Source organism: Clostridium sp. 2218st1_F5_2218SCRN_220325 (genome assembly GCF_039062665.1).
GTDB lineage: Bacteria > Bacillota > Clostridia > Peptostreptococcales > Peptostreptococcaceae > Intestinibacter.
Window position 1 is genome coordinate 1 of record NZ_JBCLNH010000010.1, and the last position, 57,671, is coordinate 57,671.

Genomic DNA, 57,671 nt, shown 5'->3' on the forward strand with positions numbered 1-57,671 from the left:
CTTTTAATATATTGAATAAATATGTTACGTAAATTAATATGTATCTTATTTTTTATTTTTATTCTATATTTTAATTAATAAATATTGCTCCAGTTTTAGTTTTTAATCTTCACTTATCTTTAGAGGTATTAACGCAAAAAAAATTTCCTTAAACATTCTAAGGAAATTTCAAAATATATATTTTTCAAGGAGCAAATTATAACAACATATTCTTATTAATAATATAATTTAAAGAATAATTGTTATTATATTATTGCTGCCTTCATTTATAATTTTTTGTAGTGTTTTTTGGATTTTAAATCTAATTTCATCTGGCATCATATACAACTTACTTTGTAGCTGTTCTTTTACTAAATCATTTAATGACTTACCAAACATATTTGATTCCCATAATTCACTAGGATTTTGTTCAAATTCATTTAGAAGATATTTAACCATTTCTTCACCTTGATCTTGATTTCCTACAATTGGAGATACTTCTGTAGATATATCTGCTTTTATAATGTGAAGTGATGGTGCATTTGCTTTTAACTTAACTCCATATTGTTTTCCTTGTTTTATAATTTCAGGCTCTTCCAAGCTAAGTTCACTAAGTGATGGTGCTACAACTCCATATCCAAAAGTTTTAGCATCATTTAATGCAACTTCTATCTTGTCGTATTCTCGTTTTACTTTAGATAAAGTCGTAACTAAATTCAATAATTGACTATCCCCTTCAATCTTAAATCCACTCTTTTCTTCTAATACTGTATAGAACAATTCTTGTTTTGTAGCTAATTGAATATTTATTACTCCTTCACCAAGTTCTACACTATCTACATTTACGCCTTCTAAAAATTCTAATTCTTTAAATCCATTTATAATATCATCAATATCTCTAATTTTTTGTAAACTAGCTATACATTCTTTTAATGTAGCTATTATACTTTGTTTTATCCAATGATTTTTTTCTAATCCTTCTACCCATTTAGAAATATTTATTCTTATTTCATTTACTGGGAAGTCATATAATACTGTTTCTAAGATATTTTCTATATCAGATTCATTCATTTCTTCCACATTTACTGGCAATATAGGTACTTCATATTTTTCTTCCAATTCTTTTCTTAGAAGTTCTGTTTTTTCTTCTTTTGGAGTCATGCTGTTTAAAACTACTACAAATGGTTTTTGGATTGATTTTAACTCATCTATTACTCTTTCTTCAGCTTCGATATAGTTGCCTCTTTCTATACCAGTTACACTTCCATCAGTTATAACTACTACTCCTATTGTAGAGTGATCTCTTATAACCTTTTTTGTGCCTATTTCTGCAGCTTCCTCAAAAGTCATAGCGTCTTTTGACCATGGCGTAGATACTAATCTTTGTTTGCCGTTTTCTTCGTGTCCTAATGCCCCATCAACTATGTATCCCACACAGTCGACCATTCTGACTTTTAGAGAAACAGCGTCTTTTAATTCAATAACTACACCATCTGCAGGTACAAACTTAGGTTCAACAGTCATGATAGTTTTGCCTGAGCCACTTTGAGGTATTTCATCTCTAGTTCTATCTCTTTTGAATTCATTGTCTATATTAGGTAGAACTAGCGTTTCCATAAACTTTCTTATAAATGTTGATTTTCCTGTTCTAACAGGGCCAACAACCCCTATATATATATCACCTTGAGTTCTTTTTGCTATATCCTCATAAATGTTCATTCTTATTCCCTCCTGCATACATTTCTTATTAAAGTATATTGAACAGTTTCTAAATTTATAACAAAAATCTTATTGCGTGGTTGTGAATGAATATAATTTCCTATGTGCTATAAAATGTAAAAAAATAAAACCTACATAGAGTTTAAGTTTTATTTAACTTAAAATCCATGTAGGTTTTATATATAAATTAATTATGTACAAATCCGTTATTAACGACTTCTTCCATTTCATTTTTCTTATGTCTAGTCATAAGTGCTTTTACAGTTTCTTCAGTATTTGATCCTTCGTATAATACTGAATAAATAGCATTAGTTATTGGTAGTTCAATATTTAATTTTTTACCAACTTTATAAGCAACTTCTGTTGCTACAATACCTTCAACAACCATATCAACTTCAGCTAATGTTTCCTCTAGTGTTTTTCCTTGTCCCATAAGTATTCCAGCTTTTCTATTTCTACTGTGCATACTAGTACAAGTTACGATTAAGTCTCCAATACCTGAAAGTCCTGTGAAAGTTGTTACATGTGCACCCATAGCAACTCCAAGTCTACCTATTTCTGTAATACCTCTAGTCATTAATGCTGCTTTTGCATTATCTCCATATCCAAGTCCATCACACATACCAGCACCAAATGCTATTATGTTTTTTAGAGCTCCACCTAATTCAACCCCTATTATATCTGGATTAGTGTAAACTCTAAGTACAGGACTCATAAATGCATCTTGTACAATTTCAGCTATTTCTAAATTTGGAGATGCTGCTACTAATGTAGTCGGCATAAATTTAGAAACTTCTTCAGCATGAGATGGTCCAGATAAAGTAACATATTCATTATTTGGTAGTTCTGATTTAACTACTTCAGATAATCTAAGTCCTGTTTCTCTTTCAAGACCTTTTGCAACATCAACTATAATTTGATTTTCTTTTATAAAAGGCTTTATCTTTTTGCATACACTTCTTACAGCTTGTGATGGCACTGCCAATACTACTATTTTACTGTCTTTTATTACACTTTCTAAATCAGTAGATATTCTCATTTCTTTTGGGAAAATAACACCTGGTAAGAATCTAGAATTTACTCTTGTAGTATTAATTTCGTTTGCTTGAGATTCATCTCTCGTCCACATATCTACTTTATATCCATTTTTATAAAGAGCTAGGGCAAGTGCGCTCCCCCAACTTCCTACACCTACTACACATACCTTCTCCATAATGACACCACCTAGTTTATTATTTTTTTTCACCAAGTTTTCTTTCTGTTCCATTTATAAGACGTTTTATATTTGCTCTATGAGTATATATAACTGATGCTGATAAAAATAATGTTACCCATATACCTTTTGTATTGTGGTTTATAAGCATCAACACAGGAGACAAACATATACTTAAAACAGAACCTAAAGAAACATATTTGCTAACTAATACTATTATTATAAATGCTGCTAAACATGTAAGAGCTACAATAGGATTTATAGCTAACATCGCACCTAAAGAAGTTGCTACTCCTTTACCGCCTTTAAAACCTAAAAATGCTGGCCAATTATGTCCTATTACAACGGCTACTACAGCTATATAAGCGCAAGTTGCCTCATCTGCTTTCATGTAATGGGCTAATACCCTAGCAAATCCAACTGCAATCGCACCTTTTAAAACATCGCCACCAAAAGTCATGGCTCCTGCTTTTTTACCCATAGTTCTAAGTACGTTAGTTGATCCTGCATTACCCGAACCTTGAGTTCTTATGTCTACGCCTGCAAATTTTTTGCCAATAATATATGATGTTGATATATTACCTAAAAGATAAGCAACTACTATAATAATTAAATAAACTAACATCTCTGGCCCCCCATATTTTTATTATTTTCTTCTGTTCTTTTCTCTGTACTCAAATTGCACTGAAGTTCCTTCAAATCCAAAGTTCTCTCTTATTTTATTTTCAAGATATCTTTGATAAGAGAAATGAGTAAGCTGTTTATCATTTATAAATAATGTAAATTTAGGTGGCTTAGTTCCTGTTTGAGAACCATAATAAATTTTAAGTCTTTTACCTTTGTCTGATGGTGGTTGATTAAGCATAACTGCTTCACCTATAACATCATTTAATGCTGATGTACTAACACGTTTAGCATGTTCACTAGCTACATAGTTTACTGTTTCTAGTATTTTATTCATTCTTTGGTTAGTAAGAGCAGATACGAATAATACTGGTGCATACATCATGAACGGGAATTTCTCTCTTATTTCTTTTGTGTAGTTTCCTAATGTTTTGTTGTCTTTTTCAATTAGGTCCCATTTATTTACGATGAATATGCATCCTTTACCTTCGTCGTGAGCTATACCAGCAACTTTAGTATCTTGTTCTGTAACACCTTCAGTTGCGTCTATAACTATTAAAACAACGTCAGCTCTTTCTACAGCAGTCATAGATCTTATGACACTGAATTTTTCAACTCTTTCATATACTTTACTTTTTCTTCTTATACCTGCTGTATCTATTAATAAATATTGTTGTCCGTCTTTTTCAAAGTATGTATCTATAGCATCTCTTGTAGTACCTGCAATTGGACTTACTATAACTCTGTTTTCTCCTAAAATATTATTTAAGATAGAACTTTTTCCTGCATTTGGTTTACCTGTTATTGCTACCCTAATTATATCTTCGTCATACTCAGTGTTTAATCCTTTAGGGAATTGCTCTACAACTTCATCTAATAAGTCTCCAAGACCCATACTATTTGCACTTGATATTGCATATGGATTTCCTAGACCTAATTCATAGAAGTCATATATATTGTCCATTTGGTTTATACTGTCTATTTTGTTTACAGCTAATAAAACTGGTTTATTTGTTTTTCTAAGTATTTGAGCTACTTCTTTGTCAGCTGCTGTAATACCAGCTTTTCCATCTACAACAAAAATTATGATGTGTGCCATGTCTACTGCTAACATCGCTTGGTTTCTCATTTGAGATAATATTACATCTCCGTTATCTTTTTCGATACCACCTGTATCTATTAATGTGAAGTATTTGTTTAACCATTCTACTTCTGCAAATATTCTATCTCTTGTTACACCTGGTGTATCTTCTACTATTGATATTCTCTTTCCTGCTAATTTATTGAACAGTGTTGATTTTCCTACATTTGGTCTACCAACCACTGCTACAATTGGTCTATTATCGCTCATTTTAATCTCCCTTCTAGTTTATGATTTTTTCTACAAAATCTTTTCCTTCATTTTGACAAGTTATTACTTGAACATTTAATTTTTCTGTTAATTCTTCTAATGTTATATCATCTAAAAATACTTCTTCATCGCTTTTTAACATTGATCTAGTTATATATAAAGCACTACCTAAATCTTTATCTTTTAATTGATTGATTATATCAGTAGCAGTTATAAGACCTGATACAGTTATTGTATGACCGAAATAATCATTTCTTATCTTATATACGTTTATTTTTACATTTTTGAATTTTTCCATAACTTTATTTGCCATATCAAGGATAAATTCATATGCTGAACTTCCTGTTGCTATAGAAACAGTCTTTTCTATGCTATCATCTGCATCTAAAGTTTTTAAGTAGTTTATTGTTTCAGTTCCTTGTTTACGAATCATCCCTACTCCATCTTCAAATTGTAAAAATCCTTCGTATTCATCATAATCTAATAGTGGTCTTTTTGCTATTATATAAAACTCATCTGATAAGAAAGCAAATCTTGTATTTAATTCTTTTAAATACTTCTCTTGTAGAGCATGTACTTGGTCGATTGTTTCATTTGCACTTTCATATTCGAAAATTTCTAGTTTTGCTAAATTATCTCTGTATTTAGTAATACCTACAGGTACTATAGCTACACTATTTACATAAGGATAAAGGTTTGATAAATCACTTAAAGTTCTATCTAATTCTTCTTTGTCATTATATCCAGGACATAATACTATTTGACAGTTCATCTCGATATGTGCATCAGCTAATCGCCTCATAGTATCGATTAATTTTCCAGCGTGCTTATTTGTTATCATTTTTCTTCTAAGCTCTGGATTTGTTGTATGAACTGATATATTTATAGGACTTATTCTGTATTTTATTATGTTGTCTATATCCTCTTCGCTCATATTTGTTAAAGTGACAAAATTTCCTTGTAAGAAAGAAAGTCTTGAATCGTCATCTTTGAAATAAAGAGTTTCTCTCATACCTTTTGGAAGTTGGTCTATAAAGCAGAAAACGCATTTATTTCTACAGCTTTTTGCTTTATCGATTATAGGATTTACAAATTCGATACCTAATTCTTCATCAAAATCCTTTTCGATTTCATATATATAGACTTCGCCATCTCTTTTTTGTATTTCTAATTCTATATACTCATCACTTATTAAAAATTTATATTCTATAATATCGTGAATTTCTTCGTCATTAACAGCTATTAATAAGTCTCCTACTTCTATTCCTATTTCTTCAGCAATAGAACCTTTATAAACTTTACTTATGATGTTGTTGCTATTTTTTACGTTGACTTCCATAAATCTTTCACCCTTCTCTAAAAATACATCATCTTATAATATCGTATAATTTTAAGTTAGTCAAATATATAAATTTATATACATTAATTTTAGTGTTTAACTATTATTAGGGTTTCTTTTGCGATTTCATGAACAACACCATCAACACACTTAGCCATCAACATAGCTTTATTTTGCATGTCATCGTCATTATCTGCATAAAATATCGGACAACCTCCTCCAGATGTCATATTTTTATTCGTTGTTATTATAGCTAATGTAAAATCATTTATAGACATATCTGACATATTACTTACCTTCCTTTCTTCCTATTACATAATTTTTTAAGGCTATATTTTTACCTCTAGCACTTGATACTATAGGTGTTGATTTAACTGCTTGTATAACTGCCTCAATGTTTTTTTCTATAGGTAAATACGCTATTACTAGACTTTCGTTTTTAGGATTTCGTCTTGGTATAGGAGTAAAAACTGGCTCGTTTTTTTGTCTATAAAGCCCCAATCTGCTGTATAAATTATATGCTATTGTCTGTCTTTGGCCTGGGTCTTGTATTATTGAAGCATTTATATAATTATTGTCTTTTGGAAGTATTTCTATTCCAACTCCATATTTTAAAAATTTTTCTCGTTCTGACTTTAACCCTACGTTTGTTATTCCACTTAGTGAGCCAACTTTGAGTATACTGTTATCTTCAAATGATATATCTACAATCTTTACATCTGCGATATCTCCAATAGAATCCCTTTTTATAAGCTTTTTTAAAATAAATGCTAGTACTATACCTAATATAGTACTTATAAGTAAGCTTATATTTTGACCTAATTTGAATTCTGATGTAATTAAATAGTAGCAACCAACTGTGAAAAATGAAGATATTATACACATATAGTTTCTAATTTCATACGTCTTTGCAATTTCTTCTATAAATGCATTTCCTCTTTGCACAAGTTGTTTTGCTTCTAATTCTGTCAGTGTATCTCTTCTATTTTCTCTTACTTGTCTAAATTGTTCTGCTGCTAAAGATAAAAATGTAATTGATGTATATGATCTTTCGATTAATGCAGGAACTAATAATGCACCTAGTGCAGATGCAATAAAAGCTAAAACTAATTGTGAAATTAAAACATTTGGTTGTGTTGGATATTGTTTTTGTTCTAAATTAAGCATAATTAATCTAGTTAATATTCCTATTACTATTCCGATTAAAAAAATTTTGTCCATTTTATACCTCTCAAACTTATTATTTTATTAAACATTGGTAATTACTTTGTTTTCCTTTTGCCGCTTCTAGGATTGGCGTACTTCCGGCAACTTGTTTTATAAGTTCCATATCGTTTAGAATCGGCATAAAAACAATCAACACACTTTTTGTTTTTAAATCTACTTTTGAGGTTGAAACTATATCGTGTTCATCTACATCTTTATCTACACCTGTATGAATAAATATATTGTATATAATTGCATCTCTTTGACCCAAATCATTTATAACGCCAAAATCTTTTTCGTCTTTTGGCACAACTTCAATTGCTATTCCGTCTTTCAAAAACTTTTCTCTCGTCGCTTTTAGACCTATATTTGTAATAACTACATCATTGACTTTCATTATAGGTCCATCAAAATAAATTTTTGCTTCTTTTATATCGGCTATATCATTGATACTGTTTCTTCTCAATATTCTTCTAAATATTAAACCGACTATCGCGGCTACAACTATAGCTGCTACTGTGCATATTATTATATTTTCGCCAAATCGCTTTGCAATGATGACATAAGCTATTGATGAGCCAAGACCTGCAAATAAACTCACATAGCTTCTTACTTCATAAGTAGATGCTATTTCGTCTATATAGGTTGCACCCTTTTTAACTAATTCATCTTCATCGATATTGTTTAGAGTTATCTTTTCTTGCTTAGATAATCCTTGGAATTGTTGGATACCTACTGCTAAAAAAGTCAATGCTGAGAACTCTTTGTCCATAAGGGCTGGTAGAGCAATTCCTCCTAATGCTGATGTAAGCCCTGCCATTATAATTTGTTCTATATAATCTTGGGGTCTTGTTGGATATTGTTTATCTTTTATTCTAAGAACTAAAAATCTGCATAGCGTTCCGAGTAAGACTGATACTAAAAATGAATGTCTAAACAGAGCTTCGTCTAATACGCTTTCCTTCATAAAATACACTCCTTTACAAAATAAATTTTATTGTATAAACGTTATAAATTTATTTTGTACAAAAGAAAAAATCTTATGTAAACTTTCTATATTGATAGATTTATTTACATAAGATTTCGTTTTTCAGATATTTAATTTCTATTCTGTATTTTGCGGAATTGTGACTATAAAATCACTTCCAACTCCTAAAATACTATTAACTTCTATATTTCCTCCTAAGGATTTTACCATATGCTTAGTAATCGCAAGACCTAATCCTGTCCCCCCTATATCTCTACTTCTAGCCTTATCAACCCTATAAAATCGTTCAAATATTCTATTTAGAGATTCTTTAGGTATTCCTATTCCATTATCTTTAAATTCTAAAATTATATTTTGTTTATCTTTATCATAATATTGAATAACTTGTATTCGTCCATTTTCAGGTGTATATTTTATTCCATTGTCTACTAGATTTAAAAAGATTTGTTTTATATTGTCCCTTATTCCTAATATATGTACTTCTTCATCTTCAAAATCATATGATACTTCTATGTTTTTTGATGAAGCAATATATTGTGTAATTTCACATACTTCTTTAAATATATCAAATAATTTAACTTGTTCGTATGATAAATCTTGACCATTTTCAATTGAAGAAAGCATTAATATATCTTCAATAAGACCTTTTAATCTGTTTGATTCTTTTTCGATTATATCTAAAAAATGATTTCTTGTAGCTTTGTCTATTTCATCATTTATTTTTAAAGTTTCTACAAAACCAGTTATTGATGTTAGCGGTGTTTTTAGTTCATGACTTACATTAGCTACAAAATCTCGTCTCATATTTTCTAATTTTACAAGGTCTGTTATATCTTCAATATTTATAATAGAGCCTATTATCGCATGTTTTGAATCCTGCAGATATACTGGGTCTATTTTTATCCTATATACTAGGTTATCTCTTAAATCTAATTCTATTACTTCATTTTGAGTACTTCCTACATATTTATGAAATATCTCAAGTATTTTTTTATCTTTTACGATAAATTTAAAATTTGATCCCTCTACATTAGTTTTCAAATCACATTTTAGCATTTCTTTAGCTATATCATTTATAAGCAAAATATTTCCCTTTATGTCTATTGCTAAAATACCATGAGATATGCTTTTTACAATGGAAGTCAGTTGTAGGTGCTTATATTCAACTTCTTCAATTGTACTATCCATTATTTGAATCATATAATTAAAATTTTTAGATAGTTCTCCTAGCTCACCTTTTACATATGTATTAAATCTCGTATGGAATTCTTTATTACTTACTTTTTTAGAAACTCTAGTAAATTCTTTTAGATATCTTCTCAGTGTTACCGTATATCTTATAAGTAATATAGCTAAAGCTGATGTAATAAGCATTATAAAAAAATATACACCATTTACTTGCTGTAAGTTTGAATTCATAAGTATTACCTCAACTTTTAACTAATTTTATATCCTATTCCTCTAATAGTTTCTATATATTTCTCTTCGTCTGTTTCAATTTTTTTTCGTAAGTATCTAATATGTACATCAACAGTTCTTGTTTCTCCAAAATATTCATATCCCCAGACTTTATCTAATAAAAAGTTACGTGAAAGTACTTTTCCTTTATTTTGAAGGAGTAATTTAAGTAAATCAAATTCCTTAATAGTCAAATCGATTTTCTTATCTTTTTTAGTTACTTCATGCTTTATTAAGTCCATTTTTATATCTTTAACACTTAATATATCTTCTACTTTATTTGCAGTTTTATTATATCTTCTAAGAACCGAATTTATTCTAGCTAAAAGTTCTTTTATTCCGAAAGGCTTTGTTATATAGTCGTCAGCTCCCTCTTCTAGCCCTTTAACTTTGTCTCTTTCCATATTCTTGGCTGTAAGCATAATAACAGGTATATCTTTTAGTTCTTCATCATTTCTTATTTTTTTTAATACATCCATACCACTTATATTAGGTAACATCCAGTCTAAAAGTATTAGATTTGGCTTAAATTCTTTTGCCTTATGATATCCGTCAAAACCATCTAATGAGTAGTCAACCACATATCCGTTTACCTCTAAATTAAATTTTAAAAGCTCTACTATGTGCATTTCATCATCTATAACTAATATTTTCTCCTCCATAACAATACCCCCTTACTTTATCTCAATGAAGGTTCCTATTCTCTTTGGCGTTTTATCATGCTTTCTATACGAGAAAAATCTATCACAATTACAACTTGTGCAGATATTCATATTTATTATATTCGACTTTAGTACTCCAAATTCTTTTAATATTTGGGTATTTATTTCCCATAAATCAAGATAATACTTCTCATCTCTTATTTCATATATTTTTTCATCTGCATTTGGAAGAAGTGCACTGAATTTTTCTACTAAGTCATAAGATACTTCATAGCAACATTTTCCAATAGATGGTCCTATAATTGCAACTACATCTTCTGGATTTGTATTATAATTTTCTTTCATAGATTGAAGTGTTTCTGAACAAATTTTGCCGTATGTTCCTCTCCAACCTGCATGAACAAGCCCAACAGCCTTATTTACCTTATCAGCTAAAACTACTGGTACACAGTCAGCTGTTAATATTAGAAGTGGAACGTTTTTCTCGTTTGTAATTATGGCGTCTCCATCTATTATTTGTCCTATATTATCTTTATCGACTTTATTTACTATGTTTGAATGTATTTGTTTATTTTTACTTAAATTTTTTAAAGTAAATACATCTTTAAATGCATTATTTACATCATCTAAATTTTTTGCATCTATATTAGTAGTTGTAATAGCTATATCTACAAATTCTAATCCTTCTTTATTTATAGTTAAGTAATCTTTTTTATCTATTATAGTTTGTGTCATATTAATCTCCCTTTTCCATTAAAATATTTTTTAATTCACTTACAAAAGTATTTATATCTTTAAATTGTCTGTATACAGATGCAAATCTAACGTATGATACTTCATCTATATCTTTTAATTTATCCATTACCATTTCACCGATTTTATCAGTATTTATTTCGCTTATATAATTTTTATTTATTTCATTTTCTACATAAGAAATTATGCTTTCTATTTGTTCTATTGAAACAGGTCTTTTTTCACAAGATTTTATTATACCTCTTTTTATCTTTTCCCTATTAAATAGTTCTCTACTGTTATCTTTTTTAACGACCATTACAGGTGTTGTCTCTATAATCTCATAAGTAGTAAATCTTTTTTTACAAGATTCACATTCTCTTCTTCTCCTAATAGACTTGCTATCTGTATGTCTCGAATCAACTACTTTAGATTCCTTGTAGTTACAATATGGGCATTGCATTGTTTTCCTCCTTAGTTAGTTAAGATTTAGAATTTAGATATCTATTTGATTTTTATCAAAATTTGATCCTATACTTACAATAATAGTATCGCAACCTATTCTCAAAATATCCCTCCAAAATACAGTGTCGATTTCAGCTCCTCTTGAAAAAAAGTTACCTGAAGACCCTGTTATTGAAAAAGATGATACTTTGCCATTTTCGACATCTAGATCTATATCTGTGATAAAACCTAGTTTTTTACCATTTTTCACATTGATTATTTCTTTTTCCATAATATCTGATATTCTCATCATAGTGAATCTTACCTCCTATATATTTAATATTGAAATCCTCACAAAAATTTTTAAATAAGGATTGTCTTATATAAGTTTATTATTTATAAGTAAAAAAAATTCACCATGATATCATCTATAATCTTTATAATTATTTTCCTATTAGTTTTATTTTACACATTATTAAAAAATAATCAAATATTTTAGTGATATATACAATAAAACTGTCGCAAAGTAAACAATTAAATTACTATTACGACAGCTTTAATTTTTAGTATTTTGTTTTTAGATGTATTTTCTCATATTTTTTAGGGCATTTTTTTCTATTCTAGAAACTTGAGCCTGAGAAATACCAATTTCATCGGCTACTTCGATTTGAGTTCTTCCTTTATAAAATCTTAAATCAAGGACTAATTTTTCCCTTGAACTCAATTTTTTTATAGCTTCTTTTAGAGCTATTTCTTCTAGCCAGTTTTCATCTGTATCCTTTTTGTCTTGGACTTGATCCATTACAAATATTGCATCACCATTATCTTGATATACAGGGTCAAATAATGATATTGGGTCTTGTATTGCATCAAGAGCCATAACTACAGATTCCACCTCCATGTCTAGTTCTTTTGCTATTTCTGATATTGTAGGTTCCTTTGAATTCGTTCTGATTAATTTTTCTCTTACTTGTAATGCTTTATAAGCTATATCTTTTAATGAACGTGAGACCCTAATTGGGTTGTTATCTCTAAGGTACCTTCTTATTTCGCCTATAATCATAGGTACAGCATAAGTAGAAAACCTTACATTTTGACTTAAATCAAAATTATCAATAGCTTTTATAAGTCCAACACATCCTATTTGAAATAAGTCGTCTACATTCTCTCCTCTATTATTAAATTTTTGGATAACACTTAGAACTAATCTCAAGTTGCCCTTTACAAACTTCTGTCTTGCGTCCTCATCTCCTTGTTTAATTTTTACTAATAGGTCTCTCATTTGATCAGCCTTTAGTACAGGAAGTTCGGATGTATTTACACCACAAATTTCAACCTTATTTATAATCATAAATTTCAGTCCTCTCTTAAAAGATTCTATATATGAAATTATTTACACATCATATATTTTTATACTTTTAATAAGGACTTATTTATCTATTAAACAAATTTTTTCATTTCTTTTTTTAATCTGGAAATTATTTTTTTTTCCAATCTCGAAATGTAGGATTGAGATATTCCAAGTATGTTAGCGACTTCTTTTTGAGTTTTTTCTTTTCCTTTTGTGCTCAAACCAAATCTTAATTCCATAATTTGCTTTTCTCTATCGGATAATTTATCTAGTGCCATAAATAATAAATTCTTATCTATTTCTTCTTCAATTATTTTATAAATTTCATCATTATCAGTTCCCAATACATCTGATAATAAAAGTTCATTTCCATCTAAATCCACATTTAGCGGTTCATCAAAAGATACTTCTGATTTTTTCTTATTATTTTTTCTAAGACACATCAATATTTCATTTTCTATACATCTAGATGCGTATGTAGCTAGTTTTATATTTTTATCTAAATTAAATGTATTTACTGCTTTTATAAGCCCTATTGTACCTATAGAAATTAAATCTTCCATATCTATCCCCGTATTTTCAAATTTACGCGATATATAAACGACTAATCTAAGGTTTCTCTCTATTAAAATCGTCTTTATATTGTCATCGTACTCTAATTTTTGTAATAGTTCCTTTTCCTCCTCAAGTGTTAGTGGTGGTGGAAGTACATTTACACCTCCCATATAATAACAACTATCAGGTTTTATTAGTTTTAGCTTATTGCCTAATTTAATTAACTTCATAAACAATAATCTTTTTAGTTTCTTTACTTGTAATATCAATTAAAAGTCCTCCTTTTTAATATAATATTCTCGGATTCAAAATTGCACTATATCCTTCATCTTCAAAATTGGATATGCCGAGAATAATATTACTTATTTTTTTATTATCTACGTCTAGATAATCTGCTTTTATCCCCAAAATCATTCCGGCATTGTTGTCACCTACATGTTTATAAGGTATTATTCTAACTCTCGACGAAAGATTTGGTTCTAAACACTCTGTTAAACTCTGGATATCTGACATATCCATTTTTTCGAAATTATAATTTTCTGGTAAAAAATTTTCTAAAAGACTTGCCTTGATTATTACAACATCACTTTTACTAATAGGATCCTGTAGAAGGTTTCCACTATCTAATAATGCTATACATTCTATATTCTTATCTAATATTTTTATTCTTATCTTTTTAGTTATATCATCTATATGCTTTAGCAATCTAAAATCATTAACTATTTTTTTCAATAATTTACAACTAATATAAGAACATATTATAAAAAAAGATATAGTCATATGACTAATACCTGTAAAATAAATAACAAAATAAGTGCTTCCGGATATAAATATATTTACTAGATAAAAATTGAAAAGTATCTTAAAAAAATCTTTTTTATTAGTTACATTGAAAGATATTAAAACGATTACTATAAAAAATATAAATTTAGAAGGTAGGGTAAAAAAGATTTCTAAGTCTTTATAGATATACATAACACTGTAGATAGTACCTATTATAGCTCCACATATTTGCTTAAATTTTTTTGTGTATATTTTTGTAATATATGTAGTACAATTTATTATAATATAGTTAATCAGTAAGTTTTCTAGAATATAATAATCTAAATACATTATATCTTCTCCTCTTTCTTACTTAATCACACAATGTACTAAAATCTATGAATGTTTTTAAACTTTTTCTTAAATATATTATAGAATACTTCATTTAAATAATTTGTCATTTCTAACAGTCGAATTCAAAATACTTTTTCTAAAAATATGCAAAAAAATAAAAAAACCTTCAATATTATTGAAAGTTTTTTTATCTATTATTAACTATCTTCTTTTATTTCTTAAGAAAGTTGGTATTTCCATTTCATCATCCCAGTCGTTATTTCTAACTGGTTCTGGTCTTTTTTCTATTTTTGGTTCGATTACTGGTTCAGGCTCTTGAACTGGTTCATTGTGATGAATCACAGGTCTTGGTTCTGGTTTAGCAACTGGTGGTATTTCAGTTTTTTTGATTGGAGTTGGTTCAACATATCCACCTTGAGGAGCTTCATTAAAGCCAGTAGCTATTACAGTTATCATTATTTCATCTTCTAAGTCTTCTCTTATAGACGCCCCGAAGATTATGTTTGCATCTGGATCACATGATTCTGTTATTAAGTTAGATGCAGCATTTGCTTCGAATAATGATAAGCTTGGTCCTCCTGTTACGTTAAGTAATACGCCTTTAGCACCTCTTATAGAAGTTTCTAATAATGGCGATTGTATTGCTTCTTTAGCAGCTTCTATAGCTCTATTTTCACCGCTAGCATTACCTATACCCATATGAGCTAGACCTTTATCTTTCATTATAGATGTAACGTCTGCAAAGTCTAAGTTTATAAGTCCAGGAACTTTTATTAAGTCAGATATAGATTGTATACCTTGTTTTAATACATTATCAGCTATAGAGAATGCTTCTACTATAGATGTATTTTTTTGAACTACTTCTAGTAATCTGTCATTTGGTATAGTTATTAATGTATCTACATTAGCTTTTAATTCTTCAATCCCAGCTTCTGCATTTTTCATTCTTACTTTACCCTCAAATCCAAAAGGTTTAGTAACAACACCTACAGTTAAGATACCTTTTTGTTTTGCAAGTTGTGCAACTACTGGAGCTGCCCCTGTACCTGTTCCACCACCCATTCCGGCAGTAACAAATACCATGTCAGTATCTTGTAATAGTTGTTCTATTTGTTCCTTACTTTCTTCAGCTGCTTTTCTCCCTACTTCTGGGTCTGCACCTGCACCTAACCCTCTTGTAAGTTTTTCTCCTATTTGAATTTGATTTTCTGCTTTCGATGTAATTAATGCTTGTCTATCTGTATTAATTGATATAAATTCAATTCCTTTTATTTTTTCTTCGATCATTCTATTAACAGCGTTGTTTCCACCGCCACCAACGCCAAATACTTTTATTTTAGCATTATTATCAGTTTCTAAATCAAAGCTTAGCATAATATCGAAACCTCCCTCTTTTGTAATTATTTCTATATATATATTAATTATATCATTTAATATTTAAATATTTAATGTATATTTATTAAAATAAATATATTTTATTGTTGTCTCTAAATTGTCTACTACTTCAAATGTCTTATGTACTATTAAACCTATTTTAAATATAACATCTATATTATATCATTTATTTTATTTAATTTGTTAAACTTTTTATAATATATATAACTTATATACTAAAAAACGTTAAATTGTACTTATTTTTACTTTTTGTACTTCTTATTCTCATATTATTTATATGTATATAAGGTGTATTTTGAAAATGTCATATCAATTTTGCCGTAATTTATATTTTGACTTTTTAAATCAGTTAAAATTTGAGTCAATTTTGCCATATCATGTTTCATATCACCTTTTTTATCAATTATGACTTTTATTCCTTCTTTTGTATTCATGCTAATTGTACTGTTATCTAAAAAAGCAATACTATTGATTTTATTATCTAGTCCTTCTTTTTTAATATTTTTCAGCAATGAAGCTAATTTTTTCTTATCATTTTTATTTTCAAAATTTAATTTATTATCTTTTATAGTAAAATCAATTTGAACTATTGGACAGTTATCCTTTATTTTTTCATACTTTACTTTATCTATATAATTCATGTCTTCGTCAATGTAATAGTAATTGTCGCCTTTATCTTTCAAAACACAATTAATACCTTTTTCTTTTACATCTATTATTATTGAATGTGGTATAGAAAGTTTAACTTTTACACTTTCTATGTATCTACTTTCACTTACATTTGCATTGATTTTTTTTAAATCATATGAAAATAAATTTTTACCTGTACTAACTTTAGCTAAATCTTTGACTTCAGTTTTTGAAAGAACTTGATTATTTACTACATCTATATTTTTTAAACAGAAAAAATCACTTCTTATAAATACTATAAAACAAAAACAAAATAGGAATATAAATAGAAATAACATTATCAATCGATTTATTCTTATTTTCCTTCTTTTCTTTTTCATAAAACCACTCCTGAAAATATAAGTTTATAAATCAAAAATACTACACCGATGATAATATTTCCTACATATAAATTAATTTTTTTGAAACAAATTAATACTAATTCTTTTTATGGTTTATATAAAAAAGCCAAAATATATCGAGCTTTGTATTTTATTATCAAAAAAAGATATAGAGGAAATCAATTTATTTTGATTAATTCTATATCTTTTATATTTAAATTATTAACTTATTTTTTCTTTATTCCTATAACTTTAGATTCTTGTGCAGTTTGTTGTTCTACATTTTCTTCTTTAACTTCAGCTTGCTCTTTTTGCTTTTTGTTTTTCTTTTTAGAGCCAACAGCTTCATTATAAGATTTCATTATTTCATTGTAGATTAAGTCAATTGCTTCTGGTTTACCTATTTTCTTTGCATTATTTGCCATATCTATTAGTAATTCTTTGTCTCCAAGTAATTTAAATACGGCTTCATTTAAAGATTGTGGTGTTAAATCTTTTTCTAAAATTGCAATTCCTGCACCTTGAGATTCTATACTTTTAGCATTGTATTCTTGGTGATTTTCTGCTGTATAAGCTTTTGGAATTATTATTGAAGGTTTTCCAAGAGCAGTTATCTCTGCTAAAGATATTGCACCTGCACTACCGATTACTATGTCACTTGCTGCAAGACCATCAGCCATATTATCTAAGTAAGGCATAACTCTTTGGTATGGTTTAAGTTCGATATCTTTTATAGTTTCTATAAATTCATCATAATAAACTTTTCCTGTCGCAAATATAAATGCAACATCTTCTTTTACCATGTTTTCTATAACAAGTCTCATAGCGTCGTTTATTTCTTCAGAACCACCACTACCTCCGTAGCATAGTACCATTTTTTTATCTTCGCTAATACCTAGATTTTTTCTCGCTATAAATTTTCTAGAATTTAATATTTCTTTTCTTACTGGGTTTCCTGTAAGAACTAGTTTATCTTGACTAGCTTCTGGGAATCTTTTGTGAGAATCCTCAAAACTTGTAAGAACTTTAGTTGCTACTTTAGATAATATTTTATTTGTAACACCTGGGAAAGAGTTTTGCTCATGGACTATAGTTACTCTTTTGTTCATTGCTGCGTTAAATAAAACTGGTCCACTTACATATCCTCCAGTACCGATTACGATATCTGGTTTATATTTTTTTACGATTCTTCTAGATTGTTCTAAACCTTTACATAGTTTAAATACTCTTTTTATGTTGTCTAAATCTATTTTTCTTTTAAAACCTTGAACTGTGACTGTTTTTAATTCAAAACCTGCTTTTGGAACTATTTCAGATTCTATACCGTTTTTAGTTCCAACAAATAAAATTTCACAATCAGGATTATGTTCTTTTATTTTATTTGCTATAGCTATAGCTGGGTATACATGGCCTCCAGTACCGCCACCGGCTAATAATACCTTCACTTCATCATCTCCTGTTAATTAATTTTTACTTTTTTTGAGATGTTTAACACAATTCCAATTTCACCCATCAGCACCGTGAGCGAGGTTCCTCCATAACTTATAAATGGAAGTGCCACCCCAGTCGCTGGCATAGAAGATGTTGCAACAGCTATATTGAATGCTGCTTGTATTCCTATTTGGGCACCGATTCCTATCACTACCATACATGCAAATAAATCCTTTGATTTTAAGGCTATCTTCACACATCTATATACTAATATTACAAATAACATTATAACTAAAATACAACCTACAAGACCTAACTCTTCGCCAATTATGGCAAAAATAAAGTCATTTTGAGGTTCTGGTATGTAAAAATATTTTTGTCTACTTTTGCCAAGTCCCAGCCCAAAAAGGCCGCCAGAGCCTATTGCATAAAGACTTTGTATAACTTGATATCCACTTCCAAGTGGATCTTGAAATGGGTCTAAGAATGCTGTAAATCTTTTTAATCTGTATGGTTCTGCAATGACTAAAACTCCAAATAATCCAATACCTGCAATTAACATAGTCATTACGAATTTCATATTCATTCCTGCTACAAACAACATAATAAATACAACTATTATTAGAGTCCCAGCTGTAGACATATTAGGTTGTAACATTATTAATATAAAAAATATTGATGGAATTATTAAAATTGGTATAACACCTTTTGTCAAAGATTTTATATTTTCATATCTTTTTTCTATGACTTTTGCTGTAATTACTATAGTTACAAATTTTGCTATATCCGATGGCTGAAATGTAGCTCCACCTACACCTAGCCATCTTTTAGCACCGTTAGCTTCTATACCTAATGGTGTCAAAACTAACGCTAAACATATAACAGTAAATATACAAAGTGGCAATGAATTTTTCTTCCAAATATTATAGTCTATATTTGACATGAACATCATTCCCACAAACCCTAGCACTGCATAAATTATATCTCTTTTTAAGAAAAAATAGCCATCATGGTGTTTAAATGATGCTTGAACATAGCTTGCACTAAACACCATAACTATTCCAAATAGTACTAAGGCTATTGTTGTATAAAAAATTACTAAATCAAACTCCGTCTTCATCCCCTTTGTAATTTGCTTTTTAATTTTCAAACTTTCATTAGGCATATGAATGACTACCACCCTCCTCATCGCTATTAGCTTCGAAGGAAGAGGTTAAATTATAAATTGTTTACATTATCTTTGAAGTCGCGTCCTCTCACTTCAAAGCTTGTGTACATATCCCAACTTGCACAAGCTGGTGAAAGTAAAACTACATCACCTTCATTTGCAAGCTGAGCAGAAGTTTCTACTGCTTCTTTCATGCTTTTTACTATTTTTATAGTTTCAAATCCTTTAGTTTTTGCACAAGCCTCTATTTTTGGTGCAGTTTCACCTAATAATACTAAAGCTTTTACATTTTGTTTTGCAATATCTAAAAGTTCGTCATAAGTACTATCTTTGTCATATCCACCAGCTATTAATACAATAGGCTTTTTATAAGAAGTTACTGCTTTAATAGTTGAGTCTGGATTAGTACCTTTTGAGTCATTTACGTACATAACTCCATTTACAGTTTTTACATATTCTAGTCTATGTTCTACTGCTTTAAAAGTTTTTAATACTTCTCTTATTACTTTAATATCTATACCTGAAACATATGCACTTAACGCTGCAGCCATGCAGTTTTCTAAGTTATGTCCTCCTGGTAAGCTAAGTTCATCTTCGTGAAGAAGTACTATTTCTTTATCTATATTTATTACTATATTACCTTCATTGTTTACATATACTCCTCTTACACCTTGGTGTTTTCTAGAGAAGTATAAAACTTGAGAGTTACATTTAGTTGATAAAGCTCTAACTGCTTCATCATCGTAATTTAATATTGTAAAATCATTTTCGTCTTGATTTTTAAATATATTAGCTTTTGCCATTATATAATTTTCCATTGTATGGTGTCTATTTAGATGGTCTGGTGAAAGATTAAGTATCATACTTACTTTCGGTTTAAATTCTACTATACTTTCTAATTGGAAACTACTAAGCTCTGTAATTAAGAAAGATTTTTCATCAGCTATACCGACAGTTTCTATAACTGGTTTTCCTATATTTCCAACTACATATGTGTCACATTTAGCTGTTTTAAATATCTCTCCTACTAAAGATGTAGTAGTTGTTTTTCCATTTGTACCTGTTATACCTATGAAAGTAGGATTATTTGATAATTCATATGCTAATTCTACTTCACCAATTACTTTTATATTTTTAGAATATAGTTTTTGTATAAATGGTAAATCAAGAGGTACCCCAGGAGATACTACTGCTAAATCAATATGATCTACTTCTTCTGGATGATATCCAAGTATATAAGTTGCATTTTTTATATCTTTTAATTCTTCTAATATATCTGCTAATTTTTCTTCAGTTTTTATATCGTTAACTGTAATTTTAGCTTCTAATTTATCTAATAATTTAATAGTTGATATACCAGTCTTTGCTAAACCTATAAGTAAAACATTCTTTCCTTTTAAATCCATTTTAATTTACCCCCATCACTTAAAATACTGCTAAAACACCTATCCAACATAAAACTACTGTTGCAATCCAGAATATGAATACAACTCTTGTTTCTGGCCATCCACATTGTTCAAAGTGGTGGTGTAATGGCGCCATTTTAAATATTCTTTTACCATTAGTTAATTTGAAGTAAGTTACTTGTATCATAACAGATAAAGCTTCTGCTAAGTAGATAAATCCTACTATTACTATTAATAGTGGTGAATTAGTAAGAGTAGCAAATGCAACTACTGCTCCACCTAATGCCATTGAACCTGTATCTCCCATAAATACTTTTGCAGGATATGCATTGAATCCTAAGAATCCTAAACAAGCACCTGCTGTTGCTGCAGCAAGTATAGCTACATCAGAATTAGATATTGATACTGCAAATAGTATGAAGAAACATGATACTATTAAAGTAACACCTGATGCAAGACCATCAAGTCCATCTGTTAAGTTAACTGCATTTACAGTTCCTATTATGAATATCATCATAAATGGTATATACCATATTCCTAAATTGATTATATGGTTTGTAAATGGTATAACAAGTTGTGTTGCGCTTGGTGATGCACTATATTGATAATATGCAATATATAAAGCAAGAGCAAACTGTAGTATTATCTTTTGATAAGCTTTAAGACCTAGCGATCTTTTCATTTTTATTTTTATAAAGTCATCTAAAAATCCTACAAAACCAAATCCTACTATACAAATAAGTCCAACTATCAGTCCTTGACTTATTTTTGCTCTTGTAAGTCCTGTAATTAATATAGCTACTATCATCATAACACCACCCATTGTTGGTGTTCCGTTTTTTGCTAAGTGAGATTGAGGTCCTTCATCTCTAACCGTTTGACCAAATTTAAATCTAGCAAGCATTGGTATAAATATTGGTCCAAGTATTACTACTATTAAGAAACCAATCATTGCTGTATACGTAAGTTGTTTAATTCCTAACATTATTAAAACTCCTCTCCCTGTTGTTTCATCTTTTTTAATTAATTATTTTTCATTTGCGATTATTAACTTTTTTTATGCTAAATATTCCTATTTATACATTTTAATCTTAAAGTTTTGTGTGATGACTGTAAAAATTTTGGTTGTGATATTATGTTTCCAAGTTTAAAAACTTATTTATAATACTATCTACATCTCCAATCTTATTAATTATATACCAAATCGCCTCATTTTTGAAGATATTTATAATATAAGTATTACGTCGTAACGCTTTCATTTACTTTATCTTAATATTATTAAATGTATATGTATAATGTCTAGAGTTTTATAATGTATTTACTTGCTGTATATTTATTTATTATTGTTGTAGTATAGGGTTATACTTGAACCTTCGTTTACTTTTACTCCTGGCTTTGGAAACATATCTGTAACTATATTTTTTTCGTCTACTTCTATATCTGTATCTAAATTTGATTCTAAGTTGCTTTCTTCTAGCACTTTTGTGGCTTCTTTTATTGTTAAGTTTCTTACATCTGGAACTTTAACTTGTTTCTTTTCATTTTCTTTTTTCTCTTCTTCTGTATAAATCTTTTTAACTCCTAAATATTCTAAACTTTGGCTCATTACTTCTTTTATAATTGGACCTGCTGTAGTTGAACCAAATGCAACTACGTCTGTCGGTTCGTCGACTATAGCAAGCACTACTATTTGAGGGTCATCAACAGGGGCTACACTAATAAATGAGCATATATACTTACCTTGTGCATATTGTCCATCTATAACCTTTTGTGCTGTTCCTGTCTTTCCTCCTAGTCTATATCCAGGAAGATAAGCTATTTTACCTCCACCGTCAGTAACGACAGATTCCATAACTTTTAACATTTTTTGTGATGTTTCCTTTGATACTACCTGTCTTACAGTTTTAGGTTCAACCTCTTTTGTTATGTTGCCTTCGTTGTCTGTATATGCTTTGACTAATCTTGGTTGCATCAATTTTCCGTCATTTGCTATTGATGAAACTGCAGTTATTAGTTGGATAGGGGTTACTGATATTGATTGACCAAAAGAAATAGTCGCAAGCTCTACAGGACCTACATCTTTTTCTTTGTATAGTATACTGTTGGCTTCACCAGTCAAATCTATACCTGTTTTACTTGTAAGACCAAAGGCCTCTATGTAATCATATAATCTACTTACGCCGAGTCTCTTTCCTAACTCTACAAATACTGGGTTGCATGAATTTTGAACTGCTTGTTCAAATGTTTCACTACCATGTGGTCTATAAGATCTCCAACATTTAATTCTTCTACCTTCTACAGTTACACTACCTGTGCATGTGAATTTTTCATTTGGTTTTATTACGTTTTCTTCTACTGATGATGTAGCAGTTACAAGTTTAAATGTAGATCCAGGTTCATAAGTATCACTTATAAGAGTATTTCTCCACATTTCATAGTAAGCATTTATTTTTTTGTCGTCGTCATAGCTGTCTAATAGTTCTTCAAAGTATGGATATATTGCCTTTGTAGGTTGATTTGGATCATAATCTGGTTTTGATGCCATTGCCAAAACGTCACCTGTTTTAGGGTCCATCGCTATTATTTTAACCCTCTTAGCATTGTTTAATTCATATGCCCTTTGAGCTGCTTTTTCAGCATAACTTTGGATTACCTCATCTATCGTTAAAACAATTCCATTTCCTTGAACTGCTTCATAATATTGTTCTACCCCTTGATTGATTTCTCTACCAGATGCATCTGTACTGACAATTAATTTTCCATCTTGACCTTTTAATTCTTTGTTGTACTGTAGCTCTATTCCTGTTACACCTTCTCCATCTGATGATGTATGACCTAATACATATGGTGCAAAATTGCCATATGGATAATATCTTTGTGGGTCTTCTGATATCCATATACCTGGAATAGATGCATTTTGAATTTTATCTGCAACATCATCATCTACCCAACGTTGAATTCTGACTAATGCTTGATTTGTCTTAGATAATAATTTTAATATTTCATCATAATCCTTATCTTTAACAATTTCTGAAATTTTTTTAGCTGCTTCTTTCTTATCTTTTACTTCAACAGGTTTACACCAAATAGTATATTTTGTGACACTAACTGCCATCTCCTTCATATTTCTGTCGTATATTGTTCCCCTTTTTGATTCAACTGGTATTTCTCTAGTTTGTTGTTCAGATGCTTTTGTGCTCAGCCACTCTCCTTTTATAAGTTGTAGATAACAAGTTCGGACTATTAATACTAAGAACAAGGTACACGCACAAACAAGGACTAAAACTAGCCTTTTTTTGCTTCTGATTCTTATCTTCTTCATAATCATCCTCCTCTTTATAATGTATAAAAATCATATTATTTAATCATCCACAGAAATATATTTTTTTTGATATTCTGCAGGATAAATCATATCTAATTTTTTGCTAGCATCTTTTTCAATTTTTTTTGAATTTTGGTTTACCCTTTTTTCAACTTCTAATGTCTGTAGCTTATTTTGTTTTTCTTTTAAATCTTTTTCTAAATAGTATATATCGTATTTTAAGCTAGAAGAAATCTGGTAAATACATAAATCTCCTATTCCAACTGCTACAATTAAAACAAGCACCAATATTCCTGTTTTTTTCTTAAATATACCTCTTTTATTCTTATTCTTTTTCCTCTTCTTATATGCTTTAAAACTCTTTACTTTTTCGTTTTTTTCCTTCATATGACCGCCCCCTTAATTAGAAAAATTTAATTTTATTTTTTAACAAATTTAAGTAAATAACTTTCCCAAATATATAACTCCTATCATTAAAGAATTATTTATTTTAGATATATCTTCCTCTAAAAAAATTTTTCTAAAAATATACATATCTATTCAAATTTAGCTCTTTTTCTATATAATTTTTCTATATTTTTTTTATTCAAACAAAAAAATATGCCCAGTTAGATTTACTAACTGAGCATATTTTGTAATATTTATATAATTTTTAATCTAATTCAAAAGCACCAGTATATAATTGATAATACTTGCCGCCTCTTTCTATTAATTCATCGTGGTTTCCACGCTCTATTATTCTACCTTGTTCTAAAACCATGATAACATCAGAGTTTTTGATAGTTGATAATCTATGCGCTATTACGAATACTGTTCTACCTTCCATAAGTTTATCCATACCATCTTGAACAATTTTTTCTGTTCTAGTATCTATACTTGATGTAGCTTCATCTAGTATTAAAACTGGAGGGTTGGCAATTGCCGTTCTAGCTATTGATAAAAGTTGTCTTTGACCTTGAGATAAGTTGCTTCCATCTCCTGTTAATACAGTATTATATCCATCTTTTAGATGTTCTATAAATCCATGTGCATTTGCAAGTTTTGCAGCAGCGATTACTTCTTCATCAGTTGCGTCTAATTTACCGTATCTGATGTTTTCCATAACTGTTCCTGTAAATAAGTGAGTATCTTGAAGAACTATACCAAGCGATTTTCTTAAATCGTCTTTTTTAATTTTAGTTATATTAATTCCATCATATCTTATTTTACCGTCTTGTATATCATAGAATCTATTTATTAAGTTTGTTATTGTAGTTTTACCAGCTCCTGTAGCACCAACAAATGCTACTTTTTGTCCTGGCTTAGCATACATATTTATATCATGTAATACGATTTTGTCGTCGTTATAACCGAAGTTTACACCTTCAAATACAACATCCCCAGTTAATTTAGTATATGTTACAGTTCCTTCCGCTTTATGTGGATGTCTCCAAGCCCAAGTTCCTGTACGTTCTTTTACTGGTTTTATTTCGCCATCTTCTTCTATAGCATTTTCTAATGTAACATATCCGTCGTCTACTTCTGGCTTTTCATCTATTAAGTTAAATATTCTCTCTGCACCAGCAAGAGCCATTATTATTGAGTTAAATTGTTGAGATACTTGCGCAACTGGCATATTGAAACTTCTTGTTAATTGTAAGAATGATGCTAATGCACCTAAAGTTAAATTTCCTACACCACTTATTGCAAGTACAGCTCCTATTGCAACTATTAAAACATAACTTATATTTCCTATGTTATTCATTATAGGCATAAGCATATTTGCAAAACTATTGGCATTGTCAGCACTATTAAATAATGAGTCATTTAATTCGTTAAATTTCTTTTTAGAATCTTCTTCATAACTAAATACTTTAACGACTTTTTGACCTTCCATCATTTCTTCAATATATCCATTAACTTTACCTATATCTCTTTGTTGGTTTCCAAAGAAGAAAGCACTTTTAGAGCCTAATATTCTCATTACTTGATACATTACAAATACCATAAGAACTATTAATATTGTAAGTATTGGACTTAGTACTATCATAGAAACAAAAGTCCCTACTATAGTTATTACAGAAGAGATAAGTTGAGGTATACTTTGACTTATCATCTGTCTTAATGTATCTGTATCATTTGTGTATATACTCATTATATCTCCGTGAGCATGTGTATCGAAGTATTTGATTGGAAGTTTTTCCATATGTTCAAATAAATCATCACGGATATTTTTTAATGTTCCTTGAGATATATTAACCATAAGTCTACTATATATATAAGTTGATATTACACCTGTATAGAAAATAGCAGCCATTATAGCTAAAGCTGTTAATAATGCTTTAAAGCTTGGGTTATTATGTCCTAATAGTGGAACTATATAATCATCTATTAATGTTTTTAAGAATAAGTTTGCTACTACTGAAACAATAGAACTTATAAATAATGTTATTAAAACTATAAAGAATAAAAATTTATAATCTCTAAAAATATAACTAATCATTCTTTTTAAAGTTTTCATAGGGTTGTTTCCTGGAGCTTTTTTATTTCCTTTAGCAAATTGTTTACTCATTATCGTCAGCTCCTTTCACTTGTGATTCATAAACTTCTCTATATATAGCGTTGTTTACTTTTAATTCATCATGTGTTCCAATAGCATCTATTTTACCGTCATCTAAAACTATTATTTTATCACTAGCTTCTATTGATGATATACGTTGAGCTATTATTATTTTAGTTGTAGATGCTATGTCATTTTGTAGCGCTGCTCTAATTGTAGCATCTGTTTTTGTATCAACTGCACTTGTTGAATCGTCTAAAATTAATATTTTAGGTTTTTTAAGTAATGCTCTAGCGATACAAAGTCTTTGTTTTTGACCACCAGATACATTTGTACCACCTTGTTCTATATAAGTATCATATCCATCTGGGAATGTTTGAATGAATTCATCTGCACATGCTTTTTTACATGCATCTACTAATTCTTCATCTGTTGCATTTTTATCTCCCCACCTTAGATTTTCTTTTATAGTACCTGAAAATAATACATTCTTTTGTAAAACCATAGAAACTTCATTTCTAAGAGTATCTATATCGTAGTCTCTAACGTCTACTCCACCGACTTTTATGCTTCCTGCTGTAACGTCATAAAGTCTTGGTATTAATTGAACCAATGTAGATTTTGCACTACCTGTTCCACCTATAATTCCTATTGTTTCACCAGATTTTATCTCTAGGTTTACATTTTCTAAGTTTAATTTATTTTTATCATTAGCATAAGAGAAATCTACATTTTCAAATGATATAGATCCATCTTTTACTTCTTTTATTGGATTTTTAGGATTTTTTATAGTACTTTCTTCATCTAAAACTTCAAGTATTCTCTCTGCTGAAGATTTAGCCATAGTTATCATAACAAATACCATAGATAACATCATTAAACACATAAGTATTTGTGTTGAATATGTGAAGAAACTCATAAGTTGACCTGTTGTCATAGTATTTGAAACTATCATTTTAGCCCCTAACCATGATAAAAGTAATATACATGTATACATAGTAATTTGCATTACTGGAGCATTTAGTACTATTAATTTTTCTGCAAAAATAAAGCTATTTCTTACATCTCCTGAAGCTTTTTTGAATTTATTTATTTCGAACTCTTCTCTTACTGCTGATTTTACAGTTCTTATTCCTGTTAAGTTTTCTTGTACACTTGCATTTAATGCATCGTATTTTTTGAAAACAGCTGTGAATCTAGGAAATGCAACTTTTATTATAAGCGCTAATATTAACCCTAAGAATATTACTGATCCAAAGAATACTAGTGATAAACTTGGATTAATTAAAACTGACATTACCATTGCAGATATAAGCATGATTGGTGCTCTAACAAGCATTCTTAAAATCATTTGATATGCATTTTGCACGTTTGTTATATCTGTTGTAAGTCTTGTTACTAAACCTGCTGTTGAATATTTATCAATGTTTTCAAATGAAAAATCTTGTATATTTTCAAACATCGCACGTCTTAAGTTTCTCGCATAACCTGCTGAAGCATTTGCTGCAAACTTTGCACCTAATGCACCACAAAGAAGTGATAACATAGCTACTACAAGCATAAGTATTCCTATTTTTGCTACATAGCCCATATCACTATTGTTCAGACCATTGTCTATAATCATCGCCATTAATAGTGGTATTATAACTTCACATATACACTCTAATACCATAAATATAGGCGTGATTATAGAATTCTTTTTGAATTCACCAATATATGATGATAATTTTCGTATCATTTCTTCCTCCTCAATATATAAATTTTATTTTAAATTAAATAAATTATTTAATTTTGGACATTATAAACTTCTCATTATAATATTTTAAGGGCAACTTAAAATTATTAAATGAGAATTACTTTAAATTATCTAGAATTTTATATATATGCTTAAATAACTGTTCTTGTTCTTCCTCTGAAATACCATTTAGCACTTGGGCATCTAATTCTTGTATATATAAATAAGCATCGTCTAATACTCTTTGAGTTTTTTCTGTCATCTTTATAAATTTAGATCTTTTATCATTTAAATTTTGTTCTCTAGTTATAAATCCTTTTTCTTCTAATCTATTTAATAACCCTGTAACTGTAGGATTTTTAAGTGTTAATCCTGTCTCTAAATCCCTTTGAGTAAGTTTATCTTCCTCATGTCTTTTTAAATATAAAAGCACATCCATTTGTGACGGAGTCAAGTTGTATCTTTGTAAGTTTTTATGACAACGTGTCTCAAATGCTATATGTATTTGTTTAATTAAAAAACCTATAAGTATTTTTTCTTCCATATTAATTCTCCTAAATATATAGCTTGCTATATATATTTTATTTATTTTTTTATTAATTGTCAATAGATGTAATTTTATTTTTTTATTTTTTCTATAGGTTAATTTTCTTTACACAAAAAAAGACTCCTATCCCTAATTGGTACAAAAATCATATCAAAATTATATTTCTCTAACACTTATATATCAAGTTATTCCAGTTTTTTTCTTGCTATTTGTCTCTTAAAATTTAATCACTGTTATAAGTAATCTTATATAATTTATATTTAACCTATAGTATAATATTATTATCAAAAATAAATTTTTAAGGGGAAAACATATGAAAAAACTATCTATTGTAATATTAGTCATAATTGCATTATTTGCTTTCGGCTGTAAAAAAGAAGATACTTCTAACAACATGGTCAAGTTAAATAGAGTTGATATTTCATCAATTAGCAATACACAACTAAAAAATTTTATAAATGAAGCTTCACAAAAAGAAGGAGTTTATCAAATTAATACAAAATCAAATACTTATATATTTTTTAATGGAATAGAAAATGAATTTACTGATATAAAATGTAGCTTGGATAATAAAACTTTAAATATTGAATCTAATAAAAATAAATTAGACTCAAGTTCTCCATCACAAAATTTATATGTTATATATCAAAAGAACACAACTATCACAAATGACAAGGCAGTTTTCTTTGATACTATAAAGCTTGTTATAGATAATAAAGAATCTAACTTTGAAAATGTATTTGTTGAAAATAGAAATATATAATAACGAAAATATTGATTATAAAAATAATATAAAAAAGGCTACTACAAAGTAAATTTAATTTGCTTAGTACTAGCCTCGTTTTATAATTCTAAGGAAATTATATATTATCTGGTTTGTAGATAATTATAATTTCCTTACATGTGTTTCAAAGAAATCTACCTTGTGAAATGTCTTTAGAATAAAGATTTCTTTATATGAAAAACTTTTAGTACCAATGTACTTTCCATTTTCCACTCAAATATCTCCATACAAAAAATATACTTCTTACAACCCAATCTGTAGTCATAGCTACCCATACACCAAATACTCCTAATCCCATGTATTTTCCTATAATGTAACTAAAACCTATTCTAAAAATCCACATTGAGAATATACAAACTATCATACAAAACTTAACGTCATTTGATGCTCTAAGTGTATTTGCTATCATAAATGATAATGGCCAAATAAGCATCGCCATAACACCATGATATATTATTATTTGTTTAGTCATTTGGGCAGTTCCTTCAGATAAGTTATATACATCTAAAATAAGATTTAATGCTAAAAATATAAATATATTCGTGATTATTATTCCTATATAACTTAGTTTCAACATTTTTTTAGTATAATATTTTGTTTGGTATTCATCATCAGCACCTACGCATTGTGATACTACTGCTAAATCAGCTTGACCTATAGCCATTCCAGGTACTATTTGAAAAAGTGCAAGACAGTTACTAACTGCATTTGCTGCAATAGCAGCTGTACCAAAACTTGCAACTAAATTTAGTACTACTATTTTTCCAAGTTGGAACATACTATTTTCAAGCCCATTTGGAATTCCTATATATAAAATTCTTTTTATCATACTTCTATCAAATTTGAAACACATTTTTTCTGATATATGAATTTGTAAATCTTGATTTCTTATAAGATAAAATGCTATTATAGCTGCTAAATATCTTGAGAAAACTGTAGGAATTGCAGCACCTACAACCCCCATTTTTAGTCCATATATTAATATTGCATTTCCTATAAAGTTTACACTATTCATAAGAATTGATATTTTCATAGTCACTTTTGAATTTCCCATAGCTCTAAACAAAGCTGCTGCTCCATTATATATTGCTATAGCTGGAATTGATAAAAATACTATCAATAGATATATATTTGCAAATCCCATAACATCAGCTTCTAATTTTCCAAATACCTTGTATAATATAAAATATTTTAACAGATATCCCAAAATCATAATTCCTATAGAACTTACTAATAAAAATAACATTAATTGATCTGATGCTTCACATGACTTTTCTTCATTTTTTTGACCTAAAAATTGACCTGCAACTACAGCTCCACCAGTACCTAATGCAATAAATACTTGGGTTATTAATACCATAATAGTATCTACTAAAGATACTGCTGATACTGCCGCTTCCCCTACGCTTGCAACCATAATTGAATCTACTAAACCAACGACTATTAAAAGTAACTGTTCCACAATTAATGGTCCTATCAATTTTCTTAAGTCTGAATTAGAAAATAAATAATTGACTTTATTCTGACTTGCCTCCACTCAAACCCCTTCTTTCACAAAGATTTTAAAATATATAGATATTTTAAAATGCATAATATTAATTTTTACTATTTTAAATTATAAAGAGTAGCTAAAAATGTAATATACATCAATAACTACTCTCTTATTTAAATTATATACCTATTGGTATTTTCTTACAACAATTCTTATAAAGTTGCTTTTAGAGCTTGGTCTATATCCCAAAGTAAATCATTTATATCTTCTATACCAACTGACATTCTTATCATGTCAGGTCTAACACCTGCTGATTCTTGTTCTTCTTCATTCAGTTGAGCATGTGTAGTACTTGCAGGATGTATAACTAAAGATTTAGCATCTGCTACATTTGCAAGGTGAGAGAATATTTTAAGACTTTCTATAAATTTCTTGCCTGCTTCAAGCCCACCTTTTATGCCAAATGTAAATATTGAACCTGCACCTTTTGGAAGATATTTTTGCCCTAATTCATAATATTTGTTTCCTTCAAGCCCTGGATAATTAACCCATGCAACTTGAGGGTGATTATTTAAAAACTCAGTTATAGCTTTTGTATTGCTTATATGTCTTTCTATTCTAAGCGACATTGTTTCTAAACCTTGTAATAACATAAATGCATTAAATGGACTTAAACAAGCTCCTGAATCTCTCAACCATTGAACTTTTAATTTAGTCGCATAAGCCGCAGCTCCAACATCTTTTGCATAATTAAGACCATTATAAGACATATCTGGCTCTGTCAAACAAGGGAACTTTCCACTTCCTATCCAATCAAAATTACCACTATCAACAACAACCCCACCTAAAGTAGTTCCATGACCACCTATAAATTTAGTTGCTGAATGTACTACAATATCTACACCATGTTCAAATACTTTTATTAAATAAGGTGTTCCAAAAGTATTGTCTAGCATAAATGGTATTTTGTTTTCATGAGCAATATCTGCTATAGCTTCTATATCGATTAAATTTATCCCTGGATTTCCTATTGTCTCAGCATAAACAAGTCTAGTCTTATCATTTATTGCTTTTCTAAAACTCTCTGGATCATCTGGGTCTACAAAATGAACCTTTATACCGAATTTAGGAAGCATATTTGAAAGTAAATTATATGTTCCTCCATATAAAGTTGGTGCCGCTACTATTTCATCCCCTGCTTGTATTATATTAAGTATAGCTGCATTTATAGCCCCCATTCCTGAAGAAAATGCTACTGCACCTACTCCACCTTCAAGTAATGCCATTCTATCTTCAAATACTTGAACAGTTGGATTTGATATTCTTGAATATATATGCCCCTCTTGTTTTAATGCGAATAAATCAGCACCATACTTCACACTTTCAAAACAATATGATGTTGTTTGATAAATTGGTACAGCTCTAGAACCTGTCGCTGAATCTGGTTCTTGTCCCCCATGAATTTGTAATGTACTAAAACCTAGTTTTCTTTCTGTCATGTTATCCCTCCGAATATATTATTGTTAAATACAAGTAAAATGTTTATATTAAACATATAAAAATATCTTTAAATTTTTTTAAAGATAAAAATTATTTATAGCATATTTAAAAAATTATACTTATCGCCAAATATAAAGTAATATAATTTCCTATATACTATAAAAAGCTCTTTTACCTTACGATAAAAGAGCTTTATTTCTCATTCTCTCTTATCTTTCTTATGAAAACATAAGTAGGATTTAGCACCTATCTAATATAGGTTGCTGGACTTCTCAGGGCCTATTCCCTCCATCACTCTTGATAAGAATTTATTTAGTTAAGATTGATATTTATAATTATATACCTAAAGTATATTTTAAACAATATTTTTTACATATTTTTCTAATTTATTATTTTTTCTCAGCTACTCTAAGTTTTGCACTTCTTGAACGAGGATTTGCCTCAACTTCTTCTTTGCTTGGAAGTATTGGTTTTCTAGTTATAACTTTAACTTCAGAAACTTTATCACACTGACAAATTGGAAGTTCTGGTGGACAAACACAGCTAAGCGATAATTCTTTAAATTCATTTTTTACTATTCTATCTTCTAAAGAGTGGAATGTAATTATACATATTCTTCCCCCTTTATTCATCATAGAAACAGCATCGTCTATCATTTTGTTTATAACTCCAAGCTCATTATTTACTTCTATACGTATAGCTTGGAAAGTTCTTTTAGCTGGATGTGGTCCATCTATTCTAGCTTTTTTAGGGATAGCTTTTTTTATTACATCAACTAATTCACCTGTTTTTTCGATTGGCTTTTCATCTCTAGCTTCAACTATAAATTTAGCTATTCTCTTCGCCCAATTGTCTTCACCATAATCTTTTATTATTTTTGCAAGTTGCTCTTCTGAGTATGTATTTACTACATCATAAGCAGAAAATGGCTTTCTAATATCCATTCTCATATCTAAAGGAGCATCGTGCATATATGAGAAACCTCTATCAGCTTCGTCTAATTGATGAGAAGAAACTCCTAAGTCAGCTAGTACTCCATCTATCTTATATACACCTATTTTTTCTAATTCTTCTTTTATATTTGAAAAATTGCTGTGAATAAATCTAACTCTATCAGAATACTCTGCTAATCTCTCTTTTGCAGTAGCTATTGCATTTTTATCTTGGTCAAACCCTATAAAAAGTCCGTCTTTTGAAAGTCTTTTTACGATTTCTTTTGAGTGTCCTGCACCACCCATTGTACAGTCTACATATACACCGTCTTCTTTTATATTTAAATTTTCTATACATTCATCTAAAAGTACAGATACGTGATGGAATTCCATAAAAAATTCACTTCCTTTCTGTAAAATCTCTAACTGTCGTATTTTTTATATTAATGTTATCTATTAGATTTTTTTACTAATACATAATTTAGTACAACACCTATAATTATAAATACTAAACTTATAACTTGTGCCATTCTTAATGGTCCTAACATAAGTGAATCTGTTCTAAGTCCTTCTATGAAAAATCTTCCTATAGAATATAATATTAAATAGTAAGCAAGGATTTGGCCTTCATATTTTTGTTTTTTTCTAAATACCATCAAAAATATAAATACACCTAAATCCCATATAGATTCATATAAAAATGTAGGATGTACTTTTACACCATCAACCATTATCCCCCATGGTAAATCTGTCGGTCCCCCATGAGCTTCTTTGTTTAGGTAATTTCCCCATCTCCCAATTGCTTGAGCTAATGGTATACCTATAACAACGCAATCAGCCAATTTAAAGAAGTTTAATTTCTTAACTTTAGCATATATAAACCCAGCTAAAATTCCTCCAATTAGAGCTCCATGAATTGCTAAGCCGCCACCTCTAAAGTTTAAAATTTCAGCTATATTTCCTGAATAATAAGACCAGTTAAAGATAACATAATAAGCTCTAGCTCCTATAAGTCCACAAGGGATTGCAATAATAGCTAAATTTAATATATCATCTTCTTTTATATTAAGCCTTTTTGCTTCTCTTAATGCAATAAAAACTCCAAGGACCATCCCTGTAGCCATTAAAATTCCATACCACATTATATCTACACCAAACAGTGTAAATGCAACTCTATCCATATAAACACCTCTTATCTTCTAAATATTCTACTAAATAAACTTACTTTTTCTATTGGTTTCTCTAGTGGCTCTTCTACAATAATATCTTTATTGTCTAAGATACACTGAGCATTATTTTTAAATAGATTTTCTGCCATAGATTTTGAGTATTTATCTTCAACATATTCATATGCCTCTCTCAATAATGGGCGTCTTCTTGTATCACTATGGGCATCTGTCGCAACTAAATGAACCATATTTCTACTAATTAAAAGATCACATATTTTTTGGAATTGTTTACCCTGTTTTCCTATAAGACTTGAGCTATTTATTTGAATAATTGCACCTGTTTTTATACAATCATAAATTATCTCTGTGTCCTCATGAATTTGCATATATCTCTCTACATGAGCCAATACTGGTGTATATCCCTGTTGTTTTAATTCATAAACAATATTGCATAAGTTGCTAGGAAAATTATTAGGCGGAAACTCTATTAATATATATTTACTATCATTTAAACAATAAAAGTCTAGTTCTGAAATCTTATCCATTAAATCATATGTAAAATAAATTTCGTTTCCTAAATATATTTCTATATCTATATTATTTTCTTTTAATTCCTTTTTAAATCTCTCAGAAATTCTTTTTAACTCCTCACCCTTTTCATATTTGAATTCTGGATGATAATGAGGAGTTGCAATCATTTTGCTGATTCCTTCTTCTTGTGCTATTTTTGCCATATTTATGGCTTGTTGCATAGATTCAGCTCCATCATCAACCTCTGGTAGTATGTGACAATGTACGTCTATCATAAAAAAATCCCCCTTTTTAAAGTAAGCTATCTGAATACAAATGTTATTATATCAGTTTATAGCTTAAAAATAAATATTTCGTATGTATTCTAAAAAACAAAAGTTGTAAGAAGATATCTCCTACAACTTTTATTTTTATAATTTGTAATTTATATTGTAGATTTTATACTCAATGTTTTTATTTAGTTATTTTCTTTATCAATAGGCTCTACAATAGATATTACACAGTTATCTTCTCTTAAGTGTTCTTCTAGTCTTTGTTGTACTTCTTCAAATGTAACTTCTTTTATTACCTCTACATAATCTAATAAGTTTATATCTTTAAATTTGTAGAAGATAAAGTTGTTTGCAATGAAAGTTAAAGAATCAAAGTATTTAATAAAATTACCTATAGAAGATTTTTTAACTCTTTCAAAGGTAGCTCTATCTAATCCTTCTTTTTTATACATATCAAGATACTCGAATATAACTTTTTTTACTTGTTTTGGATCTTTTGATTCGCCTCCAACTGTTGTAAATGCGTAATCGATTTGTGAAGTAAATCCTGCTCCAAAACTTCTATTTATAAGACCTTTCATATATAGATTTTCATATATTTCACTACCACGTCTAAATAACATTTCATTTAATATGTCTGTCATTACTTCGTATTTAAGTAGTTCTCTTCCTTTTATATTTACTTTATCATCTTTAAATCCTATATTGAAGATAGGTATTGAAATAGGCGCCTGAGTTATTATTTCTTTTTGGTTAACTGTTGTAGGCTCTTCTGGATATATTCTAGTTATTTCTTCTTCCATTTTTGCCATGTCGTATTTATTTGCTTGTTTTACTTTATCAAATAATTCTTCTGGTTCTAAATCACCAATTACAAATAAAGCCATATTTCCTGGATTGTAGAATGTATTATAACATTTATAAAGTTCTTCTTTTGTTATTTTGTATACGCTCTCTACGCTTCCAGCTATATCTACTCTAACAGGGTGGTTTACATACATTGCTTTTATTGCGTTAAATGATACATTCCAGCCTGGGTCATCATCATACATTTTTATTTCTTGGGCAATTATTCCCTTTTCTTTTTCTACATTTTCATCTGTAAAATGAGGTGTCTGCACATAATCAAATAAATGATCTAGACAATCATAAAAATTCTCTGTTGTTGTAAATAAATACGCTGTCGTTGTAAAGTTTGTAAATGCATTGGCATTAGCTCCCCATTTTGAGAATTTTCCAAATGCATCTGTTTCATCTGGTTGTTCGAACATTTTATGCTCTAAGAAATGTGCTATACCTTCGTTTACTCTAATAGGTTCACTCTCTCCTATAGGAATAAATTCTAAGTCATTTGATCCGTAATTAGTAGCTAAAACAGCATACTTTTTAGTAAATCCTTTTTTAGGCATAAAGTACACATCTAATCCATTTTCTAATTTTTCATAATATAATTCTTCTTTTAACAATTCGTTGACTATCTTTTCCATTATGCCCTCCCTATTTACTTAAGAAGTATATAGTATCTAGTTGAATATCTTTTACAGCATCTACTATATCTTCCTTTGTAGATTTATTTATCATATTTTTTATCTCATCTAAGTCACTTTTATTTTTTACTATTGATTGAGAGAAATAGAAATCTGAAAGTCTTCCTATTTCGTCGTTTAAAGAATTTAAAGAATTTATAAATGCAATTTTAGCATTTGCAATTTCTGTTTCTGTTATATCTCCGTCTTTTAATTTTTGAACTTGCTCTTTTACTAATTCAACAGTTCTTTCATAGTTTTCAGCTTCTATTCCTGAACAAACCATCATTGTAGATTTGCTTTTTTGTATTGTAGAGTAAATAGTATAACAAAGACTTTCTTTTTCTCTTACATTTACAAATAGTTTACTATCAGCGCCTCCACCTAATATTCTAGAACCTAAAAGAAGGCTATAGTATCTCTCTTCATCAAGATAATCAACATTACATCTATAACCCATAACTAATTTACCTTGTGCTATGTCCATAGTTTCTTTTACTTCTTTTACTTCGTCTACTTCTTTATAGAATTCTTCTTTTGGTAAATCTATTATATCTCCTCTATCGAATGTAAATCTTTCTTTTATTAATTCTACTACTTCTGATTCATCAAATTCGCCTTCGATTATTATTTCTATTGGAGAAGTTTTTAATATATTTTTATAATGTTGATATAAGTTTACTCCATTTATATCGTCTAAATCTTCGATATAACCCTTCCCACTTATAGCGTATGGTTCTCCTTCGAACATAATTTCACTAGCTTGTTTCATTGCATAGGTACCTTTATCATTGATGATACCCATTATAGAATCTTTTAATATTTCTTTTTCTATTTTTAGGTATTCTTCACTAAATCCACCATCTACTATTAGAGGATTATTTATTATTTCGTTTAATAGATCTATACAACCACCTAATATTTTTTCGTCTAAATATTTTTCATTTACACCTAATATACTAAATCCTAAAACTTGATGTTCTCCTCGTTTTGATGTTCCAGCATTTAGATATGAGCCGTATAGTTCTTCTTCTCTATTTGTCAATTGACCAAGTGTTTTATATTTATCGCAACCACTTTTTAAAATGCCTGGAAGCAGAGCATTTTTTGTAACTTCTTTTCTATCTAATTCTCTAAGTATATATACACTTACTAAATTTGTCTTAAATTTACTTTCTGGGATTAATGTAAGTTTTACATTTTTCCCTATTTCTAATGTCTTTAAATTTTTCATGTACTAGCTCCTTTTCCTTATTTTAACTATCCTATATAATAATACCTTATCTTCATCATATTTGCTATTTTATTTAATCATTCTTTTATATTATCTCTTTATTTTTACTATTATATACAAAAGTCAAATTGTTTACATATATCGTAGTTATGATGTATAATACAAGATGTATGTCTAAAATTATTGAGAAAAATAATTAATTTTTATATAAAAGAGAGGAAGATCATAATGAAATTAGGAATAGTAGGTTTACCAAATGTAGGTAAAAGTACATTATTTAATGCTATAACTCAAGCTGGAGCAGAATCAGCAAACTACCCATTCTGTACAATAGAGCCAAATGTAGGTGTTGTTGCAGTTCCAGACGAAAGATTAAACGTATTAAAAGAATTAAATAACGCTAAAAAAATAGTTCCAACTGCTATAGAATTCTGCGATATCGCAGGTCTTGTTAGAGGAGCTTCAAAAGGTGAAGGTCTTGGAAATAAATTCTTATCTCACATAAGAGAAGTTGACGCTATAGTACATGTTGTTAGATGTTTCGAAGATTCAAACGTTGTTCACGTTGACGGTTCAGTTGACCCAATAAGAGATATCGATACTATAAACTTAGAGTTAATATTATCTGATATAGAAATATTAGATAGAAGAATAGTTAAAACTACTAAAGCTTTAAAATCTGACAAATCACTTGCTGGTGAATTAGAAATGTTAAATTCTATAGCTGCTACTTTAGCAGAAAGTAAATCAGTAAGAACTATGGACTTTACTGAAGAAGAACAAGAATTCGTAAACAGCTTAAACTTATTAACTTCTAAACCAGTTATATATGCTGCTAACGTTTCAGAAGATGATTTAGCTGATGAAGGTGCTAACAACGAATACGTTGCTAGAGTTAGAGAATTCGCTGCTTCTGAAAATGCTGAAGTTGTTGTTGTTTGTGCTCAAATAGAAGCGGAAATATCTGAACTTGAATCTGATGAAGAGAAAAAAGAATTCTTAGAAACTCTTGGACTTGAACAATCAGGTCTTGATAAATTAATCCAATCATCTTACTCATTATTAGGACTTATGTCATTCTTAACTGCTGGTGAGCAAGAAGTTAGAGCTTGGACTATAAAAGTTGGAACAAAAGCTCCACAAGCTGCTGGTAAAATACACAGTGATATAGAAAGAGGATTCATCAGGGCTGAAATAGTAAACTACAATGATTTAGTTGAATGTGGAAGTGTTGCAAACGCTAGAGAAAAAGGTCTTGTAAGACTTGAAGGTAAAGACTACGTAATGCAAAACGGAGACGTTGTTAACTTCAGATTCAACGTATAAGATAAATATAAACTTATAAAAAGATAACTATTATCTTTTTATAAGTTTATAAGGCATAGCTTTTGGGCTATGCTTTTTTTATAAAAATTATATTTATATAACTTTATATATTAAAAAAGCTTACAATATGGATATCCATACTGTAAGCTTTTTATTAGTTGTGAACCATAACTTCTTGCGCACGACTTGCAAGTACTTTTTTAGCTTCTTCTCTTACTATATCTCTTTCTGAGAATGGAACTTTTACACCATTTATTAATTGGTATGTTTCGTGTCCTTTTCCTGCAAGTACTATCATATCGCCTTCTTGTGCTATTCTAACAGCTAGTTGAATAGCTTTTTCTCTATCTGGCTCTATTATATATTTACTTTTATCATTATATGATTTAGCTATATCATCTATTATTTTTTCAGGATCTTCAAAATCTGGATTATCAGATGTTAATATACTTAAATCACATTCTTTTGCAGCAACATCGCCTAATTCTTTTCTACGTATTTCAGTTCTTCCGCCAACTGAACCAAATAGACATATAAGTCTTTTGTGGTCGTAGTGTTCTAGTGTCTTTAATATATTTTCTAAACTAACTCCATTATGTGCATAATCTATAATTATAGTTGCATAAGGTAATGCAGATAAAACCTCTACCCTTCCGCAAACTTTTGCTTCAGTTAGGGCTTTTCTAGTTATTTCTTTTTTAACACCTAAATATTTACAAACAGATATTACAGCTAATGCATTGTAAATACTAAATATTCCTGGCGAACATATATAATAATCATCATTAGATTCTTTAGTTTTGCAGACAAAGTTTACACCTAGTGAATCTAAGTCTTTTGAGTATTGTATTTCAGTAGCCATTACATCAGCTTGTTTTTCTATACCGAAAGTTTCGATATTGCAAGTTGCAATGTCTATTATGTCTTTTGCATATTTATCATCTATATTGATTATTCCATGCTTAGCTAATGTAAATAATTTAGCCTTACATTCTAAGTAATTCTCGAAAGTAGGGTGTTCTTTTGGTCCTATATGGTCTGGTGATAAGTTTGTGAATATAGCAATATCAAAATCAACATGCTCTACTCTATGTCTTTGAAGCCCACCAGAAGATACCTCCATAGAAACACATTCTACTCCACTGTCTAACATCTTTCTAAATATTCTATGAAGTTCATAACTTTCAGGAGTTGTATTCACTGTAGTTTCTGATATGTTGTTGTAGAAAGTACCATTAGTTCCTACTACACCTGTATTTATTCCCGCTCTGTTTAAAACTTCACTTATATAGTTTGTAATTGTAGTTTTACCTTTTGTCCCAGTAACACCTATTATTTTTAATGATTTTGATGGATTTCCAAAATAATTTGCAGACATTTTAGATAAAGCTATTCTAGTATCTTCAACTATTATTTTTATAGCGTCATCTGCCATTTCTATATCATCTTGTAATACAAAGACTCTAGCTCCTCTTGAATATGCATCAAAGACATATTTATGTCCGTCTACTGTTTCTCCTTTAAGAGCAACGAACATATATCCTGGTTGGCATTTTAAAGAACTATAAGCTATGTCTACTATTTCAATATCATTAAAATCTTTTGAATCAGTATTAGAGGTAAAAGAAATACCTTCTAATACATTAGTTAATTTAACCATATGTCCTCCTATAGTTTCATCAATTTAATAATTATTCTTAAACAAATATTTCTTTTACTTTTCTATTTGATTTTATAATAGTCTGTCTTGCTAATACTTCTAATGAATCTATATATAGGTCATTACCTAAATTGTTGTCGTTTTTTAAGATAGATAACTCAGTACAACCAAGTACTATTCCATCACATCCATTTTCTTTTAAATGGTTTACCAATTTATTAAATTTATTCATATCAGCAGGTTTTCCACTTTTTATATCGTCATAAATTATCTCCATGACTTGCTGTTGTCTTTCATCATCAAAGACGAAATACTCCATATCAAATCTTTCACACATTTCTTGATATAATTTAGTTTTAATATTACCTGTTGTAGCCATAATACCTAATTTTTTATGACCATTTTCTTTAGCATATTTTATTGTCTCTTCAACAATGCTAAGAACTGGTATATTTACACTTTTATTTATTTTCTCATAAAAATAATGTGCTGTATTGCAAGTTATTACTATAAAGTCTACACCGAATTGTTCTAATTTTTGTGCATCACTAATAAGTACATCAGCTGGATTTTCATCACTTTTGCCTAAAATGTATGCACTTCTATCTGGTGTAGTTGCTCTATTTGTAATTACCATGTCTACGTGTTCTTGATCAGTTTTAGCATCAGTCATATCCACTACCATTTTGTAGAAATAAACAGATGCCATAGGCCCTAGACCGCCCATTACTCCTGCAGTTATATTTTCCATATTATCACCATTCTTATTTACAGTATTTATTAAACTTTCTGATTTGATTTATGCTGTATAAGAAGATGTACCAACTTCTCTTAATATTCCCGCTTAAATCGTATTTATATCCAAATGATGTTGCTTCTTTTCCTTCTGAAGCTAATTGTTTACATTTGTTTACTAAATCTTTATTTTTAACAAATTTATATACTACATGTCTTGGTATAACTCTCCAGAAGAAAGGTTCTTTTTGTATTTTTAATTCTAATTCTTTATTTTCAACTCTATCTTCAACTACATATTTAGCTATGTTGTTTCCAGAACCAGTTACGTAGTAGTTACTTCTACCTTGTCTTAAGTTTATTTCAAATACTTTGTAAGTATTATCTCTTGTATCGTATTTTATATCGAAGTTAGAGAAACCAGTGTAGTTTATGCTTTCTAAGAAGTTTTTGAATTTAGTCATTACTTCTTCGTCATATTCAGTTATTATAGCTGCGTGGTTTCCTATTCCTTTTGGTGTATGTTCTTCAAGTAAAACATGTCCTAAACACATCATTTTTACTTTTCCGTTTTGGTCAGAATAACAAGTTAAAACTCTCATGTGTGAGTCATCACCTGGTATAAAATCTTGTACTATTAAAGATTTTTCATATCCATGTGAATATATTTCATCAGTTATTTGTTTGAATTCATTTGCATCTTGCACAATGTATGCTTTTTTCATTCCTGGGAATTCATGTTGGAAGAAAGTAACACTGTCTGATGCTTTTAAGATTACTGGATAGTTAAATCCGAAATCTACTACTTCATCACCTTTGTTAAATACGTGTGTTTTTGGGTAGTTAAGATTGTACTCTTCACATATTTGGTAGAAAGAGTCTTTCTCGATTAATTTGTCTTTTAATTCTTTATCTATATATGGAACTATATATTTTGTTGAAAGTATCTCTTTATTATCGATTATAAATTCAGCATATTCATCTTTACATCCATGTATGATAAATACTTTACCTTCTTCTGCTTCTTGATCTGGTAATTCTAATAATCTTTTTAAGAAAGCTTCTTCGTCTTCTATAGTCGTTCCTTCTCTGTAATCGATTATTTTACTGTGATTTGTTGCTCCTATACGGATTTTTCCAAATGCTATTGATTTTACTCCATATGCTTCATGGTAAGCTCTTGCAACAGAGTAACAATTTATATCTCCACCAACCAATACTGGTTGAATTTTTACGTTATTCAATTAGTCCACCTCTTATTTTTCATTTTAATTTATTTTCTTTCATTTTTATACAATGGTATTATACTTTATTTTAATTGATATGTCAAAGAACGAAGCGCTTGGAAATCGTTATTTTTAACAGTTTTAATATAGATTTATTTGGATAAATTATTTAACATTTGTTAATTTTATTTTTTATAATTTATCGCATTTTGTGACAAAAAAAATATGACAAAACACAATTTATATGCTTTGTCATATTTTTATTTTTAAGCTTTATATTGATTCAATTTCATCTTTTTTAAATTGCTTCATATCTAAGTTTGATTTACTTATTACTTTATTTAATTTATTTATATCACTTTGAGTTGAGTATGCAATATTTACAATTGCAAAATCTTCATAGTCCATATCTGCATAATAAAGTAATTTTTCTGATTTACTTTCTTCTAATACTTTATTAATTTGATAAACTAAACTCTCATCAAAACAAGTATTATCTTTGCTTAAATTTACGCTAACTTCTTTTTCATTTATTTTCATAGTAATAGTTCTATTTTTTAAGCTAGATTTTTCACTTATATCTGTTATCTTAATTTCATCATCTGAAATTTGTGAAATATAATCAATTATATCTTCATATGTGTATCCATAGTCTAATATATCTCTATCAAATGACATTATATTTTTACTATTTAATTCTATGCTTTTATCTTCTTTTCTGGCGTCTATTAATACATCGTCTAAGTCTAAGTCTATATTAAATGTATTGTCAAAGGCATAATATGTTTCCCAATCTCCTAAGATACAATATTCCATAGTTATGGTTTTATTATCTCTAACTAAATTTCCGGTTAATGTAATATCGTCTCCTTGTTTGTATTGCTTTATCTCATCATAATGTTCATTTTCATCTTGATCAAATCTACAATATATCTTATATTGACTATTTTTTTTAGTTTCTAGCTCAACTTTAAGTACTCTATCATCCAATTCTTCTACTTTTTTTACCTTACCCGTAAGTTCTAAAAAAACTTGGTCATAGTTTAAATCTGCATTTTTTTCACTACGTTCATATTCTTCTATTAATTCATCTGATGAAATAGATATATCCTCCCAAAAATCACCTAAGAAGTTTTGTAATCCAAGATATTCTGATGAATCATTATTTTTACTTTTAGAGTTTATATTTATCAATATAATTCCTATTGAAATCAATATTAATATTAAAATTATAATAAACCCTATAAATACGGGGTTTCTCTTGATGAAATTTTTTTGTGTTTTTCCACATGCCAAACATCTATCACTGGTTATTTCTAATTTTTCCCCACAGTATTTACATACTTTACTTTTTTTCATATAAATTCCCCTTATTTTTCATTTTCCACAAATTATCATTCTATTTATATTATACATAAAATTACTATTTTACTATAGAAACAATTTTGTTATTTTTACCAAAAAGACCCAATCCTTAAAATTTAATGATTGGGTCTTAAAAATCTATATATATTTAATTTTATTAAATATCATAAGAATAATCAGCTATATTTTTAGAGTGGTCTGATATTCTTTCTAAGTTATTTAATATATCAAAATAAATAACACCAGAATCTACTGTACATTTTCCATCGTTTAATCTTTGTAGATGATGGTTTCTATATCCTATTTCTAATAAATCAACTTGTCTTTCATTTTCATGTACTTGTTTTCTAAGTTGTAAATTAATTTCTTCTAAACATTTCATAGAGTCAGTGAAGTTATTTATCGCTAAATTATATATTTCTCTAATTTCGTCTTCTGCATGTTCTGATAAACTAAGATTTTCATTAATTAAATCTCTACCTAATTCAGCAATATTTTCACCATGGTCTGATATTCTCTCTATGTCGTTAACTGCATATATTAAATTTGTAACTTTGTTACGTTCATCCTCATTTAATGATTCTTTTGATAGTTTAACTAAAAATGCAAGAAGTTGTCTTTGTATTTGGTTTACCTTTTTCTCCATTTCAAAAGTTTTTTCCACTTCTTCTCTTGAATTATTTAGTATACCTTCAATTGCATATTGTACAGATTCTTTAGCATAGTTAGCCATTTCTTTTATTTCTAAAAATGCATTTCCAACAGCAATGCTTGGTGTTTCTATCATTCTATCGTCTATATATTTTACATCTAAGTTTTCATGTTTTTCATCTTCAGTAACTGGTATTAATTTTAAAACTAATTTAACTATATATTTTGAGAATGGCAATAACACGATTACATTTACTACGTTAAATAATGTATGTGCGTTTGCTATTTGTCTTGCAACGTTGTTTGGATCTAAATAAGTTACAACTTTGCTTATTGGTATTGTAAATATAAACATAAATAGTATCGTACCTATTACATTAAATGTTAAATGCATAGTCGCTGCTCTTTTAGCATTTTTCGATGCACCTAAACTTGATAATAGTGAAGTAACACATGTACCTATATTATCACCATATAATATTGGTAATGCTGCACTCAGTGGTAAAATACCTTGTGATGCTAAAGCTATCAACATCCCCATAGATGCACTTGATGATTGAACTATACCTGTTATTAAGAAACCTGCTAGTATTCCTAATACTGGATGGATACCAACGAAAAGTAAAGCATCTCTGAATTGTGGTAAATCAGCTAAAGGACTTACTGCCTCTTTCATAAATTCCATACCCGTAAATAACATACCAAATCCTAATAATATCTCTGCATATTGTTTATGCTTTTGTTTTTTTGATGCTAAGTATATAATTATACCTATTCCTAATGCTATAGGTGCTATATCTTCTAATTTAAATGATACTAATTGTGCTGTAACTGTTGTACCTATATTGGCACCCATAATTACACCTATTGCTTGTGATAATGACATTATACCTGCATTAACAAAACCTACAACCATTACAGTTGTTGCACTCGAGCTTTGTATTATACCTGTTACTACAGCTCCTACTAAAACTCCCATTACTACATTACTTGTTAAAAATCCAATTATTTTTTTTAATTGTTCTCCGGCAGATTTTTGAAGTCCATCGCCCATCATATTCATACCGTATAAAAATAATCCTAGGCCACCTAGTAAACTAATTGCTATTTGCACGTCTGCTCCTCCTTAAGACTTATAAATTAATTCCTTTTGATAATACATTAAAAATCAAATTTGTTTGCTAAATCAAAGTTAATTCAATATTAAGATTATGTTAAATATGATATAGTCGTTAAAATTTGTATAAAAATGGTATATAAATCGTTTACTTTTGATTAAAAATCTTTAATTTATATACCACTTTTGTTAACATAAATATTTTCCCTAATTTGGTGTATTTTTATACTGTATAATATTATCTATTTATTTTTCTTTAATTAAGCCTTTTTTATAAGCTAAAAGCAACATTTTTAAATCATATATTTCTTCTTGCATTTTTTCTCCATCAAGAGTATCTCTCACATACATTCTACGAGCTATATCTTCTACAACTACTGAAGTTGATAATATATCACTTTCTTTTTTAATTGCGTCTTCTGCTGATGAGAATGGCTCATGAGCGACTAGTTGAAGTGTGTATGAGTTGTATATTAAAGTATATCCAGCTATACCTGTTTTTCCTTGATATGCTCTAGAAAAACCGCCGTCTATAACTAATATTTTTCCACCTGCTTTTATTGGACTTTCACCTTTTTTACTTTCAACAGGAACATGTCCAGTTATTATATGTGATTGTTCATAATCTAATCCAAATTCATCAAAAATTCTATTGCATATATTTTCATCTTCTCTCAATGTATAGTATGGATTTTTATTTTCTACATGAGTTTTTTTATCTGCAATAAAATATCTTTCATAAGTTGTCATATCATCTTTTCCAAATAATGAAGAACATTTACCTGTCCATAAGTACCACATCATATCCATACCAAATTGTTTTTCTGGACTCTTTTTATAGAAAAATCCTTTTCTCGCATAAGAATCCATTTGATCCATTAATGCTCTACCACTATACTCTTTTCCTTTTATCTTCATAGACATAAAGTTTCCTTTGTCATCAAGCGGGATACAACCATGTACTAACATATTTTTGTTTGCAATTAAGTATATACTTCCTTTTGAGAATAAGAATGAAACATGTTTTTGTAATTTTTCACTACCTTTAAATGAGGCTACTAATTTATCCATTACATTTTCTTCTTCTTTTGTCAATTTATATGGTGATTTTGGGTCTATAGTCGGGAAATTTGTATCCTTTAATTTATATACTTTTCCTTTTAAGTTTATAGTCCCCGCCTCATAATCAACTTTATCTAAAAGAAGTCTGTGCTTCATATCAAATTCTGGATTATTGTTAATTACTTCAGCTTCTAATTTAAATTGTATCATACTGATAGCTTTATGCATTTTTGCTATTAATGATTTTTCCTTAGTTGATACTTTTCCTTCTTCTGCTTTAGGCATAAATTCACTACATGGGTCATCTTTATATGCTTCCATCGCAAATGTAGCTAGAGGAAGTAGATTGATTCCATAAATATCTTCAACTATATCTAAATTTGCATATCTAGCTGATATTCTTATTGCATTTGCTATACAAACCTTTTGACCTGAGGCAGCTCCCATCCATAATATATCGTGATTTCCCCATTGAACATCTACATTGTGGTGATTTATAAGTGTATCCATGATAATATCTGGTCTTGGCCCTCTATCATATACATCACCTACTATATGTAATCTATCTACTACTAGTTTTTGTATAACTTTAGATAGAGCTATTATAAATTCTCTAGATCTATCTATTTCTATTATTGTTTCTATAATGCTTTTATAATACCCGTCTTTATGTGTACTACTTTCGTCTGGATGTAGTAATTCTTCTATTATATATTTAAAATCATCAGGAAGAAATTTTCTTACTTTAGATCTAGTATATTTGCTAGATGCATATCTACAAAGCTCTATAAGTCTGTGAATTGTTATTCTATAAAAATCTTCTAAATCTTCTTCTTCCTTTATAAGGATATCTAGCTTTTGTTCTGGATAATAAACTATTGTAGCTAGTTTTTTTCTCTCAGCTTCTGAAACAATATTCCCAAATAACTCCTCTATTTTTCTTTTTATAACTCCTGACCCGTTTTTTAGAACATGCACAAATGGTTCATATTCACCATGTAAATCTGACAAAAAATGTTCTGTCCCTTTTGGTAGACTCAGTATTGCCTCTAAGTTTATTATCTCTGCACTTGCACTCGATATGCTCGGATATTGCTTAGACAGCAACTTTAAATATTTAAGTTGGCTTTCCAACTGTTCATCCGGTATGTTATTTATTTTCATATTAAAATTCCTCCTAATATATTTTTACAAATTTAAATCTAATTTATCCTGTCCACTGTTCTTATATAAATTATAGCATACTCTTTATAGTTTTTTACTGAATTAATGTATATTCTATGCTTATTTATGTCGTATTATTTCTAATATTTTGAAAGTTTTTGTGCAACTTTGTAAAAATAAATTTATATTACATCAAAATTTTACACGTTATAAGAAAAGCTTTCAATTTCAATTAATTTTCTTATAAAAAAAATCCTTTCTTCTTGCGGTATATATGGATTTAATATACAATGTATTTATAAATTTAAAATATTATAAATATTTAGATAAATTAAATCAGCATTCCCTATAATTTTAAATATATAATTAAACATTGTAATTAAACATTGTGCATGCGAAATAGCCATAAGCTTAGATCCCCTTCTAATATTCTTATGGCTATTTTGTTATATATATTTAATTTTTATATAGCTCTAGTATATTGTTTTAACCACTCAACTTCATCTTCATTTAAATATGGTGAAATTTTATCAAATACTTCTTTATGATAGTTATTTAACCATACTATTTCTGATTTATCCATATATTCAGGATTTACACCATCTAAGTCGATTGGGGCAAATGTTATAGTTTCAAATTCCATAAATTGATCTAAGCCAACTTTTGGACCTCTTTGGCATATTAATTCGTTTTCGATTCTTATACCGTGGCTTCCTTCTATATATACTCCCGGTTCATTAGTTGTAACCATACCTTCTTCAAGTATACAAGAGTCATTTCTTTCAGGTACTATCTTCCATCTAAATCCATTTGGGCCTTCGTGAACATTCGATACAAATCCAATTCCATGACCTGTACCACATTTATAATCTGTTCCTAAATCCCATAGTGGACCTCTTGCTAAAATATCTAAATTTAGCCCTCTGCATCCATATAAGAATTTAGCTTTAGATAGTCTTATCATACCTCTTAAAACAGATGTATAGTGTAGTTTTTGTTCTTCTGTAATATCTCCTAATATGTACGTTCTTGTTATATCAGTTGTCCCTGTATAGTATTGTCCACCAGAATCTACAAGTAACATTCCTTCTTGTTCTAATTCATATTCACTTTCTTTTGTGGCACTATAGTGCATCATAGCAGCATGTTCTTTATATCCTGATATAGTCGGGAAACTTAAATCAAAACAGTCTTTGTCACTTCTTCTAAGTTGTTCTAATTTGTCAGATGCGCTTATTTCTGTTATTTTTATTTTTCCTATATTAGTTTTTAACCAATACATAAATTTAGTCATAGCGACACCATCTTTTATATGGCACTCTCTTATATTTTTAAGCTCAACTTCATTTTTTATTGCTTTAAATATAAATGTAGGATTTGGTGCATCTATTATTGATACATTAGAAGGTATATTTCTGTAAAGTTTGTAATTTACTGTAGTGCCATCTAATAAAACTACTTCATCTTTTTGTATAGTTTTTACAAAATCGTATATTTCAAAGTAATTTCTTACTTCTATTCCTATTTTATTAAATTCAGCTTTTATTTCATCATTTAATTTTTCTTCATCTACAAAATAATATACTTTATCTAAAGTTATAACTGCTGTAGATAAAACAACAGGTGTGTTATTTATATCGTTTCCTCTTATATTCAATAACCATGCTATATCATATAATGAATTTAATATATGCATTGTAGCATTTTGTTTTTTCATTATAGCTCTTACTTTAGTTAATTTATCTTGTATACTTTCACCAGCATATTTTACATCTAATAAAAACGCTTTATCTTTTGACATAGAAGGTCTATCTGCCCATAATTCATCTATCAAATCGTATTCATAAACTATATTTATATTTTTATCGCTATATTCTTTTTCATATCCATAGCCTTCTTTTGCATTTAGTACTCTTCCATCAAATGCTAAAGTATCACCATCTTTTAATACCCTGTTTAAATATTGTTCGACAGTTTCTACTCCTTGTTCTCCCATTTTAAATAATTTTATTGTAGAATCTTTTAATTGATCTTCTGCTTGGATAAAATATCTTCCATCAGTCCAAAGCCCTGCTTCCTCTAAAGTAACAACAACTGTTCCTGCTGAACCTGTAAAACCAGAAATAAATTGTCTACACTTGAAATAATCTCCTACATATTCACTTTGGTGAAAATCTGCAGAAGGAATTATATATGCAGAGATTCCTTTATTTTTCATAGATTCTCTTAATTTTTGTAATCTTTCAGTTATCATTTTTTCCCTCTTTTCTACTTAAATATTTATTTAATATATTATTCTTCTATATTATACTTCATTTACTTATTTTTCAATTAAAATATTTAATATTAATAGGTCTTTATAGTCTATAATTCAATTCTATATATTACTAAAATTTAATATTACTTTGCTTGAACATCATTTTTTTCTGGAATATAATTTATATATAGAAGTCTTTATTTATTAATATAAACTATTTTATATTAATTTTTAGAGGGGGGATATATTATGGAAACACAAAAAAATAACTTTTTAGGAGATAATACAAAATTAGTGTTGGAGTTTGACTATACAAACTGCTTTGACCTTATACATGAGTGGCTAGCTATTCCCTCTATAATCTCAAAGATATATAAATGCTTTTTTTATATTATGTGCATTCTTTTTATAATAAGCATATTACTAAGGCCAAATCTCCACCATATAATAATTAACTTTGGATTTGCAATAGTATTTTTCTTGGCTTTTATAGGAGGACACCAATTCCTTCACTTAATTGCCGCTTATATTATTGGTTGTAGAAATGTTAAACTAATGGTTTCCAAGGCAAATATATTTTGCTCTTGTGACAAAACTGAGCTCAACTCAAATAAATATATGTTTGTATCAATATTTCCATTTGCAATTACTACATTATTTAGCATAATAATTGCAATAATTTTTCCTGAATATTTGGGAGCAGTTTCTATTTTTAATATATTTCATTTTACAATATCAAACGGCGATATTGGTATAACTAATTACTTTTTAAATAACAAAGATACGTATTTTTATTGTAATCAAGATAAAAATACGGCTTATCTATATAAAAAATCTTAATCTAAAAAACCATCTTAAATATTAAGATGGTTTTTTAATTTTAAATAAATTATATATTATCTTTATATGGATAATTTATAATTATTATAAATAAAAAACTCTAGTTAAATTGGGGGGACCAAAATACTAGAGTTTTTCATTTAGGTTACTTTATTATTTAATTTTTTTTAAATCATCTACCATTTGATCTATATCTGCATGGCACTTGTCAGCTGAAGAACAGTTGCTACAACCACAGCCACAACTACTTTCGCCAGATTTTGACTTTTTGATAAAATTGCCAATTGTCGCAACCACTATTAATATCGCTACTATTGCAATTATCCAATTGATCATTTTAATTCATCTCCTATTTATACATTATACACTTATTTAAGTGAAATTTATCTAAAAGATAAACATACAAACATGGTATACGATGAATGCTACTATATAAGCAGTTATCATTTGGAATGCTATTGTTATTCCAGTCCATTTCCAAGAACCCATTTCTTTCTTTATAGCACCTACTGCTGCGAAACAAGGCATGCAAAGTAAGTTAAATGCCATATATGAGAATGCTGCTGCTTGAGTGAATACTGCTGATAATCCTGGAAGTGCTGCTGTACCTTCAGCTGCTGCTTCTGATACTGCATCTGCTGCACCGAATAATACACCGAATGTAGAAACTATATTTTCTTTAGCTATCCATCCAGTTACAACTGCAACTGATGCTCTCCATTCACCAAATCCAAGTGGTGTAAATATCCATTGTATTCCTCTACCTATACTAGCTAATATAGATTCATCCATTTCACACATTCCACTGAAGTTGAAACTAGATAAGAACCATATAAGTATAGTTGATCCTAAGATTATTGTTCCTGCTTTTATTGCGAATCCTTTAACTTTTTCCCATGCATGTATTAATACACTTCTTAAAGTTGGTATTCTATATTGAGGAAGCTCCATTATAAAGTTTGAAGTTTCACCTTTGAATAAAGTGTTACTTAATATTAAAGCTCCTATTACTGCTACTACTATACCTATCATATATATAGAGTAAATTATTAATGTTTGATTATATTGTGTAAATAAAGTTGCAGCAAACATTAAGTATATTGGTAATTTAGCTCCACAAGACATGAAAGGTGTTATCATTATAGTTAATCTTCTATCTTTTTCACTTTCAAGTGTTCTAGATGCCATAACTGCTGGCACTGAACAACCATATCCCATTAAAAGTGGTATGAAAGATTTTCCTGATAAACCAAATCTTCTAAATAATCTATCCATAACGAAAGCAACTCTCGCCATGTAACCACTGTCTTCTAAGAATGACATTAATAAGAATAATACTAATATTTGTGGTAAGAATGATACAACTCCTCCTACCCCAGCAAGGATACCATCGCCAACAAGTCCTGTTGCCCAATCAGCAGCACCCATGCTTTCTATTGCACCCATTATAGTTTCTGTAAATGGTCCATCCCAAAAATCAGTAACTATAGTTTGTAACCATACACCTATACCTAAAGGTCCTTCACCAAAAGTGATTGAGAATAATGCATACATAATTACTAAAAAGGCTGGTATAGCTATAATTCTGTTTGTAAGTACTTTATCTATTTTATCTGATGTTGTTTCTTTTCTTTGACCGTTTGCTTTAAGCGGTTTGCTAACTGTTTTATTTACTACTTCTGATATGAATTTATATCTTTGGTCTGCTATTTCAGCTTCTGTGTCTCCATTGAAGTCACTATTTGCTTTTTCTACTATTGAAGTTATTTTTGCTCTTTTATTTCCTGGTAATTTTTCAATTACTATTTCATCTTCTTCAAGTATTTTTATTGCTTGCCACATTTCATATGAGCTAGATTTGTGATTTTGATTATCGTTATCATTAAGTAGTCCCACTATCTCTGTTATATAGTTGTTAACTTGTGGTGAAAATACTTCTAAGTCGTTACTTTGTGTTTTTGATGAAGCTATCTTTTGTGCAGCTTCCATTAATTCATTTACACCTTTTCCATTTCTTGCAACTATTGGGATTACTGGTACACCTAATATTTTTGAAAGTTTTTTAACGTCTATTTTTGTTCCTGATGCTTCAACTTCGTCCATCATATTTAAAGCGATTACAGTAGGTATTTTAGTTTCTAATACTTGTAAAGTTAAATATAAGTTTCTTTCTATATTAGTACCATCTACTATGTCTATTAAAACATCTGGGTTTTCATCAACTATGTAGTCTCTTGCTACTATTTCTTCTGCTGAATATGGAGATAAAGAATATATACCTGGTAAGTCTACTATCTCTATTTCCTTATTTTTTTTATATTTACCTGTTTTTTGTTCAACTGTAACACCTGGCCAGTTACCAACATGTTGTTTTGAGCCGGTTATATCGTTGAATAATGTTGTTTTACCGCAGTTTGGATTACCTGCAAGCGCAATTCTTATACTCATTTCGTCTCTCCTCTAAATATTATTACATTTTACCCCAATTACGTCATGATTTTTAATGTCATATTAAATTATATAAGTGCTATATACTATATTTATTTTATATGATTTAGAACTATTTTAAATTTATATGTTCTGCCTCATCTTTTCGTAAACTTAATTCATATCCTCTTAAGTTTACTTCTATTGGATCTCCTAAAGGCGCTACTTTTACAACTTCTACATCTACACCAGGAGTTATTCCCATATCCATTAATCTTTTTCTTACTGGTCCTTTTTTACCAAGGTTAAGAACAACACCTTTTTGCCCTGGCTTTAAATCTTTTAACGTCTTACTCATAAACATTTCCTCCCAATTAAATTGTGCAACTATTGAACTATAATTTTGTTTGCCATGCCTTTGTTTAAAGCTATTTTAGACCCTTTTATCATTAATATTATTCCACTATTGTTTTCAGAGATTACTTCTATTTTTTCTCCAGCTATAAATCCTAAGTTTTGTAAGTGTCTTTTTACGCTTTCTTTAGCACGTATTTCTTTAATTATTTTTTGTTCGCCAATATTCACCATAGTTAATGACATAACATGCACACCCTCTCTTTTTATTTTACTATTTTAAAGTGACGGATAATTGATAGTTATTAATGATAATTATCAAAATCATTATTTAACGATATCAATTATCATTTTTATTTTTTATAGTTATATATTAGACCTTTTGGGTAAATTTGTCAACAACAATTGATAATAATTCTTATTTTAATTGTCCCGATTTTGCTATATTAAATTTGTAATTCTAGAATAAAATTTTACTTTACTTTTGATACTATATATAGGAGGTATGCTATATGTTTCAAGAGAAATTAATCAAATTTTGTTCACCTACATTAGTTGGCTTTAAATGTGGTAGTTTATTTAAGGTTAAGTGCGATAATTCATACCCACTAGATAAAATATTAGCCCAATATAATATCAAATATAACGGCAAAGGGGTTTTCTTCATCAATCTACTAAAAAGAGATAATTCTTCATTAATATATGTGTATAGACCTCTAAAGTTAACTAAAAATTTATCCTCTATAGCTGCACATAATTTCTTAAAATCATATGGATATAAATTAAACGATTTAGACAGTGATTTAAATTATCTTAAATATAGATTTGAATCTTTACAAAAAACACCCCACGAAATAGGAGTTTTTTTAGGCTACCCTATTTGGGATGTAAAAGGTTTTATTGATAATAAAGGAAAGGATTTTAAGTATTGTGGCACTTGGAAGGTGTATAATAATACCGACTATGCCAAGATTTATTTTAAGAAGTGTAAATACTATACAAATTTATATTGTAAATTGTTTAGCTTAGGAGTTCCATTAGAATATTTAATTTTAAAAAATAGCTTATAGATATAAATTTAAAATTAATGTATATCCATAAGCTATTTATTTTTTTCCTTTTTAAATTTTGAAATTATCTTTTCTAAAATGCTTATTTTCTTCTTATATGGTTTATCAATTATATTATCATCATATTGGTCAAATTCTACTTGTTTATGTAATCTCAAATCATCTATAAATTGATTTATGCAATCTCCTACAGACTCTTTATCTAAGCATTCTGAAGTTAGATATACACAAAAGTCTTCTGGCTTAATTTCTCTATAATCGATATTTTCTAATAGTGATTTTATTTTAGGGTTTGATTTATCCTTATCGTCGTATTTAATTACAACTTTATTTTCTTTTATTTCAAAAGATATAATGTATATTTTCTTATAGTCTTTATATATAAAATAAGGATACTCTCCTTCAAACTCATTTAGTTTTAATATAGGAATTATTTTATTTTGGATATAGTTATTGATATTTGTAGCAAATTTAGTATTTGGAAATTGATATTTATCTTCAAAATCCTTACATGCATTTTTAATTGCTATTGAAAAATCCGAATAAATCCTATAAATAGGTTGGTAATAATAACAATGATTAGGATAATTATATCTATTTTCTTTATATTGTTTTAAATTATAATTATTATCATTTTTCCCCAATGCTTTTAAATTATTTAAGTATATCACTATTTCTTCTTTAATTTCATCTATCCCTTTAACTTTATCTCTATAAAATTCAAGTGCTTTTAATGCCTGTTCTAACTCAATTTTTTCTATATTTATATCGTTTGTTTTTAATAGATCTTCTTTATCTAGTGAAAATTCTTGATTGTATTGTTTTTTTAATTGTAATAAATTTAAGATAAGTATCAGCAAAGCATATTTAATTAGCTCTCTTTCTATATAATTGAGTCCATTATCCCCAAATATTTTGTATTTCATCAATATGTTTTTTGCTTCTTTAACTGCTAACAAAACTCTATAGTTATCTTTATTCTCGTCTTCTGATATATTTATCTTGCTATAATCCCAAAATCTTATCCTACAAATTATATCCTCGCAATATAAAACAACCTTATATCTTAATTCTTTATTATTTATATATAGAGGTATCTCATAGCCTTTATCTACCTTTTTAACATCTAATAATATTATTTCACTCTGCTTATTTATCTCTTCTAGGACTTTGTCTTTATTTTGTTGTATATTTATTAATTCTAATTTAATCTGGGCAAATTCGCCTAATTCTATATTAAATATTGATAAATCTTTATTTATAGAGACATCTATAAAATGGTTATAAGTATTTCCTATAGTATTGATTATTTCTTCATAATATTTATTCATAGGCACCTCCAGAATCTTAAAATTATATCTCTTACAAAAATTATAATAGATTTTTTAGATTTTATATATATTATTTATCATAAACATCAAATTTTACCTTAAAAAGGAAAAATATCTTTAGATTTAAATATATATATTATATAATTGTATATACATATTAAATATACTACAGGGGGACTACAAAATGGAAAATGGATTAATGAATAGCCGTATGATGGGCTTTACTGATGTTAGGGGATTAAATATATTAGAAGATGCTATAGCTAAATTTCCCAATGAAAATTATAAGGATATAGACATACAAAAAAGTCTAGACCAATATGATTTATTTAGAAAAGAAACTCAATTTGATGAGA

At 28.6% G+C, this 57,671-nt stretch carries 51 protein-coding genes and 1 riboswitch (1 of these 52 running past the window's edge); of the genes, 5 read left to right on the forward strand and 46 right to left on the reverse strand.

Annotated elements, in window-relative coordinates; translation table 11 throughout:
- Window positions 1–228: 228 nt before the first annotated feature.
- The 27 genes from spoIVA to ABCM86_RS07560 all read right to left on the reverse strand — a co-directional run bounded on the left by spoIVA (window position 229) and on the right by ABCM86_RS07560 (window position 29,287).
- The gene (gene spoIVA / locus ABCM86_RS07430; RefSeq protein WP_330593088.1) at window positions 229–1,698 is read right to left on the reverse strand and encodes a stage IV sporulation protein A; all 1,470 of its coding nucleotides are present in this window, start codon (window positions 1,696–1,698) and stop codon (window positions 229–231) included.
- A 187-nt stretch (window positions 1,699–1,885) separates the two neighbouring features.
- Window positions 1,886–2,911: an NAD(P)H-dependent glycerol-3-phosphate dehydrogenase gene (locus ABCM86_RS07435; protein ID WP_343003779.1), complete on the reverse strand. Its 1,026-nt coding sequence runs from the start codon at window positions 2,909–2,911 to the stop codon at window positions 1,886–1,888.
- 19 nt (window positions 2,912–2,930) lie between these two features.
- Window positions 2,931–3,536: a glycerol-3-phosphate 1-O-acyltransferase PlsY gene (gene plsY, locus ABCM86_RS07440; protein WP_195929767.1), complete on the reverse strand. Its 606-nt coding sequence runs from the start codon at window positions 3,534–3,536 to the stop codon at window positions 2,931–2,933.
- A 21-nt stretch (window positions 3,537–3,557) separates the two neighbouring features.
- A complete protein-coding gene (gene der / locus ABCM86_RS07445; RefSeq protein WP_195929768.1) occupies window positions 3,558–4,886 on the reverse strand; it encodes a ribosome biogenesis GTPase Der in 1,329 nt (442 codons plus the stop codon).
- A 13-nt stretch (window positions 4,887–4,899) separates the two neighbouring features.
- Window positions 4,900–6,225, reverse strand: a complete 1,326-nt coding sequence (locus tag ABCM86_RS07450; protein ID WP_195929769.1) for a DUF512 domain-containing protein — start codon at window positions 6,223–6,225, stop codon at window positions 4,900–4,902.
- 89 nt (window positions 6,226–6,314) lie between these two features.
- Window positions 6,315–6,512: a hypothetical protein gene (locus ABCM86_RS07455; RefSeq protein ID WP_195929770.1), complete on the reverse strand. Its 198-nt coding sequence runs from the start codon at window positions 6,510–6,512 to the stop codon at window positions 6,315–6,317.
- A gap of 1 nt (window position 6,513) precedes the next feature.
- Window positions 6,514–7,446 (reverse strand): YIEGIA family protein, encoded by a 933-nt coding sequence (locus tag ABCM86_RS07460; protein ID WP_343003780.1) that lies wholly within the window; start codon window positions 7,444–7,446, stop codon window positions 6,514–6,516.
- A 19-nt stretch (window positions 7,447–7,465) separates the two neighbouring features.
- The gene (locus ABCM86_RS07465) at window positions 7,466–8,398 is read right to left on the reverse strand and encodes a YIEGIA family protein (RefSeq protein WP_343003781.1); all 933 of its coding nucleotides are present in this window, start codon (window positions 8,396–8,398) and stop codon (window positions 7,466–7,468) included.
- Window positions 8,399–8,536: 138 nt separating this feature from the next.
- Window positions 8,537–9,838 (reverse strand): HAMP domain-containing sensor histidine kinase, encoded by a 1,302-nt coding sequence (locus tag ABCM86_RS07470; protein ID WP_195929773.1) that lies wholly within the window; start codon window positions 9,836–9,838, stop codon window positions 8,537–8,539.
- A 17-nt stretch (window positions 9,839–9,855) separates the two neighbouring features.
- Window positions 9,856–10,539 carry a response regulator transcription factor gene (locus ABCM86_RS07475; protein WP_195929774.1) on the reverse strand — a complete coding sequence of 228 codons (684 nt, stop codon included), beginning with the start codon at window positions 10,537–10,539 and terminating at the stop codon, window positions 9,856–9,858.
- 12 nt (window positions 10,540–10,551) lie between these two features.
- Window positions 10,552–11,274 carry a peptidoglycan editing factor PgeF gene (pgeF, locus tag ABCM86_RS07480; protein ID WP_343003782.1) on the reverse strand — a complete coding sequence of 241 codons (723 nt, stop codon included), beginning with the start codon at window positions 11,272–11,274 and terminating at the stop codon, window positions 10,552–10,554.
- Window position 11,275: 1 nt separating this feature from the next.
- Window positions 11,276–11,734: a transcriptional regulator NrdR gene (gene nrdR, locus ABCM86_RS07485; protein WP_195929776.1), complete on the reverse strand. Its 459-nt coding sequence runs from the start codon at window positions 11,732–11,734 to the stop codon at window positions 11,276–11,278.
- Between the two features lie 33 nt (window positions 11,735–11,767).
- Complete coding sequence (locus tag ABCM86_RS07490; RefSeq protein WP_195929777.1) at window positions 11,768–12,028, reverse strand: YlmC/YmxH family sporulation protein; 261 nt, start codon at window positions 12,026–12,028, stop codon at window positions 11,768–11,770.
- A gap of 264 nt (window positions 12,029–12,292) precedes the next feature.
- On the reverse strand, window positions 12,293–13,066 hold the full coding sequence (gene sigG / locus ABCM86_RS07495; RefSeq protein ID WP_195929778.1) for an RNA polymerase sporulation sigma factor SigG: 774 nt from the start codon (window positions 13,064–13,066) through the stop codon (window positions 12,293–12,295).
- Between the two features lie 89 nt (window positions 13,067–13,155).
- Window positions 13,156–13,887: an RNA polymerase sporulation sigma factor SigE gene (gene sigE / locus ABCM86_RS07500; protein WP_195929787.1), complete on the reverse strand. Its 732-nt coding sequence runs from the start codon at window positions 13,885–13,887 to the stop codon at window positions 13,156–13,158.
- Window positions 13,888–13,906: 19 nt separating this feature from the next.
- The gene (locus ABCM86_RS07505) at window positions 13,907–14,734 is read right to left on the reverse strand and encodes a sigma-E processing peptidase SpoIIGA (protein WP_195929779.1); all 828 of its coding nucleotides are present in this window, start codon (window positions 14,732–14,734) and stop codon (window positions 13,907–13,909) included.
- A 204-nt stretch (window positions 14,735–14,938) separates the two neighbouring features.
- Window positions 14,939–16,111: a cell division protein FtsZ gene (gene ftsZ / locus ABCM86_RS07510; protein WP_295675552.1), complete on the reverse strand. Its 1,173-nt coding sequence runs from the start codon at window positions 16,109–16,111 to the stop codon at window positions 14,939–14,941.
- 290 nt (window positions 16,112–16,401) lie between these two features.
- Window positions 16,402–17,142, reverse strand: coding sequence for an FtsQ-type POTRA domain-containing protein (locus ABCM86_RS07515; protein WP_295761473.1), 741 nt, complete (start codon window positions 17,140–17,142; stop codon window positions 16,402–16,404).
- Window positions 17,143–17,369: 227 nt separating this feature from the next.
- The gene (gene murG / locus ABCM86_RS07520) at window positions 17,370–18,587 is read right to left on the reverse strand and encodes an undecaprenyldiphospho-muramoylpentapeptide beta-N-acetylglucosaminyltransferase (RefSeq protein WP_343003783.1); all 1,218 of its coding nucleotides are present in this window, start codon (window positions 18,585–18,587) and stop codon (window positions 17,370–17,372) included.
- A gap of 14 nt (window positions 18,588–18,601) precedes the next feature.
- The gene (gene ftsW / locus ABCM86_RS07525) at window positions 18,602–19,753 is read right to left on the reverse strand and encodes a putative lipid II flippase FtsW (RefSeq protein WP_330605475.1); all 1,152 of its coding nucleotides are present in this window, start codon (window positions 19,751–19,753) and stop codon (window positions 18,602–18,604) included.
- Window positions 19,754–19,791: 38 nt separating this feature from the next.
- Window positions 19,792–21,147, reverse strand: coding sequence for a UDP-N-acetylmuramoyl-L-alanine--D-glutamate ligase (murD, locus tag ABCM86_RS07530; protein WP_295571469.1), 1,356 nt, complete (start codon window positions 21,145–21,147; stop codon window positions 19,792–19,794).
- Between the two features lie 19 nt (window positions 21,148–21,166).
- Window positions 21,167–22,123 (reverse strand): phospho-N-acetylmuramoyl-pentapeptide-transferase, encoded by a 957-nt coding sequence (gene mraY, locus ABCM86_RS07535; RefSeq protein ID WP_343003800.1) that lies wholly within the window; start codon window positions 22,121–22,123, stop codon window positions 21,167–21,169.
- A 357-nt stretch (window positions 22,124–22,480) separates the two neighbouring features.
- Window positions 22,481–24,469 (reverse strand): penicillin-binding transpeptidase domain-containing protein, encoded by a 1,989-nt coding sequence (locus tag ABCM86_RS07540; RefSeq protein ID WP_295675558.1) that lies wholly within the window; start codon window positions 24,467–24,469, stop codon window positions 22,481–22,483.
- A 39-nt stretch (window positions 24,470–24,508) separates the two neighbouring features.
- Window positions 24,509–24,856, reverse strand: a complete 348-nt coding sequence (locus tag ABCM86_RS07545) for a hypothetical protein (RefSeq protein ID WP_295571466.1) — start codon at window positions 24,854–24,856, stop codon at window positions 24,509–24,511.
- A 265-nt stretch (window positions 24,857–25,121) separates the two neighbouring features.
- Window positions 25,122–27,020, reverse strand: a complete 1,899-nt coding sequence (locus ABCM86_RS07550) for an ABC transporter ATP-binding protein (RefSeq protein WP_195929804.1) — start codon at window positions 27,018–27,020, stop codon at window positions 25,122–25,124.
- Complete coding sequence (locus ABCM86_RS07555) at window positions 27,013–28,746, reverse strand: ABC transporter ATP-binding protein (protein ID WP_295675560.1); 1,734 nt, start codon at window positions 28,744–28,746, stop codon at window positions 27,013–27,015. Before ABCM86_RS07555 ends, ABCM86_RS07550 begins: the two co-directional genes overlap by 8 nt.
- 115 nt (window positions 28,747–28,861) lie before the next feature.
- The gene (locus tag ABCM86_RS07560; protein ID WP_295675562.1) at window positions 28,862–29,287 is read right to left on the reverse strand and encodes a MarR family transcriptional regulator; all 426 of its coding nucleotides are present in this window, start codon (window positions 29,285–29,287) and stop codon (window positions 28,862–28,864) included.
- A gap of 316 nt (window positions 29,288–29,603) precedes the next feature.
- On the opposite strand from ABCM86_RS07560, the gene ABCM86_RS07565 reads away from it, so the two are divergent.
- On the forward strand, window positions 29,604–30,053 hold the full coding sequence (locus tag ABCM86_RS07565; protein WP_195929807.1) for a hypothetical protein: 450 nt from the start codon (window positions 29,604–29,606) through the stop codon (window positions 30,051–30,053).
- Window positions 30,054–30,258: 205 nt separating this feature from the next.
- On the opposite strand, the gene ABCM86_RS07570 is transcribed toward ABCM86_RS07565, so the two are convergent.
- From ABCM86_RS07570 to ABCM86_RS07600, 7 genes are all read right to left on the reverse strand, one after another.
- A complete protein-coding gene (locus tag ABCM86_RS07570) occupies window positions 30,259–31,611 on the reverse strand; it encodes an MATE family efflux transporter (protein ID WP_295675564.1) in 1,353 nt (450 codons plus the stop codon).
- Between the two features lie 167 nt (window positions 31,612–31,778).
- A complete protein-coding gene (locus tag ABCM86_RS07575) occupies window positions 31,779–33,065 on the reverse strand; it encodes an O-acetylhomoserine aminocarboxypropyltransferase/cysteine synthase family protein (protein ID WP_195929809.1) in 1,287 nt (428 codons plus the stop codon).
- 207 nt (window positions 33,066–33,272) lie between these two features.
- Window positions 33,273–33,373: riboswitch (SAM riboswitch) on the reverse strand.
- 82 nt (window positions 33,374–33,455) lie between these two features.
- Entirely contained in the window at window positions 33,456–34,391 is a 936-nt protein-coding gene (gene rsmH / locus ABCM86_RS07580; RefSeq protein ID WP_195929810.1) for a 16S rRNA (cytosine(1402)-N(4))-methyltransferase RsmH, read from the reverse strand.
- Between the two features lie 56 nt (window positions 34,392–34,447).
- Complete coding sequence (lgt, locus tag ABCM86_RS07585) at window positions 34,448–35,179, reverse strand: prolipoprotein diacylglyceryl transferase (protein WP_195929811.1); 732 nt, start codon at window positions 35,177–35,179, stop codon at window positions 34,448–34,450.
- Between the two features lie 11 nt (window positions 35,180–35,190).
- The gene (locus ABCM86_RS07590) at window positions 35,191–35,973 is read right to left on the reverse strand and encodes a CpsB/CapC family capsule biosynthesis tyrosine phosphatase (protein WP_343003786.1); all 783 of its coding nucleotides are present in this window, start codon (window positions 35,971–35,973) and stop codon (window positions 35,191–35,193) included.
- Between the two features lie 182 nt (window positions 35,974–36,155).
- Window positions 36,156–37,457 carry a pitrilysin family protein gene (locus ABCM86_RS07595; RefSeq protein WP_295732961.1) on the reverse strand — a complete coding sequence of 434 codons (1,302 nt, stop codon included), beginning with the start codon at window positions 37,455–37,457 and terminating at the stop codon, window positions 36,156–36,158.
- Window positions 37,458–37,467: 10 nt separating this feature from the next.
- On the reverse strand, window positions 37,468–38,730 hold the full coding sequence (locus tag ABCM86_RS07600; RefSeq protein ID WP_343003787.1) for a pitrilysin family protein: 1,263 nt from the start codon (window positions 38,728–38,730) through the stop codon (window positions 37,468–37,470).
- 228 nt (window positions 38,731–38,958) lie between these two features.
- On the opposite strand from ABCM86_RS07600, the gene ychF reads away from it, so the two are divergent.
- Window positions 38,959–40,056: a redox-regulated ATPase YchF gene (ychF, locus tag ABCM86_RS07605; protein WP_195929815.1), complete on the forward strand. Its 1,098-nt coding sequence runs from the start codon at window positions 38,959–38,961 to the stop codon at window positions 40,054–40,056.
- A gap of 154 nt (window positions 40,057–40,210) precedes the next feature.
- Here the strand turns inward: ychF and ABCM86_RS07610 are convergent, their stop codons facing one another.
- The 7 genes from ABCM86_RS07610 to ABCM86_RS07640 form a co-directional block, all read right to left on the reverse strand.
- Window positions 40,211–41,716, reverse strand: a complete 1,506-nt coding sequence (locus tag ABCM86_RS07610) for a UDP-N-acetylmuramoyl-L-alanyl-D-glutamate--2,6-diaminopimelate ligase (RefSeq protein ID WP_343003788.1) — start codon at window positions 41,714–41,716, stop codon at window positions 40,211–40,213.
- 37 nt (window positions 41,717–41,753) lie between these two features.
- Entirely contained in the window at window positions 41,754–42,467 is a 714-nt protein-coding gene (locus ABCM86_RS07615) for an amino acid racemase (RefSeq protein WP_295675574.1), read from the reverse strand.
- A 13-nt stretch (window positions 42,468–42,480) separates the two neighbouring features.
- Window positions 42,481–43,695 (reverse strand): carboxylate--amine ligase, encoded by a 1,215-nt coding sequence (locus ABCM86_RS07620; protein WP_195929818.1) that lies wholly within the window; start codon window positions 43,693–43,695, stop codon window positions 42,481–42,483.
- A gap of 255 nt (window positions 43,696–43,950) precedes the next feature.
- Entirely contained in the window at window positions 43,951–45,036 is a 1,086-nt protein-coding gene (locus ABCM86_RS07625; RefSeq protein ID WP_295732964.1) for a hypothetical protein, read from the reverse strand.
- A gap of 163 nt (window positions 45,037–45,199) precedes the next feature.
- Entirely contained in the window at window positions 45,200–46,807 is a 1,608-nt protein-coding gene (locus tag ABCM86_RS07630) for a Na/Pi cotransporter family protein (protein WP_295732966.1), read from the reverse strand.
- A 249-nt stretch (window positions 46,808–47,056) separates the two neighbouring features.
- Window positions 47,057–49,036 carry a fructose-1,6-bisphosphatase gene (locus ABCM86_RS07635; protein ID WP_195929821.1) on the reverse strand — a complete coding sequence of 660 codons (1,980 nt, stop codon included), beginning with the start codon at window positions 49,034–49,036 and terminating at the stop codon, window positions 47,057–47,059.
- Window positions 49,037–49,499: 463 nt separating this feature from the next.
- Window positions 49,500–51,290, reverse strand: coding sequence for an aminopeptidase P family protein (locus tag ABCM86_RS07640; RefSeq protein WP_343003789.1), 1,791 nt, complete (start codon window positions 51,288–51,290; stop codon window positions 49,500–49,502).
- A gap of 252 nt (window positions 51,291–51,542) precedes the next feature.
- Between ABCM86_RS07640 and ABCM86_RS07645 the strand changes: the two genes are divergently transcribed.
- Window positions 51,543–52,133, forward strand: a complete 591-nt coding sequence (locus tag ABCM86_RS07645; protein ID WP_195931830.1) for a metalloprotease family protein — start codon at window positions 51,543–51,545, stop codon at window positions 52,131–52,133.
- 153 nt (window positions 52,134–52,286) lie between these two features.
- On the opposite strand, the gene ABCM86_RS07650 is transcribed toward ABCM86_RS07645, so the two are convergent.
- From ABCM86_RS07650 to ABCM86_RS07665, 4 genes are all read right to left on the reverse strand, one after another.
- Window positions 52,287–52,469, reverse strand: coding sequence for a FeoB-associated Cys-rich membrane protein (locus ABCM86_RS07650; RefSeq protein WP_343003790.1), 183 nt, complete (start codon window positions 52,467–52,469; stop codon window positions 52,287–52,289).
- 51 nt (window positions 52,470–52,520) lie between these two features.
- Window positions 52,521–54,581 carry a ferrous iron transport protein B gene (gene feoB, locus ABCM86_RS07655; protein ID WP_295677655.1) on the reverse strand — a complete coding sequence of 687 codons (2,061 nt, stop codon included), beginning with the start codon at window positions 54,579–54,581 and terminating at the stop codon, window positions 52,521–52,523.
- 112 nt (window positions 54,582–54,693) lie between these two features.
- On the reverse strand, window positions 54,694–54,918 hold the full coding sequence (locus tag ABCM86_RS07660; RefSeq protein ID WP_022072102.1) for a FeoA family protein: 225 nt from the start codon (window positions 54,916–54,918) through the stop codon (window positions 54,694–54,696).
- Window positions 54,919–54,947: 29 nt separating this feature from the next.
- Window positions 54,948–55,160 carry a FeoA family protein gene (locus ABCM86_RS07665; RefSeq protein ID WP_195931311.1) on the reverse strand — a complete coding sequence of 71 codons (213 nt, stop codon included), beginning with the start codon at window positions 55,158–55,160 and terminating at the stop codon, window positions 54,948–54,950.
- A 266-nt stretch (window positions 55,161–55,426) separates the two neighbouring features.
- Here ABCM86_RS07665 and ABCM86_RS07670 point away from each other — a divergent pair, with 266 nt between their 5' ends.
- The gene (locus tag ABCM86_RS07670) at window positions 55,427–55,984 is read left to right on the forward strand and encodes a DUF3793 family protein (protein WP_295677654.1); all 558 of its coding nucleotides are present in this window, start codon (window positions 55,427–55,429) and stop codon (window positions 55,982–55,984) included.
- 32 nt (window positions 55,985–56,016) lie between these two features.
- Here ABCM86_RS07670 and ABCM86_RS07675 read toward each other — a convergent pair whose 3' ends face one another.
- On the reverse strand, window positions 56,017–57,315 hold the full coding sequence (locus ABCM86_RS07675) for a hypothetical protein (protein ID WP_343003791.1): 1,299 nt from the start codon (window positions 57,313–57,315) through the stop codon (window positions 56,017–56,019).
- Between the two features lie 184 nt (window positions 57,316–57,499).
- Here ABCM86_RS07675 and ABCM86_RS07680 point away from each other — a divergent pair, with 184 nt between their 5' ends.
- On the forward strand, window positions 57,500–57,671 hold the beginning of the coding sequence (locus ABCM86_RS07680) for a hypothetical protein (RefSeq protein ID WP_195931308.1). Its footprint extends 206 nt past the window's final position; 172 of the gene's 378 nt are visible here — the first part of the coding sequence; the start codon lies at window positions 57,500–57,502; the stop codon falls past the right edge of the window.

Coding starts and splice junctions, on each gene's coding strand:
- ABCM86_RS07515 (WP_295761473.1), bottom strand. CDS start 17,142: ATGAAAAAGAAAAGAAGGAAAATAAGAATAAATCGATTGATAATGTTA.
- lgt (WP_195929811.1), bottom strand. CDS start 35,179: ATGGATAGAGTTGCATTTACACTGTTTGGTGTAGATATAATGTGGTAT.
- der (WP_195929768.1), bottom strand. CDS start 4,886: ATGAGCGATAATAGACCAATTGTAGCAGTGGTTGGTAGACCAAATGTA.
- ABCM86_RS07435 (WP_343003779.1), bottom strand. CDS start 2,911: ATGGAGAAGGTATGTGTAGTAGGTGTAGGAAGTTGGGGGAGCGCACTT.
- ABCM86_RS07665 (WP_195931311.1), bottom strand. CDS start 55,160: ATGTCATTAACTATGGTGAATATTGGCGAACAAAAAATAATTAAAGAA.
- ABCM86_RS07470 (WP_195929773.1), bottom strand. CDS start 9,838: ATGAATTCAAACTTACAGCAAGTAAATGGTGTATATTTTTTTATAATG.
- ABCM86_RS07455 (WP_195929770.1), bottom strand. CDS start 6,512: ATGTCAGATATGTCTATAAATGATTTTACATTAGCTATAATAACAACG.
- ABCM86_RS07540 (WP_295675558.1), bottom strand. CDS start 24,469: ATGAAGAAGATAAGAATCAGAAGCAAAAAAAGGCTAGTTTTAGTCCTT.
- ABCM86_RS07545 (WP_295571466.1), bottom strand. CDS start 24,856: ATGAAGGAAAAAAACGAAAAAGTAAAGAGTTTTAAAGCATATAAGAAG.
- ABCM86_RS07450 (WP_195929769.1), bottom strand. CDS start 6,225: ATGGAAGTCAACGTAAAAAATAGCAACAACATCATAAGTAAAGTTTAT.
- ABCM86_RS07645 (WP_195931830.1), top strand. CDS start 51,543: ATGGAAACACAAAAAAATAACTTTTTAGGAGATAATACAAAATTAGTG.
- ABCM86_RS07600 (WP_343003787.1), bottom strand. CDS start 38,730: ATGAAAAATTTAAAGACATTAGAAATAGGGAAAAATGTAAAACTTACA.
- ABCM86_RS07595 (WP_295732961.1), bottom strand. CDS start 37,457: ATGGAAAAGATAGTCAACGAATTGTTAAAAGAAGAATTATATTATGAA.
- ABCM86_RS07625 (WP_295732964.1), bottom strand. CDS start 45,036: ATGAAAAAAAGTAAAGTATGTAAATACTGTGGGGAAAAATTAGAAATA.
- ABCM86_RS07660 (WP_022072102.1), bottom strand. CDS start 54,918: ATGAGTAAGACGTTAAAAGATTTAAAGCCAGGGCAAAAAGGTGTTGTT.
- ABCM86_RS07465 (WP_343003781.1), bottom strand. CDS start 8,398: ATGAAGGAAAGCGTATTAGACGAAGCTCTGTTTAGACATTCATTTTTA.
- ABCM86_RS07650 (WP_343003790.1), bottom strand. CDS start 52,469: ATGATCAATTGGATAATTGCAATAGTAGCGATATTAATAGTGGTTGCG.
- sigG (WP_195929778.1), bottom strand. CDS start 13,066: ATGATTATAAATAAGGTTGAAATTTGTGGTGTAAATACATCCGAACTT.
- ABCM86_RS07675 (WP_343003791.1), bottom strand. CDS start 57,315: ATGAATAAATATTATGAAGAAATAATCAATACTATAGGAAATACTTAT.
- feoB (WP_295677655.1), bottom strand. CDS start 54,581: ATGAGTATAAGAATTGCGCTTGCAGGTAATCCAAACTGCGGTAAAACA.
- ABCM86_RS07610 (WP_343003788.1), bottom strand. CDS start 41,716: ATGGTTAAATTAACTAATGTATTAGAAGGTATTTCTTTTACCTCTAAT.
- ABCM86_RS07460 (WP_343003780.1), bottom strand. CDS start 7,446: ATGGACAAAATTTTTTTAATCGGAATAGTAATAGGAATATTAACTAGA.
- ABCM86_RS07640 (WP_343003789.1), bottom strand. CDS start 51,290: ATGATAACTGAAAGATTACAAAAATTAAGAGAATCTATGAAAAATAAA.
- ABCM86_RS07575 (WP_195929809.1), bottom strand. CDS start 33,065: ATGACAGAAAGAAAACTAGGTTTTAGTACATTACAAATTCATGGGGGA.
- ychF (WP_195929815.1), top strand. CDS start 38,959: ATGAAATTAGGAATAGTAGGTTTACCAAATGTAGGTAAAAGTACATTA.
- murD (WP_295571469.1), bottom strand. CDS start 21,147: ATGGATTTAAAAGGAAAGAATGTTTTACTTATAGGTTTAGCAAAGACT.
- ABCM86_RS07670 (WP_295677654.1), top strand. CDS start 55,427: ATGTTTCAAGAGAAATTAATCAAATTTTGTTCACCTACATTAGTTGGC.
- ABCM86_RS07565 (WP_195929807.1), top strand. CDS start 29,604: ATGAAAAAACTATCTATTGTAATATTAGTCATAATTGCATTATTTGCT.
- pgeF (WP_343003782.1), bottom strand. CDS start 11,274: ATGACACAAACTATAATAGATAAAAAAGATTACTTAACTATAAATAAA.
- ABCM86_RS07475 (WP_195929774.1), bottom strand. CDS start 10,539: ATGGAGGAGAAAATATTAGTTATAGATGATGAAATGCACATAGTAGAG.
- ABCM86_RS07560 (WP_295675562.1), bottom strand. CDS start 29,287: ATGGAAGAAAAAATACTTATAGGTTTTTTAATTAAACAAATACATATA.
- ABCM86_RS07615 (WP_295675574.1), bottom strand. CDS start 42,467: ATGGAAAATATAACTGCAGGAGTAATGGGCGGTCTAGGGCCTATGGCA.
- ftsZ (WP_295675552.1), bottom strand. CDS start 16,111: ATGCTAAGCTTTGATTTAGAAACTGATAATAATGCTAAAATAAAAGTA.
- rsmH (WP_195929810.1), bottom strand. CDS start 34,391: ATGGAATTCCATCACGTATCTGTACTTTTAGATGAATGTATAGAAAAT.
- ABCM86_RS07635 (WP_195929821.1), bottom strand. CDS start 49,036: ATGAAAATAAATAACATACCGGATGAACAGTTGGAAAGCCAACTTAAA.
- spoIVA (WP_330593088.1), bottom strand. CDS start 1,698: ATGAACATTTATGAGGATATAGCAAAAAGAACTCAAGGTGATATATAT.
- plsY (WP_195929767.1), bottom strand. CDS start 3,536: ATGTTAGTTTATTTAATTATTATAGTAGTTGCTTATCTTTTAGGTAAT.
- nrdR (WP_195929776.1), bottom strand. CDS start 11,734: ATGCAATGCCCATATTGTAACTACAAGGAATCTAAAGTAGTTGATTCG.
- ABCM86_RS07505 (WP_195929779.1), bottom strand. CDS start 14,734: ATGTATTTAGATTATTATATTCTAGAAAACTTACTGATTAACTATATT.
- ABCM86_RS07590 (WP_343003786.1), bottom strand. CDS start 35,973: ATGATAGACGTACATTGTCACATACTACCAGAGGTTGATGATGGAGCT.
- ABCM86_RS07550 (WP_195929804.1), bottom strand. CDS start 27,020: ATGAGTAAACAATTTGCTAAAGGAAATAAAAAAGCTCCAGGAAACAAC.
- ABCM86_RS07490 (WP_195929777.1), bottom strand. CDS start 12,028: ATGATGAGAATATCAGATATTATGGAAAAAGAAATAATCAATGTGAAA.
- ABCM86_RS07555 (WP_295675560.1), bottom strand. CDS start 28,746: ATGATACGAAAATTATCATCATATATTGGTGAATTCAAAAAGAATTCT.